Source organism: Burkholderia sp. 10_S31 (genome assembly GCF_056930375.1).
In genome coordinates, this window is sequence record NZ_JBXOWK010000002.1 from 1 (window position 1) to 57,413 (window position 57,413).

Annotated in this window: 47 protein-coding genes, 2 tRNA genes and 3 rRNA genes (1 of these 52 running past the window's edge); 32 read left to right on the forward strand and 20 right to left on the reverse strand. The window is 66.0% G+C overall.

Annotated elements, in window-relative coordinates; genetic code table 11:
* Positions 1-446: 446 nt before the first annotated feature.
* From AC1Z3W_RS14695 to rrf, 5 genes are all read left to right on the forward strand, one after another.
* A 16S ribosomal RNA gene (locus AC1Z3W_RS14695) occupies positions 447-1,979 on the forward strand.
* A gap of 63 nt (positions 1,980-2,042) precedes the next feature.
* A tRNA-Ile gene (locus tag AC1Z3W_RS14700) sits at positions 2,043-2,119 on the forward strand.
* 39 nt (positions 2,120-2,158) lie between these two features.
* Positions 2,159-2,234 (forward strand) — tRNA-Ala (locus AC1Z3W_RS14705).
* Between the two features lie 281 nt (positions 2,235-2,515).
* Positions 2,516-5,397 (forward strand): 23S ribosomal RNA (locus AC1Z3W_RS14710).
* A 129-nt stretch (positions 5,398-5,526) separates the two neighbouring features.
* Positions 5,527-5,639, forward strand: a 5S ribosomal RNA gene (gene rrf, locus AC1Z3W_RS14715).
* The 16S, 23S and 5S rRNA genes sit together here with 2 tRNA genes alongside, the layout of an rRNA operon.
* Positions 5,640-6,086: 447 nt before the next feature.
* On the opposite strand, the gene AC1Z3W_RS14720 is transcribed toward rrf, so the two are convergent.
* The 3 genes from AC1Z3W_RS14720 to AC1Z3W_RS14730 form a co-directional block, all read right to left on the reverse strand.
* A complete protein-coding gene (locus tag AC1Z3W_RS14720; RefSeq protein ID WP_057924166.1) occupies positions 6,087-6,458 on the reverse strand; it encodes a nuclear transport factor 2 family protein in 372 nt (123 codons plus the stop codon).
* Between the two features lie 101 nt (positions 6,459-6,559).
* Positions 6,560-7,159, reverse strand: a complete 600-nt coding sequence (locus AC1Z3W_RS14725) for a hypothetical protein (RefSeq protein ID WP_483507866.1) — start codon at positions 7,157-7,159, stop codon at positions 6,560-6,562.
* A gap of 281 nt (positions 7,160-7,440) precedes the next feature.
* Positions 7,441-8,445, reverse strand: coding sequence for an AraC family transcriptional regulator (locus tag AC1Z3W_RS14730; protein ID WP_057924167.1), 1,005 nt, complete (start codon positions 8,443-8,445; stop codon positions 7,441-7,443).
* Between the two features lie 136 nt (positions 8,446-8,581).
* On the opposite strand from AC1Z3W_RS14730, the gene AC1Z3W_RS14735 reads away from it, so the two are divergent.
* The 3 genes from AC1Z3W_RS14735 to AC1Z3W_RS14745 are packed head-to-tail and all read left to right on the forward strand — an operon-like array spanning position 8,582 to position 12,258.
* Positions 8,582-10,255 (forward strand): acyl-CoA synthetase, encoded by a 1,674-nt coding sequence (locus AC1Z3W_RS14735; protein WP_124835635.1) that lies wholly within the window; start codon positions 8,582-8,584, stop codon positions 10,253-10,255.
* Between the two features lie 20 nt (positions 10,256-10,275).
* Positions 10,276-11,043, forward strand: coding sequence for a 3-hydroxyacyl-CoA dehydrogenase (locus AC1Z3W_RS14740; protein ID WP_057924169.1), 768 nt, complete (start codon positions 10,276-10,278; stop codon positions 11,041-11,043).
* A 24-nt stretch (positions 11,044-11,067) separates the two neighbouring features.
* Positions 11,068-12,258 carry an acetyl-CoA C-acetyltransferase gene (locus AC1Z3W_RS14745; RefSeq protein ID WP_124835636.1) on the forward strand — a complete coding sequence of 397 codons (1,191 nt, stop codon included), beginning with the start codon at positions 11,068-11,070 and terminating at the stop codon, positions 12,256-12,258.
* Positions 12,259-12,370: 112 nt separating this feature from the next.
* On the opposite strand, the gene AC1Z3W_RS14750 is transcribed toward AC1Z3W_RS14745, so the two are convergent.
* A complete protein-coding gene (locus AC1Z3W_RS14750; RefSeq protein WP_124835637.1) occupies positions 12,371-13,063 on the reverse strand; it encodes a TetR/AcrR family transcriptional regulator in 693 nt (230 codons plus the stop codon).
* A gap of 362 nt (positions 13,064-13,425) precedes the next feature.
* Here AC1Z3W_RS14750 and AC1Z3W_RS14755 point away from each other — a divergent pair, with 362 nt between their 5' ends.
* From AC1Z3W_RS14755 to hydA, 5 genes are all read left to right on the forward strand, one after another.
* Positions 13,426-14,706 (forward strand): Zn-dependent hydrolase, encoded by a 1,281-nt coding sequence (locus tag AC1Z3W_RS14755; protein WP_057924172.1) that lies wholly within the window; start codon positions 13,426-13,428, stop codon positions 14,704-14,706.
* A 129-nt stretch (positions 14,707-14,835) separates the two neighbouring features.
* Positions 14,836-16,173: an NAD(P)-dependent oxidoreductase gene (locus AC1Z3W_RS14760; RefSeq protein WP_057924173.1), complete on the forward strand. Its 1,338-nt coding sequence runs from the start codon at positions 14,836-14,838 to the stop codon at positions 16,171-16,173.
* A 72-nt stretch (positions 16,174-16,245) separates the two neighbouring features.
* Complete coding sequence (preA, locus tag AC1Z3W_RS14765) at positions 16,246-17,553, forward strand: NAD-dependent dihydropyrimidine dehydrogenase subunit PreA (RefSeq protein WP_124835639.1); 1,308 nt, start codon at positions 16,246-16,248, stop codon at positions 17,551-17,553.
* A gap of 99 nt (positions 17,554-17,652) precedes the next feature.
* The gene (locus AC1Z3W_RS14770) at positions 17,653-19,161 is read left to right on the forward strand and encodes an NCS1 family nucleobase:cation symporter-1 (protein WP_057924175.1); all 1,509 of its coding nucleotides are present in this window, start codon (positions 17,653-17,655) and stop codon (positions 19,159-19,161) included.
* Between the two features lie 46 nt (positions 19,162-19,207).
* On the forward strand, positions 19,208-20,665 hold the full coding sequence (gene hydA, locus AC1Z3W_RS14775; RefSeq protein WP_057924176.1) for a dihydropyrimidinase: 1,458 nt from the start codon (positions 19,208-19,210) through the stop codon (positions 20,663-20,665).
* 51 nt (positions 20,666-20,716) lie between these two features.
* On the opposite strand, the gene AC1Z3W_RS14780 is transcribed toward hydA, so the two are convergent.
* From AC1Z3W_RS14780 to msrB, 4 genes are all read right to left on the reverse strand, one after another.
* Positions 20,717-21,838 (reverse strand): aromatic ring-hydroxylating oxygenase subunit alpha, encoded by a 1,122-nt coding sequence (locus tag AC1Z3W_RS14780; RefSeq protein ID WP_057924177.1) that lies wholly within the window; start codon positions 21,836-21,838, stop codon positions 20,717-20,719.
* 240 nt (positions 21,839-22,078) lie between these two features.
* The gene (gene msrA, locus AC1Z3W_RS14785; protein WP_175827258.1) at positions 22,079-22,822 is read right to left on the reverse strand and encodes a peptide-methionine (S)-S-oxide reductase MsrA; all 744 of its coding nucleotides are present in this window, start codon (positions 22,820-22,822) and stop codon (positions 22,079-22,081) included.
* 78 nt (positions 22,823-22,900) lie between these two features.
* Positions 22,901-24,772 carry a cytochrome c biogenesis protein DipZ gene (locus tag AC1Z3W_RS14790; RefSeq protein ID WP_483507869.1) on the reverse strand — a complete coding sequence of 624 codons (1,872 nt, stop codon included), beginning with the start codon at positions 24,770-24,772 and terminating at the stop codon, positions 22,901-22,903.
* A 37-nt stretch (positions 24,773-24,809) separates the two neighbouring features.
* Positions 24,810-25,343 (reverse strand): peptide-methionine (R)-S-oxide reductase MsrB, encoded by a 534-nt coding sequence (gene msrB, locus AC1Z3W_RS14795; protein ID WP_483507870.1) that lies wholly within the window; start codon positions 25,341-25,343, stop codon positions 24,810-24,812.
* 714 nt (positions 25,344-26,057) lie between these two features.
* Here msrB and AC1Z3W_RS14800 point away from each other — a divergent pair.
* From AC1Z3W_RS14800 to AC1Z3W_RS14850, 11 genes are all read left to right on the forward strand, one after another.
* On the forward strand, positions 26,058-26,531 hold the full coding sequence (locus AC1Z3W_RS14800; RefSeq protein ID WP_242431741.1) for a hypothetical protein: 474 nt from the start codon (positions 26,058-26,060) through the stop codon (positions 26,529-26,531).
* Positions 26,532-26,562: 31 nt separating this feature from the next.
* The gene (locus tag AC1Z3W_RS14805; protein WP_122950306.1) at positions 26,563-27,060 is read left to right on the forward strand and encodes an Lrp/AsnC family transcriptional regulator; all 498 of its coding nucleotides are present in this window, start codon (positions 26,563-26,565) and stop codon (positions 27,058-27,060) included.
* 151 nt (positions 27,061-27,211) lie between these two features.
* Positions 27,212-28,291 carry a homoserine dehydrogenase gene (locus AC1Z3W_RS14810; protein WP_483507871.1) on the forward strand — a complete coding sequence of 360 codons (1,080 nt, stop codon included), beginning with the start codon at positions 27,212-27,214 and terminating at the stop codon, positions 28,289-28,291.
* Positions 28,288-29,718, forward strand: a complete 1,431-nt coding sequence (locus AC1Z3W_RS14815; RefSeq protein ID WP_483507872.1) for an aldehyde dehydrogenase family protein — start codon at positions 28,288-28,290, stop codon at positions 29,716-29,718. Before AC1Z3W_RS14810 ends, AC1Z3W_RS14815 begins: the two co-directional genes overlap by 4 nt.
* Positions 29,719-29,800: 82 nt before the next feature.
* Entirely contained in the window at positions 29,801-30,598 is a 798-nt protein-coding gene (locus AC1Z3W_RS14820; RefSeq protein ID WP_483507873.1) for an ABC transporter ATP-binding protein, read from the forward strand.
* Positions 30,599-30,629: 31 nt separating this feature from the next.
* Positions 30,630-31,409: an ABC transporter substrate-binding protein gene (locus tag AC1Z3W_RS14825; protein ID WP_057924185.1), complete on the forward strand. Its 780-nt coding sequence runs from the start codon at positions 30,630-30,632 to the stop codon at positions 31,407-31,409.
* A gap of 82 nt (positions 31,410-31,491) precedes the next feature.
* The gene (locus tag AC1Z3W_RS14830; protein WP_057924186.1) at positions 31,492-32,169 is read left to right on the forward strand and encodes an ABC transporter permease; all 678 of its coding nucleotides are present in this window, start codon (positions 31,492-31,494) and stop codon (positions 32,167-32,169) included.
* A gap of 13 nt (positions 32,170-32,182) precedes the next feature.
* Positions 32,183-32,878 (forward strand): ABC transporter permease, encoded by a 696-nt coding sequence (locus AC1Z3W_RS14835; protein WP_057924187.1) that lies wholly within the window; start codon positions 32,183-32,185, stop codon positions 32,876-32,878.
* Positions 32,879-32,922: 44 nt separating this feature from the next.
* The gene (locus AC1Z3W_RS14840) at positions 32,923-34,092 is read left to right on the forward strand and encodes a trans-sulfuration enzyme family protein (protein ID WP_057924483.1); all 1,170 of its coding nucleotides are present in this window, start codon (positions 32,923-32,925) and stop codon (positions 34,090-34,092) included.
* 104 nt (positions 34,093-34,196) lie between these two features.
* Positions 34,197-35,138, forward strand: a complete 942-nt coding sequence (locus AC1Z3W_RS14845; RefSeq protein ID WP_124835644.1) for a homocysteine S-methyltransferase family protein — start codon at positions 34,197-34,199, stop codon at positions 35,136-35,138.
* A complete protein-coding gene (locus tag AC1Z3W_RS14850) occupies positions 35,135-35,572 on the forward strand; it encodes an Lrp/AsnC family transcriptional regulator (protein WP_483507874.1) in 438 nt (145 codons plus the stop codon). Before AC1Z3W_RS14845 ends, AC1Z3W_RS14850 begins: the two co-directional genes overlap by 4 nt.
* 61 nt (positions 35,573-35,633) lie before the next feature.
* Here the strand turns inward: AC1Z3W_RS14850 and AC1Z3W_RS14855 are convergent, their stop codons facing one another.
* Positions 35,634-36,335, reverse strand: coding sequence for a FadR/GntR family transcriptional regulator (locus AC1Z3W_RS14855; RefSeq protein WP_057924190.1), 702 nt, complete (start codon positions 36,333-36,335; stop codon positions 35,634-35,636).
* A gap of 383 nt (positions 36,336-36,718) precedes the next feature.
* Between AC1Z3W_RS14855 and AC1Z3W_RS14860 the strand changes: the two genes are divergently transcribed.
* The 5 genes from AC1Z3W_RS14860 to AC1Z3W_RS14880 all read left to right on the forward strand — a co-directional run bounded on the left by AC1Z3W_RS14860 (position 36,719) and on the right by AC1Z3W_RS14880 (position 43,241).
* On the forward strand, positions 36,719-37,741 hold the full coding sequence (locus AC1Z3W_RS14860) for a zinc-binding alcohol dehydrogenase family protein (RefSeq protein WP_057924191.1): 1,023 nt from the start codon (positions 36,719-36,721) through the stop codon (positions 37,739-37,741).
* A 17-nt stretch (positions 37,742-37,758) separates the two neighbouring features.
* Positions 37,759-38,871 (forward strand): mannitol dehydrogenase family protein, encoded by a 1,113-nt coding sequence (locus AC1Z3W_RS14865; protein ID WP_483507875.1) that lies wholly within the window; start codon positions 37,759-37,761, stop codon positions 38,869-38,871.
* 65 nt (positions 38,872-38,936) lie between these two features.
* Complete coding sequence (locus tag AC1Z3W_RS14870; protein WP_175827268.1) at positions 38,937-40,244, forward strand: enolase C-terminal domain-like protein; 1,308 nt, start codon at positions 38,937-38,939, stop codon at positions 40,242-40,244.
* 47 nt (positions 40,245-40,291) lie between these two features.
* Positions 40,292-41,629: an MFS transporter gene (locus AC1Z3W_RS14875; protein ID WP_124835648.1), complete on the forward strand. Its 1,338-nt coding sequence runs from the start codon at positions 40,292-40,294 to the stop codon at positions 41,627-41,629.
* A gap of 70 nt (positions 41,630-41,699) precedes the next feature.
* Entirely contained in the window at positions 41,700-43,241 is a 1,542-nt protein-coding gene (locus AC1Z3W_RS14880; RefSeq protein WP_483507876.1) for a UxaA family hydrolase, read from the forward strand.
* A 73-nt stretch (positions 43,242-43,314) separates the two neighbouring features.
* Here AC1Z3W_RS14880 and AC1Z3W_RS14885 read toward each other — a convergent pair whose 3' ends face one another.
* From AC1Z3W_RS14885 to AC1Z3W_RS14935, 11 genes are all read right to left on the reverse strand, one after another.
* Positions 43,315-44,211, reverse strand: a complete 897-nt coding sequence (locus tag AC1Z3W_RS14885) for a LysR substrate-binding domain-containing protein (RefSeq protein ID WP_057924195.1) — start codon at positions 44,209-44,211, stop codon at positions 43,315-43,317.
* A gap of 76 nt (positions 44,212-44,287) precedes the next feature.
* Positions 44,288-45,013, reverse strand: coding sequence for an amino acid ABC transporter ATP-binding protein (locus AC1Z3W_RS14890; protein ID WP_483507877.1), 726 nt, complete (start codon positions 45,011-45,013; stop codon positions 44,288-44,290).
* 40 nt (positions 45,014-45,053) lie between these two features.
* Positions 45,054-45,710 carry an amino acid ABC transporter permease gene (locus tag AC1Z3W_RS14895; protein ID WP_483507878.1) on the reverse strand — a complete coding sequence of 219 codons (657 nt, stop codon included), beginning with the start codon at positions 45,708-45,710 and terminating at the stop codon, positions 45,054-45,056.
* Entirely contained in the window at positions 45,707-46,471 is a 765-nt protein-coding gene (locus AC1Z3W_RS14900; RefSeq protein ID WP_057924198.1) for an amino acid ABC transporter permease, read from the reverse strand. Before AC1Z3W_RS14900 ends, AC1Z3W_RS14895 begins: the two co-directional genes overlap by 4 nt.
* A gap of 43 nt (positions 46,472-46,514) precedes the next feature.
* A complete protein-coding gene (locus AC1Z3W_RS14905) occupies positions 46,515-47,339 on the reverse strand; it encodes a transporter substrate-binding domain-containing protein (RefSeq protein ID WP_483507879.1) in 825 nt (274 codons plus the stop codon).
* Positions 47,340-47,389: 50 nt separating this feature from the next.
* A complete protein-coding gene (locus AC1Z3W_RS14910) occupies positions 47,390-48,463 on the reverse strand; it encodes an ABC transporter ATP-binding protein (RefSeq protein ID WP_057924199.1) in 1,074 nt (357 codons plus the stop codon).
* Between the two features lie 46 nt (positions 48,464-48,509).
* Positions 48,510-49,352: an ABC transporter permease gene (locus AC1Z3W_RS14915; RefSeq protein ID WP_483507880.1), complete on the reverse strand. Its 843-nt coding sequence runs from the start codon at positions 49,350-49,352 to the stop codon at positions 48,510-48,512.
* The gene (locus tag AC1Z3W_RS14920) at positions 49,349-50,275 is read right to left on the reverse strand and encodes an ABC transporter permease (protein WP_483507881.1); all 927 of its coding nucleotides are present in this window, start codon (positions 50,273-50,275) and stop codon (positions 49,349-49,351) included. The genes AC1Z3W_RS14915 and AC1Z3W_RS14920 overlap by 4 nt, the downstream gene beginning before the upstream one ends.
* A gap of 4 nt (positions 50,276-50,279) precedes the next feature.
* Positions 50,280-51,377: an ABC transporter substrate-binding protein gene (locus AC1Z3W_RS14925; protein ID WP_057924202.1), complete on the reverse strand. Its 1,098-nt coding sequence runs from the start codon at positions 51,375-51,377 to the stop codon at positions 50,280-50,282.
* A gap of 149 nt (positions 51,378-51,526) precedes the next feature.
* The gene (locus AC1Z3W_RS14930) at positions 51,527-52,999 is read right to left on the reverse strand and encodes an aldehyde dehydrogenase family protein (protein ID WP_483507882.1); all 1,473 of its coding nucleotides are present in this window, start codon (positions 52,997-52,999) and stop codon (positions 51,527-51,529) included.
* Positions 52,996-54,690, reverse strand: coding sequence for a 5-guanidino-2-oxopentanoate decarboxylase (locus AC1Z3W_RS14935; RefSeq protein ID WP_483507883.1), 1,695 nt, complete (start codon positions 54,688-54,690; stop codon positions 52,996-52,998). The genes AC1Z3W_RS14930 and AC1Z3W_RS14935 overlap by 4 nt, the downstream gene beginning before the upstream one ends.
* Before the next feature lie 469 nt (positions 54,691-55,159).
* Between AC1Z3W_RS14935 and AC1Z3W_RS14940 the strand changes: the two genes are divergently transcribed.
* The 3 genes from AC1Z3W_RS14940 to AC1Z3W_RS14950 form a co-directional block, all read left to right on the forward strand.
* Positions 55,160-56,020, forward strand: a complete 861-nt coding sequence (locus AC1Z3W_RS14940) for a transporter substrate-binding domain-containing protein (RefSeq protein ID WP_057924487.1) — start codon at positions 55,160-55,162, stop codon at positions 56,018-56,020.
* A 92-nt stretch (positions 56,021-56,112) separates the two neighbouring features.
* Complete coding sequence (locus AC1Z3W_RS14945; protein ID WP_057924204.1) at positions 56,113-56,835, forward strand: ABC transporter permease; 723 nt, start codon at positions 56,113-56,115, stop codon at positions 56,833-56,835.
* A 12-nt stretch (positions 56,836-56,847) separates the two neighbouring features.
* On the forward strand, positions 56,848-57,413 hold the 5' portion of the coding sequence (locus AC1Z3W_RS14950) for an ABC transporter permease subunit (protein ID WP_175827191.1). It continues 181 nt past the right edge of the window; the window shows 566 of its 747 coding nt (coding positions 1-566); its start codon is at positions 56,848-56,850; its stop codon lies off the right edge, out of view.

A 57,413-nucleotide genomic window follows, 5' to 3' on the forward strand; every position in this document is an offset into this window, starting at 1 on the left:
TCACAAAGGGGGTTGCGGAGACGGGTGGGGTGCTTAGAATCACGCCTCTTTCGCGCTAACGGAAACGCGGCGCGGGGGAAGAAGGGAAGCGGTGCGGTTGAGGGCGGGTTGTAGAGCCCCGGCGCACACGGAGTTGAACCCCAGCCGTCGCAACGAAGCAGTTAAAAAAGTTGTTGACGAACTGAGAAACACGGTTCATAATCTCGCTTCTCTGCTGCTGAAAACGCAGCGCTGCTGAGAAACACGAAGTTCCTCGCAGAAACGCTCTTTAAAAATTAACAGCCGATAAGTGTGGGCGCTTGATGGCCGCGAGCTGATCCTCGGATCAGATAGCGAAAGTATCAAGAGTCTCACACTAAAGTAAGTCAGGTTTATGAAGTGATTCATATACCTGTCAGCTTTGAGTGAGCGACCGGTTCGAAAGAACCGAAAACAGTAACAGGTTTAAACTGAAGAGTTTGATCCTGGCTCAGATTGAACGCTGGCGGCATGCCTTACACATGCAAGTCGAACGGCAGCACGGGTGCTTGCACCTGGTGGCGAGTGGCGAACGGGTGAGTAATACATCGGAACATGTCCTGTAGTGGGGGATAGCCCGGCGAAAGCCGGATTAATACCGCATACGATCTATGGATGAAAGCGGGGGACCTTCGGGCCTCGCGCTATAGGGTTGGCCGATGGCTGATTAGCTAGTTGGTGGGGTAAAGGCCTACCAAGGCGACGATCAGTAGCTGGTCTGAGAGGACGACCAGCCACACTGGGACTGAGACACGGCCCAGACTCCTACGGGAGGCAGCAGTGGGGAATTTTGGACAATGGGCGAAAGCCTGATCCAGCAATGCCGCGTGTGTGAAGAAGGCCTTCGGGTTGTAAAGCACTTTTGTCCGGAAAGAAATCCTTGGTTCTAATATAGCCGGGGGATGACGGTACCGGAAGAATAAGCACCGGCTAACTACGTGCCAGCAGCCGCGGTAATACGTAGGGTGCAAGCGTTAATCGGAATTACTGGGCGTAAAGCGTGCGCAGGCGGTTTGCTAAGACCGATGTGAAATCCCCGGGCTCAACCTGGGAACTGCATTGGTGACTGGCAGGCTAGAGTATGGCAGAGGGGGGTAGAATTCCACGTGTAGCAGTGAAATGCGTAGAGATGTGGAGGAATACCGATGGCGAAGGCAGCCCCCTGGGCCAATACTGACGCTCATGCACGAAAGCGTGGGGAGCAAACAGGATTAGATACCCTGGTAGTCCACGCCCTAAACGATGTCAACTAGTTGTTGGGGATTCATTTCCTTAGTAACGTAGCTAACGCGTGAAGTTGACCGCCTGGGGAGTACGGTCGCAAGATTAAAACTCAAAGGAATTGACGGGGACCCGCACAAGCGGTGGATGATGTGGATTAATTCGATGCAACGCGAAAAACCTTACCTACCCTTGACATGGTCGGAATCCTGCTGAGAGGCGGGAGTGCTCGAAAGAGAACCGGCGCACAGGTGCTGCATGGCTGTCGTCAGCTCGTGTCGTGAGATGTTGGGTTAAGTCCCGCAACGAGCGCAACCCTTGTCCTTAGTTGCTACGCAAGAGCACTCTAAGGAGACTGCCGGTGACAAACCGGAGGAAGGTGGGGATGACGTCAAGTCCTCATGGCCCTTATGGGTAGGGCTTCACACGTCATACAATGGTCGGAACAGAGGGTTGCCAACCCGCGAGGGGGAGCTAATCCCAGAAAACCGATCGTAGTCCGGATTGCACTCTGCAACTCGAGTGCATGAAGCTGGAATCGCTAGTAATCGCGGATCAGCATGCCGCGGTGAATACGTTCCCGGGTCTTGTACACACCGCCCGTCACACCATGGGAGTGGGTTTTACCAGAAGTGGCTAGTCTAACCGCAAGGAGGACGGTCACCACGGTAGGATTCATGACTGGGGTGAAGTCGTAACAAGGTAGCCGTATCGGAAGGTGCGGCTGGATCACCTCCTTTCCAGAGCTTCTCGCAAAATTGAGCGCTCACGCTTATCGGCTGTAAATTTAAAGACAGACTCAGGGGTCTGTAGCTCAGTCGGTTAGAGCACCGTCTTGATAAGGCGGGGGTCGTTGGTTCGAATCCAACCAGACCCACCATTGTCTGGCGGTAACACACCTGAGGCATCTGTACTCAATGGGGGCATAGCTCAGCTGGGAGAGCACCTGCTTTGCAAGCAGGGGGTCGTCGGTTCGATCCCGTCTGCCTCCACCAATCTTCAATGACAAGCGTTCGACTTGGTCGAATCTTTGTCATTGGCGATTGAGCCAGTCAGAGTGATACGTAGTATGTATCGGCTGTCGTTCTTTAACAATCTGGAAGAAGTAAGTAATTTGGATAGCGGAAGCGTCTTGAGATGGACGTGAAAGCTATCCGGGTTGTGATTGTATCGATGTATCTCAAGATGATTCGAACTTAATGTTCGGCTCAATTGGAATACGGCACAACGCGAGAACTCAACCTGTAGCGACTGTCGCAAGACAGACTCGTTATAGGGTCAAGCGAACAAGTGCATGTGGTGGATGCCTTGGCGATCACAGGCGATGAAGGACGCGGTAGCCTGCGAAAAGCTACGGGGAGCTGGCAAACGAGCTTTGATCCGTAGATGTCCGAATGGGGAAACCCACTCCTTTTGGAGTATCCATGGCTGAATACATAGGCCATGTGAAGCGAACGCGGTGAACTGAAACATCTAAGTAACCGCAGGAAAAGAAATCAACCGAGATTCCCAAAGTAGTGGCGAGCGAAATGGGATGAGCCTTGCACTCTTTATTTGTATTGTTAGCCGAACGCTCTGGAAAGTGCGGCCATAGCAGGTGATAGCCCTGTAGGCGAAAACAGTATGAAAGAACTAGGTGTGCGACAAGTAGGGCGGGACACGTGAAATCCTGTCTGAAGATGGGGGGACCATCCTCCAAGGCTAAATACTCGTGATCGACCGATAGTGAACCAGTACCGTGAGGGAAAGGCGAAAAGAACCCCGGGAGGGGAGTGAAATAGATCCTGAAACCGCATGCATACAAACAGTCGGAGCCTCGTAAGGGGTGACGGCGTACCTTTTGTATAATGGGTCAGCGACTTACGTTCAGTAGCAAGCTTAACCGTATAGGGCAGGCGTAGCGAAAGCGAGTCCGAATAGGGCGTTCAGTTGCTGGGCGTAGACCCGAAACCAAGTGATCTATCCATGGCCAGGATGAAGGTGCGGTAACACGTACTGGAGGTCCGAACCCACTAACGTTGAAAAGTTAGGGGATGAGCTGTGGATAGGGGTGAAAGGCTAAACAAACTTGGAAATAGCTGGTTCTCTCCGAAAACTATTTAGGTAGTGCCTCGTGTCTCACCTTCGGGGGTAGAGCACTGTCATGGTTGGGGGGTCTATTGCAGATTACCCCGCCATAGCAAACTCCGAATACCGAAGAGTGCAATCACGGGAGACAGACATCGGGTGCTAACGTCCGGTGTCAAGAGGGAAACAACCCAGACCGCCAGCTAAGGTCCCCAAATATAGCTAAGTGGGAAACGAAGTGGGAAGGCTAAAACAGTCAGGAGGTTGGCTTAGAAGCAGCCACCCTTTAAAGAAAGCGTAATAGCTCACTGATCGAGTCGTCCTGCGCGGAAGATGTAACGGGGCTAAGCTATATACCGAAGCTGCGGATGCGTGCTTTGCACGCATGGTAGGAGAGCGTTCCGTAAGCCTGCGAAGGTGCCTTGTAAAGGGTGCTGGAGGTATCGGAAGTGCGAATGCTGACATGAGTAGCGATAAAGGGGGTGAAAGGCCCCCTCGCCGTAAGCCCAAGGTTTCCTACGCAACGTTCATCGGCGTAGGGTGAGTCGGCCCCTAAGGCGAGGCAGAAATGCGTAGCTGATGGGAAGCAGGTCAATATTCCTGCACCATTGTTAGATGCGATGGGGGGACGGATCGCGGAAGGTTGTCCGGGTGTTGGAAGTCCCGGTCGCTGCATTGGAGAAGGCACTTAGGCAAATCCGGGTGCGTAATTCAAGGGTGTGGCGCGAGCTCCTTAGGGAGCGAAGCAATTGGAAGTGGTTCCAAGAAAAGCCTCTAAGCTTCAGTCTAACGATGACCGTACCGCAAACCGACACAGGTGGGCGAGATGAGTATTCTAAGGCGCTTGAGAGAACTCGGGAGAAGGAACTCGGCAAATTGGTACCGTAACTTCGGGATAAGGTACGCCCTTGTAGCTTGATGCGCCTGCGCGCAGAGGGTGAAGGGGTTGCAATAAACTGGTGGCTGCGACTGTTTAATAAAAACACAGCACTCTGCAAACACGAAAGTGGACGTATAGGGTGTGACGCCTGCCCGGTGCCGGAAGATTAAATGATGGGGTGCAAGCTCTTGATTGAAGTCCCGGTAAACGGCGGCCGTAACTATAACGGTCCTAAGGTAGCGAAATTCCTTGTCGGGTAAGTTCCGACCTGCACGAATGGCGTAACGATGGCCACACTGTCTCCTCCCGAGACTCAGCGAAGTTGAAGTGTTTGTGATGATGCAATCTACCCGCGGCTAGACGGAAAGACCCCATGAACCTTTACTGTAGCTTTGCATTGGACTTTGAACCGATCTGTGTAGGATAGGTGGGAGGCTATGAAACCGGAACGCTAGTTTCGGTGGAGCCGTCCTTGAAATACCACCCTGGTTTGTTTGAGGTTCTAACCTTGGCCCGTGATCCGGGTCGGGGACAGTGCATGGTAGGCAGTTTGACTGGGGCGGTCTCCTCCCAAAGCGTAACGGAGGAGTACGAAGGTACGCTAGGTACGGTCGGAAATCGTGCTGATAGTGCAATGGCATAAGCGTGCTTAACTGCGAGACCGACAAGTCGAGCAGGTGCGAAAGCAGGTCATAGTGATCCGGTGGTTCTGTATGGAAGGGCCATCGCTCAACGGATAAAAGGTACTCTGGGGATAACAGGCTGATACCGCCCAAGAGTTCATATCGACGGCGGTGTTTGGCACCTCGATGTCGGCTCATCTCATCCTGGGGCTGTAGCCGGTCCCAAGGGTATGGCTGTTCGCCATTTAAAGAGGTACGTGAGCTGGGTTTAAAACGTCGTGAGACAGTTTGGTCCCTATCTGCCGTGGGCGTTGGATATTTGAAGGGGGCTGCTCCTAGTACGAGAGGACCGGAGTGGACGAACCTCTGGTGTACCGGTTGTCACGCCAGTGGCATCGCCGGGTAGCTATGTTCGGAAGAGATAACCGCTGAAAGCATCTAAGCGGGAAACTCGCCTTAAGATGAGATATCCCTGGGGACTAGATCCCCTTGAAGGGTCGTTCGAGACCAGGACGTTGATAGGTCAGGTGTGTAAGCGCAGTAATGCGTTCAGCTAACTGATACTAATTGCCCGTAAGGCTTGATCCTATAACAAGTCTGTTTCGCGCTAGAGAGCGCGTCGGACAAGTTGGATTCTCGTGTGTGATACACACAACCTGAATTACTGCTTCTTCCAAGATTGGTTGTGCTGCGAAGCCAGCGCAACAACCCTCTTTGCCTGATGACCATAGCGAGTCGGTCCCACCCCTTCCCATCCCGAACAGGACCGTGAAACGACTCTACGCCGATGATAGTGCGGATTCCCGTGTGAAAGTAGGTAATCGTCAGGCTCCCTAAGCCAAGAACCCCCGCCCGAAAGGCGGGGGTTTTTGCATTTGCGGCGCCGGAAAAGGAAAAGGGCGATGGCCGCCAGGTGTTGGCTTGGGAGCTCGTGCCGGTAGGCCGGTGAGCTGGCCAGGCAGGATCCTCATCACGTCGCACCCGCGTCGCAGCCGGGCCCAGTAGCTCGATCCCGCTGCAACCGACATCGCCGCAGCGAGGGCAGCGAGTCCTGCAGCAGCGCTTCGGATAATTCCGGTGCACCTTGGAAACGCGAGCCGGTTTCGTCAACGCGTTCTTATCGACCGCATGTGCTGCACGTACGATAAAAGTCATCTGCATCTCTTCCCCCCGTCATTGGCAGTGGTTGCTGCGCGCCGAACATGTCGGTGCGCGGCAATCGCGGCATCGTCTCACCTTTGGATTCCGTCGTTTATCGATTGCCGGCATGTCACAGCTCAACCGATCTGAGATGCGTGTCCGGCAACGACACGCCAGCTGCTCCACGACCGGCGCCACAGGCGCGTATAGGCGAACGTGCCGTTGAATGCAGTGCCGTCGAAATGACCGGCAAGCATCGCTTTCGTCGTGGTGAGGATCATCTCGTCGATTGCCCTGGCCTGCATCTCCTGGATGCCAAGTGCGTCGAGACGCAGCAGCTTCGCACGATGCGCAGATAGATCCTCGTGCTTCGAAATGACCTGCCCGGTCGGAACGGTGAAGATCAGGTCATCATCCAGCAACATATCGAGCGTGTTGACGTCGCTAACGAGCATCGCCGCTCGAAGTGCGGCTTCGTACGGTTCGATGACTGCACGAACTGCATCCATATCGGGCCTCGCATCAGTTCGAAGGATCAGGATGCCACGCATGACCGGCAAGCCGGTCGCGGCACCCCTCGCATTCAGGCATCACGTCTGCTCGACAGAGGCTACTCCACTTTCGACAGCGTCTGACGCCGCACCATCATCAGCAAGCAGATGCCGATCGACGCGAGGATGTTGACTGCAGGATAGAACGCAACCGCGACATTCCACGTGCTCAACGCGAGCAGCGCCAGCGCGTACTTGAGCACGCACAGCGCGAAATACGCGAGGCTCTCGCTCCACGGATCGTGGAGAGTCTTGCGCACGGTCGGGCCGAGGCCGGCAAGCTCGATCAGCGTGACCAGGCAGATCGACAACGTCGGGTCGTCGGTCAGCATCCAGAGCGGTATCGCCGATAGCGCCGCGCACAGGAAAAACCAGTCGACGCGTGTCCAGCCGCGTTCGCCTCGAAACAGGCTCGCGACGAAAGTCAGGAAGCAGGTGAGCGCAATCGCCGCCGTGCACCACGCAGACGGTCCGGCACCCGCAACGAACTGACCGGCGGTCGCGATCGTCGTGACGACCGACCAGATAAGCCACGTGAACAGATGCGGACGAACGGTGCGCCGGTAGATCGCGAGCGCGTACGGAATCGCTGCCAGCAGGGACACGGCAGATCCGACGACACCCAGCACTGAAGCGGCACCTTGATCGACAGTCACCATCGAAGCGGTCCGGTCCTGTTCGCATGGGCCGACCAGTATGTGATCGGATCGGGCGATGTGCAACATTGCGCCGGTAGCCGGCACCCATGGTCGCGTAGTGAATCTCCATTGAGCAAGCCGGCTCGGCGGGACCGACATTTCGTAGATCTTCCGGGCCGTCGTTGACGTTGCTCCTCTACTACATGGGTTGCAAGCTGCTTTCGTGGCCGCAGCAGGGTGTGGCCGCGAGCGTCGACGGCATGTCGTGCTGACTTCGCAGCGTGCCCGGGCCGCGTTGCGTATCAATGCTCCGGCTGCGCCGCATTGACGTCGCGCCGAAACGCGCCCGGGCTCGTGCCCGTCCATTTCCGGAACGCGCGATGAAACGCGCTGGGTTCGGTGAAGCCGAGTTCGGCCGCGATTTCCGCGACGCTGAGCGTGTGTCCGCGCAGCAGCGACTGGGCCAGCGCGCCGCGCAGCTCGTCCTTGATCGATGCGAAGCTCTGCCCCTCGCTGCGCAAGCGTCGCCGCAGTGTCGCAGGTGTCGTGCCGAGGCGCACGGCCAGCGTATCGAAGTCCGGCCATTCGGCGGCCGGCAGTGCCTTCAGGTGGGCGCGCGTTCTTGCCACCCAGCCGGTGTCGTGCCGGTAGCGGACCAGCAGGTTGCCGGGTGCGCCGCGCAGGAACGTTTTCAGCGCCTGCGCGGAGCGGATCGTCGGCAGCGCGAGATAGGCGGCGTTGAATGCGAGCCGGCTGTCGGGGCGATCGAAATGGACCGGAACGCCGAAGAACTGGTGGTAGTCGCTGCGCTGGTCGGGGCTCGGGCACGCGAAATCGATGCGCTGCAGCGGAATGCGTCGGCCGATCAGCCAGCAGGCGACGCCGAGCAGGATCAGCCAGAACGTCCGGTAAGCGAACGCCGAATAGGGCGCACCCGCCTGCGTGAGGACGATCTGCGCCTGGCCGTCGGCGATCACGAGTTCGCCGTGCGGTTCGTCGAGCACGACGCGCAGGAACTGCAGCGCACGCCGCAGCGCCTTCTCGAGCGTGCCTGCATGCAGCACGGCATGGCACAGCAGCGTGAAGCTGCCGCGCCGCATCGGGCGGGCCGCGAGCCCGAAGAATTCGTCGTCGATCGCGCTGGCGATAGCCAGCCACAGCCGGCCGTACTGCTGCGGCGTGACGGGCTCCCGCACGGCGGCCGGCAAGCCGGCGGCGCACAGCACGGGCTCGGCCGGCATCCGTTGCCGGCGCAGGCTCTCGAGCGCATCCTCGACGAAATCGGGCGAGATCATCTGCGGCCCCATTTTTTCATGCCCTCCAGACATGGCAAAAGCGATCACGATTCTAGATTCTGTTTGTCATTGATTGCAATGTGACGGCTGTCTACCATCATCGATATACCCCCGGTTCGCCGGCGGTCATAACGAACAGGAGACATGCATGCGTGATGGAGCAACTGCCCGGGCGGTGCCGGCCTACGCCGACGCCGTGGCCGGCTTCCGTATCGAGACTGCCGCTGCCTATCTGCACGGCGACCTGGAGCAGGGCCTGAACGCCTGCGTCGAATGCTGCGACCGGCATGCGGCGGCAGACGCGAACGCGATCGCACTCGACTGGATCGACGCCGGTGGCCAGCACCGCAGCTTCACGTTCGCGCAGATGCAGACGCTGTCGGCGCGTGTCGCGAACCTGCTGGTCGAGCGGGGCGTGAAGCCGGGCGATGTCGTGGCCGGGCTGCTGCCGCGCACGCCCGAACTCGTCGCGACGATCCTCGGCACGTGGCGCGCGGGCGCCGTCTATCAGCCGCTTTTCACCGCATTCGGACCGAAGGCGATCGAGCATCGGCTGCGCATGAGCGATGCGCGGCTGGTCGTCACCAACGTCGCGAACCGCACGAAGCTCGACGAGATCGCGGATTGCCCGCCGGTCGCGACGGTGCGCGAGTCGGGCGACGCGCTACCGGCCCGCGACATCGATTTCCGCGCGGCGCTCGACGCGCAGTCCGACACGTTCGAACCGGTGCCGCGCAAGGGCACCGACCTGTTCATGATGATGTCGACGTCGGGCACGACGGGCTTGCCGAAGGGCGTGCCGGTGCCGCTGCGCGCATTGCTCGCGTTCGGCGCATACATGCGCGACGCGGTGGACCTGCGCGACGGCGACCGCTTCTGGAACATCGCCGATCCGGGCTGGGCATACGGCCTCTATTACGCGATCACGGGCCCGCTGCTGCTCGGCCATGCAACGACGCTATACGAGGGCGGCTTCACGGTCGACAGCACCTACGACGTGATCGAACGACTCGGCATCACGAGTCTCGCCGGTTCGCCGACCGCTTACCGGATGCTGATGGCGGCCGGCACCGAAGCGGCGGCGCGGCTGAAAGGGCAGCTGCGGGTCGTCAGCAGCGCGGGCGAACCGCTGAATCCGGAAGTCGTGCGCTGGTTCCATGCGGCGCTCGGCGCGCCGATCTACGATCACTACGGGCAGACCGAACTCGGGATGGTCGTGAACAACCATCACGGGCTCACGCACGTCGTTCATGCGGGTTCAGCCGGTTTCGCGATGCCCGGCTATCGCGTCGCGGTGCTCGACGAAGCCGGCCGCGAACTGGGCCCGGGCGAGCCCGGCAACCTCGCGATCGACATCGCGCGCTCGCCGCTGCTGTGGTTCTACGGTTACTGGCAGCAGGACACGCCGGCGATCGCGGGCGGCTACTACCGGACCGGCGACAACGTCGAGCTCGAGCCGGACGGCACGGTGAGCTTCATCGGCCGCGCGGACGACGTGATCACGTCGTCCGGCTACCGGATCGGCCCGTTCGACGTGGAAAGCGCGCTGATCGAGCATCCGGCCGTCAGCGAGGCCGCGGTGATCGGCGTGCCGGACCCGGAGCGCACGGAGATCGTCAAGGCGTTCGTCGTGCTGTCGAAAGGCTTCGAAGGCACGCCGGCGCTGGCCGACGAACTGAGCCAGCATGTGAAGCGGCGGCTGTCGGCCCATGCCTATCCCCGCGCGATCGACTTCGTCGACGCGCTGCCTAAAACCCCGAGCGGCAAGATTCAGCGCTTCGTACTGCGAAAGATGGAAGCCGACAAGGCCGCTCAACCCTGAACACCGAATACGGAGTGCGAATGAATATCAAGGATCGCGTTTTTCTGATTACGGGCGCCGGTTCGGGCCTCGGTGCCGCGGTGGCGCGCATGGTGGTCGCCGAAGGCGGCAAGGCCGTGCTGCTGGACGTCAATGAAGACGCCGGCACGAGCCTCGCGCACGAACTCGGCACGTCCGCACGCTTCGTGAAGACCGACGTGACGAGCGAAGCCGACGGGCAGGCGGCCGTTGCCGTCACGCTCGATGCGTTTGGCCGTATCGATGCGCTCGTGAACTGCGCGGGCGTCGCGCCGGGCGAGAAGGTCGTCGGCCGCGAAGGCCCGCATTCGCTGGACCGCTTCGCGCGTGCGGTGTCGATCAACCTGGTCGGCACGTTCAACATGATCCGGCTGGCGGCCGACGCGATGTCGAAGCAGGATGCCGATGCGCAAGGCGAGCGCGGCGTGATCGTCAACACCGCGTCGGTCGCGGCGTTCGACGGTCAGATCGGGCAGGCCGCGTACGCGGCATCGAAGAGCGGCGTGGTGGGCATGACGCTGCCGATCGCACGCGAACTCGCACGGTTCGGCATTCGCGTGGTGACGATCGCACCGGGCATCTTCGCGACGCCGATGATGGCCGGCATGCCGCAGGACGTGCAGGACGCGCTCGGCAAGAGCGTGCCGTTCCCACCGCGGCTCGGCCGCCCCGACGAATTCGCGGCGCTGGTGCGCCACATCGCCGAGAATACGATGCTGAACGGCGAAGTCATCCGTCTCGATGGCGCGCTGCGCATGGCACCGCGCTGACACTGGAACTGGAGGAACTCGATCATGACGACACAGGATCCGATCGTAATCGTCGGCGCGGCGCGCACGCCGATGGGCGGTTTTCAGGGCGACCTGGCCGCGGCCAGCGCGAGCGAACTCGGCGCGGTAGCGATCCGCGCGGCGCTCGAACGCGCGAACGTGCCGGCCGAGCGCATCGATGAAATCGTGTTCGGCTGCGTGCTGCCGGCCGGCCAGGGGCAGGCGCCGGCGCGGCAGGCCGCGCTGAAGGCCGGACTGCCGCTGGCCGCGGGCGCGACCACGGTCAACAAGATGTGCGGCTCCGGGATGAAGGCCGCGATGTTCGCGCACGACCTGCTGCTGGCCGGGTCGGCCGACGTGGCGGTTGCGGGCGGGATGGAGAGCATGACGAACGCGCCGTACCTGCTGCCGAAGGCGCGCGCGGGCATGCGCATGGGCCACGGGCAGGTGCTCGATCACATGTTCCTCGACGGGCTGGAGGACGCATACGACAAGGGCCGGCTGATGGGCACCTTCGCGGAGGATTGCGCGCAGTCGTATCAGTTCACGCGTGAAGCGCAAGATGCGTTCGCGATCGAATCGCTGACGCGTGCGCAACGCGCGATCTCGGAAGGGCGCTTCGTGTCGGAGATTGCGCCAGTGACCGTGAAGGCCGGCAAGACGGAAGCCGTCGTGTCGATCGATGAGCAACCGGGCAACGCGAAGCTCGACAAGATTCCGACGCTCAAGCCGGCATTCCGCGAAGGCGGCACGGTGACGGCCGCCAATTCGTCGTCGATCTCCGACGGCGCGGCCGCGCTCGTGTTGATGCGTCGCTCGGAAGCGGATCGCCTCGGTCTCGTGCCGAAGGCCGTGATCGTCGGGCATTCGACCTACGCGAACAAGCCGGGCCTGTTCGCGACGGCACCGATCGGCGCGATCCGCAAGCTGTCGGAGAAGACCGGCTGGAACCTGCGCGACGTCGACCTGTTCGAGATCAACGAAGCGTTCGCGGTGGTTGCGATGGCCGCGATGCGCGATCTCGATCTGCCGCACGAGAAGGTCAACGTGCACGGCGGCGCGTGTGCGCTCGGCCATCCGATCGGCGCATCGGGTGCGCGCGTGATGGTGACGCTGCTGGCCGCGCTCGAAGCGTATGGCATGAAGCGCGGCATCGCGTCGCTATGCATCGGCGGCGGTGAGGCGACGGCAATCGCGATCGAGCGCGTCGCGTAGCGCGAACGCATTCACGCATCACGCGCGGGACGGCACGTACGCCGTCTCGCAACGCGGGCGACGGGCATCGTGCCCGTCGCCCGTTTTGATTTTCCGGGAATGCACGATCGCGCTACACGGGCGCGTTCGGCGACGCCGCCCCGCACGCGCGGATCACGAGTTGCACGACCTGCTCGGTCGTCTCCGCGAACGCCTTCTGCGTGAACGCACGCTTGCCGCTCAGCGCGCGGATCTGCGCATCGAAATCCGCATAGTGCTGCGTGGTCGCCCAGATCAGGTACATCAATGCGTGCGCATCGATCGGTGCGAGCAGTCCGCGCGCGATCCAGCCTTCGATGACCTTCACACGCGTGTCGAACCAGGGTTTCACGCGTTCCGACAGGATGTCCTGCATGTGCGCGGCGCCGTGGATGATCTCGTTGGCCCACACCTTCGAGCCGAGCGGGCGCCGTCGCGACAGATCCATCTTCGCGCGCACGTAGTTGCCGATCGCTTCGACCGGATCGTCGCTGGCCTCGAACGATCCGGCCGCGCGGTGCCAGTCTTCGAACAGGTCGTCGAGCACGCGGCGGTACAGCGCGAGCTTCGTCGGGAAGTAGTAATGCAGGTTCGCTTTCGGCAGGCCCGCACGTTCGGCGATCATCGCGGTGCTCGCGCCGGCGAGCCCGCGCTCCGCGAACACGGCTTCCGCACAGGCCAGCAGATGCGCTTCGTTGGACTCGCGGATGCGTGCCTTGCGTCGCCGCAAAGGCGTGCCCGCTTCGTCGTGGCCGGTGGCTTCCGCGGCCGCTTCGTCATGTCTCATCGTTGCCCTCGCGCGGCATGCGTGCCGCGTTGGGCTTCATTCTAGCCGCTGGTTCGCGTCGAACGCACGTGCGCGCACATCGGCGCATGCACGATGCTGCGATGCGGTGGCACGTTTCTCGCTCGAACGCGTTACGCAAGAAAGACATTGCGTTGCGCATTTTGATCGTCTAAAACCTGTCCAATCGGACAGGATTCGACGAGTGGCGGAACGCGGTGCCAGCACCCCGCCGATCGATCGGACGAATCGCGCGAACGATGCGCATCTGCACCTCGCGGGTGCGGGTTTGCCCCGACGGCAGCAATGCGCGCACCGGCAGCGACCGGGATGACGACATGACCGACCCCACAGGAGCGATACGTATGGACGCGGTATCGGAAACAGTGAAGCGGGCAGCATTCGACACGTCGATCAAGGTCGACGGCAGGCGGTTGTGGGACAGCCTGATGGAGGTCGCGAAGATCGGCGCGACGCCGAAGGGCGGCGTCTGCCGCCTCGCGCTGACCGATCTCGACAAGGCCGGCCGCGACCTGATCGTCGGCTGGGCGAAGGCGGCCGGCTGCACGGTGACGGTCGATACGATGGGTAACGTGTTCATGCGCCGCGCGGGCCGCGTGGCCGACGCGGCGCCGGTCGTTACCGGCTCGCACGCGGATTCGCAGCCGACGGGCGGCCGCTTCGACGGCATCTACGGCGTGCTCGGCGGCCTCGAGGTGATTCGCAGTCTCAACGATCGCGGCATCGAGACCGAGCATCCGGTCGAGGTCGTGATCTGGACCAACGAGGAAGGCTCGCGCTTCGCGCCGGCGATGGTTGCGTCGGGCGTGTTCGCGGGCGTGTTTTCGCTCGAATACGGGCTGTCGCGCAAGGACGTCGACGGCAAGACGATCGGCGAGGAACTCGCACGCATCGGCTACGCCGGCGACGTGCCGTGCGGCGGCCGCAAGCTGCACGCGGCGTTCGAGCTGCATATCGAGCAGGGGCCGATTCTCGAGGCGGAGTGCAAGACGATCGGCGTCGTGACGGATGCGCAGGGGCAGCGCTGGTACGAGATCACGTTCACCGGCCAGGAAGCGCATGCGGGGCCGACGCCGATGCCGCGTCGCCGCGATGCGCTGCTCGGCGCGTCGCGGGTCGTCGATCTCGTGAACCGGATCGGTCTCGATCACGCGCCGTTCGGCTGCGCGACGGTCGGGATGATGCAGGTTCATCCGAACTCGCGCAACGTGATTCCGGGCCGCGTGTTCTTCACCGTTGATTTCCGGCATCCGGACGACGCCGTGCTCGCGAAGATGGACGCCGCGCTGCGCGACGGCGTCGCGCGCATCGCGGGCGAGATCGGACTCGAAACCGCGCTCGAGCAGATTTTCTACTACAAGCCCGTCGCGTTCGATCCGGCCTGCGTCGCGGCCGTGCGCGACGCGGCCGACCGCTTCGGCTATTCGCATCGCGACATCGTGTCGGGTGCGGGACACGACGCGTGCTACCTCGCGCAGGTCGCGCCGACGTCGATGGTGTTCGTGCCGTGTGTCGACGGCATCAGCCACAACGAGATCGAGGACGCGACGCCTGCGTGGATCGAGGCCGGCGCGAACGTGCTGCTGCACGCGATGCTCTCGCGTGCCTGCGAGCCGGCTTCATGACGGATCGGATCTAGCGCAGCCGGCAGGCGGCTCATCGCCTGACCGCGGCATTCCGAAGCATGACCGCCCCGACTGTGCATTCGCAGCCGGCGGGGACGGCTTTGTCTCCACCCAGTCGAAGGAACGCGTATGACCACCAAGCCAACCGGCGATATCGCCGCGCATCGCCTGTCGTCCACGCAACTCTCGTGTGAATTCGCCGATATCGCGCCGCTGCTCGATCCGACTGCCGCCGCGGCGGCCGCCAGCCGCTGCCACTACTGCTACGACGCGCCGTGCGTACAGGCCTGCCCGACGCAGATCGACATCCCGAGCTTCATCCGCAAGATCGGCAACGGCAACCTGAAGGGCGCGGCGACCGACATCCTGTCGGCGAACCCGCTCGGCGGGATGTGCGCACGCGTGTGCCCGACCGAGATCCTGTGCGAAGGCGCGTGCGTGCGCAATCACCAGGACGCACAGCCGGTCGCGATCGGCGCGCTGCAGCGGCACGCGACCGACTGGGCGATGGCGACCGGCGCGGTGCGCTTCACGCGTGCGCCCGATACGGGGCGGCATGTCGCGGTGGTCGGCGCGGGGCCGGCCGGGCTCGCCTGCGCGCACCGGCTCGCGGTGGCCGGCCATCGCGTCACGCTGTTCGACGCGCGGCCGAAGGCGGGTGGCTTGAACGAATATGGGATCGCCGCGTACAAGACCGTCGACGATTTCGCGCAGCGCGAGGTCGAGTGGCTGCTGTCGGTCGGCGGCATCGCGCTGGAGACAGGCGTCGCGCTCGGCCGCGACATGACGCTCGACGCGTTGCGCGAGCGGCACGACGCGGTGTTTCTCGCGATGGGTCTCGGCGGCGTGCGCACGCTCGCGATCGACGGCGAACAACTGACCGGCGTGATGAACGCGGTCGACTTCATCGAGCAGGTGCGGCAGGCCGATGCGCTTGAGAACGTGGCGGTCGGGCGGCGCGTGGTCGTGATCGGCGGCGGCAACACGGCGATCGACGCATCCGTGCAGAGCCGCAAGCTCGGCGCGGAACGCGTGACGATGGTGTACCGGCGCGGCGTGGACGCGATGAGCGCGACCTGGGCCGAACGCGAGTTCGCGCAAAAGAGCGGCGTCACGCTCGTCACGCACGCGAAGCCGGTGCGCATCGCGGGCGCGGATGGGCACGTGACGGGCGTGGAATTCGAGGCCGCGTCGGGCGAACGCTTCACCGTCGATGCGGACATGGTGCTGAAGGCGATCGGCCAGACGCTGGTGCCGGACGGTGTCGAAGCCGCGTTGCTGACGGCGGACGGTACGCGCATCGCGGTCGATGCGGACGGACGCACCGCGTTGCCCGACGTGTGGGCCGGCGGCGATTGCGCGGCAACCGGCGGCATCGACCTCACGGTGCAGGCCGTGCAGGACGGCAAGCGCGCGGCGGCTGCGATCGACGCGGCGCTCGCGCAGCGCGACGCCAGGGCCGCGTGAGCGCGGCATACGCAACGGCGTCGCGCACGTCACGCGGATCACGATAATCGCCCCATTTTCACGGAGCCGAACATGGCCGACCTTCGCTGCACCATCGCAGGCATCACTTCGCCGAATCCCTTCTGGCTGGCGTCCGCGCCGCCGACTGACAAGGCATACAACGTCAACCGCGCGTTCGAGGCTGGCTGGGGCGGTGTCGTCTGGAAGACGCTCGGGCTCGATCCGCACGTCGTCAACGTCAGCTCGCGCTACGGCGCGGTGCAATGGAACGGCCAGCGGATCGCCGGGCTGAACAACATCGAGCTGATCACCGATCGTCCGCTCGACGTGAACCTGAGAGAGATCGCGCAGGTGAAGCGCGACTGGCCGGACCGCGCGCTGATCGTGTCGCTGATGGTGCCGTGCAACGAGCGCGACTGGAAATGGATCCTGCCGCTCGTCGAGGATACGGGCGCCGATGCGGTCGAGCTGAATTTCGGCTGTCCGCACGGGATGAGCGAGCGCGGGATGGGCGCGGCCGTCGGGCAGGTGCCGGAATACGTCGAGATGGTCACGCGCTGGGTCAAGGAAGGCACGAAGCTGCCGTGTCTCGTGAAGCTCACGCCGAACATCAGCGACATCCGGATGGGTTCGCGCGCCGCATACAAGGGCGGCGCGGACGGCGTGTCGCTGATCAACACGATCAACTCGATCGTCGCGGTGGATCTCGACCAGATGGCCCCAATGCCGACCGTTGACGGCAAGGGTACGCACGGCGGCTATTGCGGCCCGGCGGTCAAGCCGATCGCGCTGAACATGGTCGCGGAGATCGCGCGTGACCCGGAAACGCCGAACCTGCCGATTTCCGGCATCGGCGGGATTTCGTCGTGGCGCGACGCGGCCGAGTTCATGGTGCTCGGCGCCGGCAGCGTGCAGGTGTGCACCGCCGCGATGCATTACGGATTCCGGATCGTGTCGGATTTCATCGACGGGCTGTCGAACTGGATGGACGAGAAGGGCTACGCGACGCTCGACGACATCCGCGGCCGCGCGGTGCCGAACGTGACCGACTGGAAATACCTGAACCTGAAGTACGACATCAAGGCGCGCATCGACCAGGATCGCTGCATCCAGTGCGGGCTGTGTCATATCGCGTGCGAGGACACGTCGCATCAGGCGATCACCGCCGAGAAGGACGGCGTGCGGCATTTCGAGGTGGTGGACGCGGAGTGCGTCGGGTGCAATCTTTGCATGCATGTGTGTCCGGTCGAGCAATGCATCACGATGGAGCGGGTCGACGCGGGCGACTATGCGAACTGGACGACGCATCCGAACAACCCGACGCGCGCCGACGCGGGTGCGAGCCCGGCGGAACCCGCGAAACACGCGAAGGCAGCCTGACCGATGGCCGGCGGCGCGGTACCGGCCGCGCCGCCGCTTGTGTCCCGTTCGGCCGGCATCGCACGATGCCGGCGCTGACGTTTACGTGGAGCGCGTTCGATGAAACCAGCAGCGATTCCCGCCGATCCCGACAGCGCCGCGGCGCCGGCCGGCAGTTTGTACAACGACGACCTTGCGCCGACGACGGCGGCGCAGCGGACCTGGCGGTGGTACCACTTCGCGGCGCTGTGGGTCGGGATGGTGATGAACATCGCGTCGTACATGCTCGCGGCCGGGCTGATCCAGGAAGGCATGTCGCCGTGGCAGGCGGTGCTGACCGTGCTGTTCGGCAACCTGATCGTGCTCGTGCCGATGCTGCTCATCGGTCATGCGGGCGCGAAACACGGGATTCCGTACGCGGTGCTCGTGCGCGCGTCGTTCGGCACGCAGGGCGCGAAGCTGCCCGCGCTGTTGCGCGCGATCGTCGCGTGCGGCTGGTACGGCATCCAGACCTGGCTCGGCGGCAGCGCGATCTATACGCTGCTGAACATCCTGACCGGCAACGCATTGCATGGCGCGGCGCTGCCGATCGTCGGCATCGGGGTCGGGCAGCTCGCATGCTTCCTCGTGTTCTGGGCGCTGCAGCTCTACTTCATCTGGCACGGCACCGATTCGATCCGCTGGCTCGAGAGCTGGTCCGCGCCGATCAAGGTCGTGATGTGCATCGCGCTCGTGTGGTGGGCAACGTCGCAGGCAGGCGGCTTCGGCTCGATGCTGTCGGCACCGTCGCAGTTCGTCGCGGGCGGCAAGAAGGCCGGACTCTTCTGGGCGACGTTCTGGCCGGGGCTGACCGCGATGGTCGGCTTCTGGGCGACGCTCGCGCTGAACATTCCCGACTTCACGCGCTTCGCGCATTCGCAGCGCGACCAGGTGATCGGCCAGTCGATCGGGCTGCCGTTGCCGATGGCGCTGTTGTCGGTGGTGTCGGTCGTCGTGACGTCGGCGACCGTCGTGATCTACGGCAACGCGATCTGGGATCCGATCGACCTGACGAGCCGGATGACCGGCATCGGCGTCGGCATCGCGCTCGTGATCCTCACGCTCGACACGATGTGCTGTAACCTCGCGGCGAACCTCGTCGGCCCCGCGTACGACTTCTCGAGCCTGTGGCCGAAGGCGATCTCGTATCGCACCGGCGGAATGATCACCGCGACGATTGCGATCGTGATGATGCCGTGGAAGATCCTCGCGACGACGGAAGGCTATATCTTCACCTGGCTCGTCGGCTATTCGGCGCTGCTCGGGCCGGTCGCGGGCATCCTGATGGTCGACTACTTCCTGATTCGCGGCACGCGGCTCGATACGCACGCGCTGTTCGACGAGCGCGGCGACTTCAGCTATGCGCGCGGCTGGAACCCGGCCGCACTGGGCGCGCTCGCGATCGGCGTGCTGCCGAACCTGCCCGGCTTCCTGCATACCGCATTCCCGGCATCGTTCCCGAACGTGCCGGCATTCTTCAACACGCTCTACACGTACGCGTGGTTCGTCGGCCTCGTGCTGGCGTCCGGCGTGTACGGCACCTGGATGAAGTGGCGTGCCGCGCAGCGCGCGCAGATCGCGAGCGCGTGATGCGCGAATGCAGGCGGCACCCGACAGTCAACGAGGAGGCAACGACATGGCAATCCTGATTCGTGGCGGCACCGTGGTCGATGCGGACCGCACCTATCGCGCGGACGTACTGTGCGCCGACCCGCAGGACGGCGGCACGATCCTGCAGATCGCCGAGACGATCGACGCGCCGGCCGGCGCGGCGGTGGTCGACGCGCACGACCAGTACGTGATGCCGGGCGGCATCGATCCGCATACGCACATGGAACTGCCGTTCATGGGCACGACGGCGAGCGACGATTTCTATTCGGGTACGGCGGCGGGGCTGTCGGGCGGCACGACGAGCATCATCGACTTCGTGATCCCGAGCCCGAAGCAGCCGCTGATGGACGCGTTCCACGAATGGCGCGGCTGGGCCGAGAAGGCGGCGGCCGACTATGGCTTCCACGTGGCCGTCACCTGGTGGGACGAATCGGTGCACCGTGACATGGGCACGCTCGTGCGCGAGCACGGCGTGTCGAGCTTCAAGCACTTCATGGCGTACAAGAACGCGATCATGGCCGACGACGAAGTGCTCGTGAACAGCTTCTCGCGTTCGCTCGAACTCGGCGCGCTGCCGACCGTGCACGCGGAGAACGGCGAGCTCGTGTTCCAGCTGCAGAAGGCGCTGCTCGCGCGCGGGATGACGGGGCCGGAGGCGCACCCGCTGTCGCGTCCGCCCGAAGTCGAGGGCGAGGCCGCGAACCGCGCGATCCGCATCGCGCAGGTGCTCGGCGTGCCCGTCTATATCGTGCACGTGTCGTCGAAGGACGCGGTCGATGCGATCACGCGGGCGCGCAGCGAAGGGCTGCGCGTGTTCGGCGAGGTGCTGCCGGGCCACCTGGTGATCGACGAGGCGGTGTATCGCGACCCGGACTGGACGCGTGCGGCCGCGCACGTGATGAGCCCGCCGTTCCGCTCGGCCGAGCATCGCGAAGCGCTGTGGCGCGGGCTGCAGGCGGGGCAGCTGCATACGACGGCGACCGATCACTGCGTGTTCTGCGCGTCGCAGAAGGCGATGGGCCGCGAGGATTTCACGAAGATTCCGAACGGCTGCGGCGGCGTCGAGGACCGCATGTCGGTGCTGTGGCATCACGGCGTGAATCACGGCCGCCTCACGCCGAACGAGTTCGTGCGGATCACGTCGACGAACGCCGCGCAGATCTTCAACCTGTATCCGCGCAAGGGGGCGGTGCAGGTCGGCGCCGATGCCGACCTGGTCGTGTGGGATCCGGCCGCGACGAAGACGATCTCGGTGAAGACCCATCACCAGCAGGTCGACTTCAACGTGTTCGAGGGGATGACGGTGCAGGGCGCGGCGACGCACACGCTCACGCGCGGCGCGCTCGCATGGGCCGACGGCGAGCTGCGTGCGGTGCGCGGCGCGGGCCGCTACCTGAAGCGCCCGCCCGCGGCCGGCTACTACGAAGCCGCACGCATCGCGAACCGGCTGCGCGAGCCGCACCCAGTCGAGCGCACCGGCTGAGCGGGCGCGAAGCGGGAGAAAGCGGGAGAAAGCGGGCGCGCGCCGCGGTGGTCAGCGCGCGTCGCCCGCGTTCGCTTCGCGGATCGGGATCACGGTGCGCGCGCCGCACTGGCGTAGCAGGTCGCGCAGTTCGTTGATGACCGGGAACACCTCGTGGTTGCAGTCGGCGCCCTGCCGGTCGTGCGCTTCCTGCTCGCGCTCGACGATCCAGCGATCCTCGCGGAAGATCCGCTCGGTGAACCAGACGAGCAGCGGCCACGCGAGATCGAGCGCGAACGGAATGCCGGGCTTGTGGATCGATAGCAGTCCGAACGTGCGGTTGGTGCGCTGCTGCGCATCGAGTGGCACGTAGACGATCCACAGATCCATCACGAGCGTGCCTTCGCTCGAGCGGATCTGCAGCGTCTGGTACGGGTAGCCGGTGCGCACCGTCATCACGCTCTTGTCGGCCTGGTCGGCCGGCTTCTTGCTGGCGCCGAACACGAGCGCCTCGCCGACCGGCTGCTTGCCTTCCATCCGTGCGAACGTGTAGTCGACCTCGACCCAGTCGTCGCCGCGCCGCCGGCCGACGCTGCGCGCGCGCATCTGGCCCATCTGCTTGCGATGCAGGAACTGATGGTTCATGTCCATCAGGTTCTCGTGCATGAACGAGTAGTGACACTTGACCTCGCGGCCGAAGCGGCGCGTCTTGAATGCGCGGTCGTCCGCCGATTCGAGCGCGGGGAACGGGCGTTCGTCGGCGAGCGTCGCGTCGCCGGGAAATACGAAGATCAGCCCGTGCGCCTCGCGGCACGGATACGCGCGCACGCCGTTCGGCAGGCGCTCGCGGCCGAGGTAGGGCACGTCGACGCAGCGGCCGCTGTCGCACGCGTAGGTCCAGCCGTGATAGCAGCAGCGCAGCGTTTCGCCGGTGACGACGCCCGCATGCAGCGGCACCTGGCGGTGCGCGCAACGATCTTCGAGTGCATATACGGCACCGGATTCGGTGCGCACGAGCACGATCGGATCGCCGGCGAAGCGCACGCCGAGCGTCTTGCCGCGCTTGAGCTCGCGCGACCACGCGAGCGGATACCAGTGATCGGGATGGATGGGCACGCGACGCAGGTCGCGCACGACCGTGCCGGTGGACGGTTCGTCGAGGGTGCTGCTGTCAGACAAAGGCACTGCGCGCATGCGTGACGCCTCCTGGCTGGCTGAAGAGTTCCCGGCGCCGCGTGTCGCGGCGGGGCCTGATCTGGAGAAGTCTACGCGAAGTTGGCCCGCGAAGCTGACGCGATGCGGGTTTGCCCGGCCGGGGCAGCATGGGTTTCGTTGATGCAGCGCAAACGCGGCCGGCGGCGCGGGCCGGCCGCGTCATGCCGCGAGCCCGCCGCGAGCCCGCCGCGAGCACGCCGCCGCACGGCCGGCGGTCCGTCACAGGCGGGCGTCGCGCCATAGCACCGCGTCGGCGCGGTACAGCGCGGGGAAGCGCTGCTTCAACCCAGCGACCTTCGGCAGGTCGTTGAACGCAATGTACGGCGCGTCGGGATGCAGCTCGAGGTAGTTCTGGTGATAGGCCTCGGCCGGATAGAAGCCCTTGTACGGCTCGACGCGCGTGACGACGGGCGCCGGGAACGTGTGCGCGGTGCCGAGCTGCGCGATGTACGCGGTCGCGACCGCTCGCTGCTGCGCGGTGGTCGGGAAGATCGCGGACCGGTATTGCGTCCCTTCGTCGGGGCCCTGGCGGTTGAGTTCGGTCGGGTCGTGCGCGACCGAGAAGAACACCTGCAGCAGCCGGCCGTACGTGACCTGCGTCGGGTCGTAGACGATGCGTACCGATTCCGCGTGGCCGGTCAGCCCGGTGCCGACCAGCCCGTAGTGCGCGGTTTCGGACGCGCCGCCCGCATAGCCGGCCGTGACCTGCTTCACACCCTTCACGTGCTCGAACACGCCCTGCACGCCCCAGAAGCAGCCGCCGGCGAGCACGGCCGTCTCTTCGTGGGACGCGCCCGGGGTTTCGTCGAGCGTCGGCGCGGGTACGGTGCGCATCGGTTCCGCGGAACTGACGACGCGCTGGTAGCCGAACACGGCGGCGGCCGCGACGGCGATCGCGCCGATGCGGCGCAGCATGGCCGCCCGCCGCCGCGGTGCGGAATCGCGAGTGGATGTCGGGATCATGAATTGCTCCTTGGAAATGCGGGACGGAATGGGGTGTTTGGGCGGCGTTCGCGACTGCGTCCGTGACTGCGTCCGCGTTCAACCAAACGTGAATGCATACGCGTCGACGCCGGGATCGAGAAACTCGATCGAGAACGTGCGGTCGGCGATCGCGCCCGTCTGCCGGACGAGCTGGTACAGGCGTTGGCCGGTGACGGTGCCGTAGCCCTGCGCATCGACGTCGGTGCCGTGTGCCGCCCCCGGCGCCGCGCCGTCGAGCGTCACGCGAAAGCGCACCGGCTTGCCGTTCGCACCCGGGCCGAGCACGAGGTGCAGGTCGCGTGCATGGAAGCGGTAGACGATGCTGCCGGCCGGCGCGGCGAGCGTCGCGCGCTCGGCGCCGACCTGCCACGTGCCGACGAGACCCCAGTCGTTCAGGTCGGGGTGTGCGGGCGCGTCGTAGCGGTGTGCCGCGTCGCGCACGACGCCGCCCGGCGACGTGAAGTCCTCCGCACGCGCATAGCCGACGTAGGTTTCGGGCGAGCGGACGTCGGCGCTGTCGGCTGCTGCGAGCGCGCCTTTTGCGGGTGCGCCGGCGAGCCCGAGCGGCACGTTCAGCGCTTCCGGATGACCGGCTTCGGCGAGCAGCGACTGGATCGCGCGTTCCGACTGCGCGTATTCGCCTTCGCCGAAGTGGTGGTGGCGGATGCGGCCCTGCGCGTCGACGAAGTAGTGCGCGGGCCAGTATTCGTTGCCGAACGCGCGCCAGATCGCATAGCCGTTGTCGATCGCGACCGGGTAGTCGATGCCGAGATCGTGCACGGCCTTCTTCACGTTGCCGATGTCGCGCTCGAACGCGAATTCCGGTGCGTGCACACCGATCACGACGAGCCCGTACGGCGCGTATTTGCGTGCCCATGCGGTCGTGTACGGCAGCGTGCGCAGGCAGTTGATGCACGAATACGTCCAGAAATCGACGAGCACGACCTTGCCGCGCAGGCCTGCGGTGGTCAGCGGCCGCGAATTCAGCCACTGCACGGCGCCGTCGAGCGACGGCAGCGTGCCTTCGACGGGCAGCGCGGCCGGTGCCTGCATCGCGGGCGCCGTGCCGACCGCGCGCATCATCGCGCTGCCGGCTGCGGGGGCGCCGTCGGAGGTCGCGGCCATCATCGCGCCGCTCGCCGTGCCGCTGTTGCTGCTGCCGGCGTTGCCCGTCGCGGACATCGCCGTCGGGGCGCCAGTCGAGCGCCCGCCGAGCCGGTCGACGAGCTTCGACTCGAGCCCGCCCGTCGTGACGGTCGACAGTTGCGCGAGCACACCCGTATCGAGGCCGAGCGCGATCGCGCCGACGCCGGCCAGCAGCGCCGCGCCGATCCCGCGCCGGATCCATTCGCCGGCGCCGAGCGAGCGTTTCATCGCGGCGAACACCTTGCCGCCGATCACGAGCGCGACGCCGAGCGACGTCGCCGCGCCGGCCGCATACGCAACGAGCAGCAGCGTCGTGCCGACGCTCGCGCCGCGCAGTGCGGCACCGGTCAGCACGAGACCGAGGATCGGGCCCGCGCACGGCGCCCACAGCAGGCCGGTCGCGACGCCGAGCAGCAGCGACGATGCCGGGCCCGCCGGGCGGCCGTCGCGCTGCGCGAAGCCGGTGAGCCGGTTGCCGGCCGCGACGAGCGGGCGCGTCAGGTGTTCGGCGAAGCGCGGCAGCAGCAGCGTCAGGCCGAATACCGCGAGCAGCACGATGGCGAGCCAGCGGCCGGCCTGGTTGGCCTGCGCGACCCAGCCGCCGCCGACGGCGGCGAGCGTCGCGACGACGGCGAACGTGAGCGCCATGCCGATCAGCAACGGCAGGCCGGTACGCACGAACGGCTGGTCGGCGCGCGCGAACACGAACGGCAGCACGGGCAGGATGCACGGGCTCAGGATCGTGAGCACGCCGCCGAGATAGGCAAGGACGATGAGCAGCATGGGGCAGTCTCCGGTCGTTCAGGAAGGCGGCGGCTCGTCAGGCGGCAGCCGGGTGGAATGCGAGCGCGAGCCCGTTCATGCAGTAGCGCAGGCCGGTGGGCGGCGGGCCGTCGTCGAACACGTGGCCGAGATGGCCGCCGCAGCGGCGGCAGTGCACTTCGGTGCGTGTCATCCCGTACGACGCATCGGCTTCGGTCGCGACCGCGTGGTCGAGCGGCTTCCAGAAGCTCGGCCAGCCGGTGTGGCTGTCGAATTTGGTGCTCGACGAGAACAGCGCGAGGTCGCAGCCGGCGCACGCGAACGTGCCGCGGCGATGCTCGCCGTTCAGCGGGCTGCTGTACGGCGGCTCGGTGCCGGCATCGCGCAGCACCGTGTACTGGGCGGGCGTGAGGCGGCGGCGCCATTCGGCGTCGCTGCGGGTGACCTCGAAGCGGGCGGCGGGTTGTGCGCCGGCGACGGGCTGCGCGGCAAACGCGCGGCCGACCAGCGCACGGCGGCCGGCCGACGACAGCGCCGCGAGCGCGGCGAGGCCGGTGGCGCCGGCGAACAGCAGATTTCTGCGGGTGGGCATGGCGGGCTCCTGGAAGCAGGTGCTGAAACATGCGCACAGAGTAGACAGCGGTCGGTGTCGAAGTCCTCACGGAAAGTTAAATGAATTGTGATTGTTTTTTGGGGGATCCGGCCAGGTCCGTTGAAATCCGTCAAAGCCCCGTCTGACAAGGGTTTGCAGGGAGGTTTTGGTTCGCCAAGTTCCGCGGAAATCCTCCACGAGCCGCAACTTTTAGTGTTTTTTTAGTGTTCGCGATGTGGGGTAGGCTCTGCTTAGAGATGCAGGGGCCGACCTGGTTGCGATATCAAAGGAGGGCGACTGTCGGCGTTGCAGCGACATCCCGTGCGTCGCGACGCGATTCATCCATGAACGGCGAACTTTCGACGATTTTCGTCGAGAAGCAGGGAAAGTGAGATTTTTTCGGTCGCATCGAGGCGATATGATTTCTCCAGCCCCAATATTCGTCAGCCAACCCATGAAGCGCGCCAGCATCGTTCTGACGCGGCACCGCAAGCACGAGAGAGTTGTATGCCGGACACGCCATTCGTCATCGTCGAACACGCCCGCAGGAGAGCCGCTCAAGTCCGGTCCGGCGACGTTCCCGCCGCCTTGCAGGACGGGCCCAAGTGGGTGTGTCGGATCGTGCCGGATCATGAGCGGCGGTGCGGCGCAGGACACCGGTCAGCTGCAAGTGTGGCCGGCATGCTCGGCCGGCTGAAGCCGGCGAACGTCCTGTTGGCGGACCCAGCCGCGAGCGCCGACGGCTGGCTGGCGCGTTCGTCGACCGACAGGGGCGGCCGGTGTCGAGCCTATGCGCATCTCGGCGCGGACCGGATCCTCGAGATGGTGGGAATGCCGGCGGTCGGCCCGTGGCTCGACGAGCGCGACACCTGGTGGCCTGGCGCGTACGAGCTGCCGCTGCTCGAGCAGTTGTCCGCGAACGAGTCGCCGCTGCGCGACCTGCTTGGCGCGACTGCACGCGCCCATTTGCTGATGAGCCTGACCGAAGTCGACGGCACCGCGCTCGTGACCGAATCGGACGATGGCATCGAGCGTCCGTTCCGTATTCCCGCGGGCGTGGATACGATCCATTTCGCCCCCGTATGCATCCGCGGCCCAATGGCGCAGTGGCGCGAAACGCTCGTCACCGCGTTCGACCGCGTCCGGCATCTGGTCGGGCTCAGATCGGCTCGCCCTTTCTATCTTTGACGCAAGCCCCCGTTCTCCGGCAAGCCACGCCATGACCGATCCACTCGACACCTTCGACCGCAAGATCCTGAATATCGTCCAGCGCGATTGCACCGCGACTGCGGATGCCATTGCCGAACGGATCGGTCTGTCCACGTCCGCCGTGCAGAAGCGGCTGAAGCGCATGCGCACCGAAAAGATCATTTCGGCGGAAATCGCGGTGGTCGATCGCGCGGCCGTCGGCCGGCCGATGACGTTCATTGCGGCGATCGAGATCGAACGCGAAAACTACGAGACGGTCGCCCGGTTCCGCGAGTGGTCGAAGGCGCATGACGAAATCCAGCAGATCTACTACGTGACCGGCTCCGTCGACCTGATCGCGATCATCACCGCACCCGACGTCGAGGCATACGACCGGTTGTCCGCGCGGATCATGCAGAGCAATCCGATGGTTCGCCGGATCAACACGAATGTCGTGCTGAGCGCGCTCAAGGTCGGGTTGTTCGTGCCGGTCGACAAGGACGGCGACGACGCCCCGTCGACGGCCTGACGAGGGCGGTTCGCGCGGCGACGGCCGATCCGTCCGTCCCGCGTGACAAACCGCAACGCGTGACTGCCCGAATCGGTCGAAACGCATAATTTGTCGATCAATTCGCATAACTAACATGTTTCCTGTAGTCAATGAACAGGAGATGATCAAGATGGAACTCAAACTGGCATTGGTCGGATTCGGCGGAGTCAATCAGGGACTGGTCGAACTGCTCAAGAAGAAACGCACGCTGCTGGGTGCATCGGGACTCGACGTGTCGGTGACGATGGTCGCTGACCTGCGGCTCGGGATCGCGACGAATCCTCGCGGCATCGCGCTGGATGTCCTCGACGAAACCGTCCGGCGGGGTGTCGACGCCGAAGCGCTCCGTCGCGATCCCGGTACGCGGGTGTCGCCGGACGTCGGTCTCGAGGCCGTGCTGAAGGCCATTGCGTCGGAGCACGTGGATGTCGTCGTCGAGGCGACCTTCACCGACCCGAACACCGGTGAGCCGGCACTGTCGCATTGCCGTACGGCCCTCGAATGCGGCAAGCACGTGATCACGACCAACAAGGGGCCGATCGCGCTCGCGCAGCCGGCGCTGGCACGGATCGCCGCGCAATCGGGTGCTTGTGTGATGTACGAGGGCACGGTGATGAGCGGCACGCCGGTGCTGCGGCAGCTCGCGACCTCGCTGCGCGGCTGCGACATCAACGGCTTCGCCGGCATCCTGAACGGCACGTCGAATTACGTGCTCGGTGAGGTCGAGGCCGGCGCGAGCTTCGATGCGGCGATCCGGGATGCGCAGCAGCGCGGCTATGCGGAGGCGAACCCGGCGGCCGACGTCAACGGTTCGGACGTACAGCTGAAGGTCGTCATTCTGGCGAACGCACTGTGGAATGCCGGCCTCAAGCGTGGCGACGTAACGTGCCGCGGCATCGTGGAATTGACCGAGCACGACGTGCGCGCGGCGGCGGCGGAGCGCATGTCCTGGCGGTTGATCGGATCTGCCATCCGCCATCCGGACGGCACCGTCACCGCGAGCGTCGAACCGCGCAAGCTGCCGGCCGGCCATCCGTTGCTTGCCGCGAGCGGCGTGACGAACGCGATCACGTTCGACACCGACGTGCTCGGTGGCGTGACGATCAGCGGGCCGGGTGCCGGGCGCGAGGAAACGGCGTTCGCGATCCTCTCCGACCTGATCGAGCTGGCGGACAGGATTGGCGCAGCCTCGCACGAGGTGGCGGCATGAGCGCGCGCGATGCGGTGGTGACCGACTGCACGGGAGCCGGCGTAGCCAAGGTTCGGTCGCCGTATGACGGCTCGATCGTCGGCCAGGTTCGTCTGGCGCGAGCCGAGGCGGCGCCGGTTCTCGTCGAGCGCGCGCTCGACGGCGCGCGAACGGCAGCAACCATGCCACGCGGCCAGCGGGCCGACATCCTGTTTCGCGCGGCCGCGAGCGTGGAGGCACAAGCGGAGACGTTTGCACGCACGATCGCGCTCGAAGCGGGCAAGCCGTTGCGGCAGGCCCGCAAGGAAGTCGCACGCTGCGTGAACACGCTGCGCCTGTCGGGCGAGGAGGCGAAACGGCTGACCGGCGAGACGATCCCGTTCGACGGCTATCCCGGCTCCGAGGATCGCAGCGGCTACTACACGCTGGAGCCGCTCGGCGTGATTCTCGCAATCACGCCGTTCAACGACCCGCTGAACCTCGTTGCACACAAGCTCGGGCCGGCGATTGCGACCGGCAATGCGGCGATCCTGAAGCCCTCGCTGCTCGCGCCGCTGTCCGCGCAGGCGCTCGTCGAGGTTCTGTGGGAAGCCGGTGCGCCGCGCGACACGCTGCAGATCGTGCACGGCGGCGCGGATGTCGCGTCCGCGCTGGTGCGCGACCGGCGGATCCGGATGGTGACCTTCACCGGCGGGCCGGAAACCGGCGAGGCCATCACGCGCGAGGCAGGGCTCAAAAAGATCGCGATGGACCTCGGCGGAAATGCGCCGGTGATCGTGATGGCCGACTGCGACCTGAAGGATGCCGCCGAAGCATGCGTGTCGGGCGCGTTCTGGGCGGCGGGACAGAACTGCATCGGCACGCAGCGGATCTTCGTCGCCGAGGCCGCGTACGAGCCCTTCGTCCGTTACTTCGTCGAGCTGACCGGCAGGATGGTCGTGGGCGATCCGCTGGACGATGCGACCGACATGGGGCCGATGATCGGCGAGGAACAGGCGCTCCGCATCGAACACTGGGTCGACGAAGCGGTCGCCGGCGGTGCGACGGTGTTGAGCGGCCATCGGCGGCGCGGTGCGCTGTATGAACCGACGGTGCTCGTGGATGTGCCGCGCGACGCGCGCATATGGACCGACGAGGTATTCGCGCCGGTCGTGACGATCGAGAAATTCGCCGACCTGCAGCAGGCGCTCGACGCGGCCAATGCGTCGGAGAGTTGCCTGCATGCAGGCGTGTTTACCAACCGCCTGGAGGTGGCGCTCGGCGCGGCGGAGCGGCTGCAGGCGGGCGGCGTGATGATCAACGATTCGTCCGACTACCGCTTCGACGGCATGCCGTTCGGCGGCTTCAAGCATGGGTCGCTGGGCCGCGAAGGTGTCCGGTTCGCGATGACGGAAATGACGCAGCCGAAGGTGGTCTGCTTCAGGCGCAACCGGCGGCTGTCGAGCTGATGCGCGAGCGCCGGTACATGACGGGCCGGCGCGGCGCGAACCGGAGCGGTGTGTGTGCAACGTAGCGGAGAAGGAGTCGAGGATGCCAGCAGCAATTCCTGCATGCAAGCCGGCGGTGGACGCGCTGGTGGTCGAGGATATTCACAAGTCGTTCGGCGGTGTCGAGGTGCTGAAGGGCATCTCGCTGACCGCGCGGAATCACGAGGTCGTGTCGATCCTCGGCAGCAGCGGCTCGGGCAAGAGTACGTTCCTCAGGTGCATCAACTTGCTGGAAATGCCCGACCGTGGCCGGATCTGCGTGAACGGCGAAACGCTCGCGCTGAAGCCGGCGGGCCGCGACGGCGCGCTGGTCGCCGCTGACGCGCAGCAGGTGATGCGCGTGCGCCGCAAGCTCGCGATGGTGTTCCAGCAGTTCAATCTCTGGGCGCACATGACTGTGCTGCAGAACGTGATGTTCGTGCCGGTGCGCGTGCTGGGCGTACCGAAGCGCGACGCACGCGACAAGGCGATCGCGATGCTCGAACGGGTCGGGCTCGCCGGCAAGTGCGAGCACTATCCAAACCAGCTGTCGGGCGGCCAGCAGCAGCGTGTGGCGATTGCACGTGCACTCGCGACCGATCCCGACGTGATGCTGTTCGACGAACCGACGTCGGCGCTCGATCCCGAGCTCGTCGGCGAAGTATTGAAAGTGATGCGCTCGCTGGCCGACGAGGGGCGCACGATGCTCGTCGTCACTCACGAGATGGGTTTTGCGCGCGAAGTCGCGAACCGCGTCGTGTTCGTCCACCAGGGACGAATCGAGGAGGACGGCAGTCCCGGCGAAGTGTTCGCGAGCCAGAAATCGCCGCGTTTCCAGAAGTTTCTGTCCAGCATCATCTGATGCGGATTCAATGCCAACCGGAGGGGAAACCATGAAGAAGCTGCTTCAGTCGCTGTGCGTGGGCGCGGCACTGCTCGGATCGGTCGCGCATGCCGAGCAGGTCGTGCGGGTCGGCACGCTCGCCGATTACGCGCCGTTCGAATACAAGGATGCGTCCGGCAAGCTGCAGGGCATGGAGATCGACGTCGGCAAGAAGATGTGCGACACGATGAAGGTCAAGTGCCAGTGGGTGACGATGGATTTCGACGCGCTGATTCCGGCGCTCAAGGCCAAGCAGATCGATGCGGTGCTCGCGCAAATGTCGAAGACGCCGGAGCGCGAGCAGTCGGTCGACTTCACGCGCATTTTCACGACGGCACCCGTGCAACTCGTCGCGAAGCAGGGCTCGGGTATCACGGATGGCGCGGCCACGCTGCGCGGCAAGACGATCGGCGTTCAGACCGCGTCGACCCACGAATCCTATCTGCGCCGCCGCCTGCCGGCGAGCAAGTCGGGGATCAACGTGAAGGTCTATCAGACGCTCGACGAAGCCTGGCTCGACCTGGAGGCCGGGCGCGTCGATGCCGTGCTTGCCGACAACACGGTCGCATACGACTGGCTGACGAAGGCCGGCAGGAAGGAGGGCTTCGACTTCGTCGGCAAGCCGATCGCCGATGCGGAGATCTTCGGCGACGGCACGGCGATCGCGGTGCGCAAGGGCGACGCGCCGCTGAAGGCGCTGTTCGACAAGGGGATCGCGCAGGTGCAGGCGGATGGCACGTTCGCCGCCGCCAACAAGCGCTATTTCCCGTTCAGCATCGCGCCGCAATAGCCGCGCATCGGGACCGCGCGGCCGCCGCACGGCGGCCTGCGCGATCCGGGCCTATCCGGGCCTCACAAGGAGCGATATCACGATGGACATTCTGGTGAACTACGGCGCGCAGATCGCGGCGGGCGCGCTCGTCACGCTGGAACTCGCGCTCGCCGCGCTGTGCGTCGGCATGCTGCTCGGCATCGCCGGGGCATCGGCGAAACTGTCGAGCATGGGCTGGCTCAGACATGCGACCTATGCGCTGACCAATTTCCTGCGCGGCATTCCCGAGTTCCTGATCCTGCTGATCTGCTATTTCGGGCTGTCGCGTGTGCTCAACGTACAGTTCGACGGCGCCTTTGCCGTGAGCCCGTTCTCGGCCGGCGTGATCGCACTCGCCGTGGTGTTCGGCGCCTACTCGTCGGAGATGTTCCGCGGCGCGTTCATCGCGGTGCCGGCCGGACAGATCGAGGCCGCGCGCGCGTACGGGATGACACGCCTGCAGACACTGTGGCACGTGCGCCTGCCGCAGGCGTGGCGAATCTGCCTGCCGAGCCTGAACAACATGTGGCAGAACTTGCTGAAGGACACGTCGCTGGTATCGATCGTCGGGCTCGAGGACATGCTGCGCAAGGCCAACATCGCCGCGCAGTTCACCAAGCAGCCATTCGTCTTCTACGTGACAGTCGGTATCGTCTATTTCGGCTTTCTCGCCGTTTCAAACCCCGTGTTCGCGTGGCTCGAGCGCATCGCGGGCCGCGGCTACGCACAACGCACCTGACGAGGGCCATGCGATGAACGACTTTCTTTCCCTCATCGTGCAGTCGGGCGCGGACGTCGCGCGCGGCGTATGGATCACGCTGCAACTGCTGGTGCTGTCATGCACGTTTGCGTTCGCGCTCGCGGTGCCGCTTGCCGTCGCGCGTACGTCGGGGCATCGGTGGCTGTCGGCACCGAGCCGCCTGTTCATGTCGGTGTTTCGCGGCACGCCGCTGCTGGTGCAGATTTTCGTGCTGTATTACGGGCTCGCGCAGTTCGCGATCGTGCGCGCCTCGCCGCTGTGGCTGCTGGTTGGCGGATCGTTCTCGTGTGCGTTGTGCGCGCTGACGCTCAACCTCGCGGCCTACATGGCGGAAGACATCCGCGGCGGCATTGCCGGCGTGCCGGCCGGCGAGAAGGAAGCCGCGCTCGCGTTCGGGATGAGCCGCTTCATGCTGACCTGGTTCGTGATCGTCCCGCGCGCGATCGGCATCGTCGCGCCGACGCTCGGCAACGAGATCGTGCTGCAGCTCAAGTCGACCGCGCTCGCCAGCACGATCACCGTGCTCGACCTGACCGGTGTCGCGCGGCGCATCTCCATCGAAACCTATACGACCGACGCGCTGATGCTGGCCGGCATCGTGTACGTCGGTATCACGGCAGTGCTGTCGACCGTGCTCAAACGCGTCGAAGGGCGGCTGAATCGCCATCTGGGCAGCGTGCGTGCCTGACGGCACCGCGTGGACACGACACAATGAACGATCCGGAGAACGAAATGGGATACAGGCTTGAAACGCTCGCGCTGGCCGCGGACCGCGACGTGACCGACGAGAAGACGGTCGCGCCGGCGATCCACTATTCGGCCGTGTTCAAGGCCGCCGGCAGCGAGGAATTCGCGGAGATGTCGAGCGTGCCGCAGCATCCGCGCAACTACACACGCTACGGCAATCCGGTTCACGAGCGTGTCAAGGCGATCATGGCGGAGCTCGAGGGCACCGAGACCGCGCTCGTCACCGCGTCCGGCATGGGCGCGATCGCGACCGCGATCCTCAGTGTCGTGAAGGCCGGCGATCACGTGATCGGCCAGACGCGCCATTACATGAGCACGACGAAAATGCTCGACGACATGCTGCGCCGGTTCGGCGTCGAGGTGACGTTCGTCGACCAGACCGACGCGGCCGCGTTCGATCGTGCGATCCGGCCGAACACGCGGCTGATCGTGCTCGAGTCGCCGGTCAATCCGCTGCTGCTCGTGACCGACATCGCCGCGGTGACTGAAATCGCCAGGGCGCGCGGCATCCTGACACTCGCGGACAACACGTTCGCATCGCCGGTCAACCAGCAGCCGCACCGGCTCGGTGTCGATATCGTCGTGCACAGCGCGACCAAGTATCTCGGCGGCCATCACGACCTGACCGGCGGCGTGATCTGCACGAGCCGCGTGCTCGCCGAGCAGATCTGGCATACGCACATCACGCTCGGCTCGGTGCTGTCGCCGATGGACGCGTGGCTGCTGCTGCGCGGGCTGCGCACGCTGCCGATGCGCGTCGAGCGGATCAATGCGAATGCCCAGGCGCTCGCCGAATTCCTCGAGGCGCACGCGAAGATCGAGCGCGTGTTTTATCCGGGCCTGCGCAGCCATCCGCAACATGAACTCGCATGCCGGCAGATGCGCGGTTTCGGCGGCGTGGTCGCGTTCGGCGTGCGGGGCGGCTATGGCGAAGCGCAGCGCTTCGTCGAGGCGCTGCGCTTGCCGCTGAATGCGGGCAATCTCGGCGGCGTCGATTCGCTCGCGATCCATACGGCATCCATGTGGGCGGGCACGATGTCGGCGGAGCAAATGCGCGCGGCCGACATCCCGCTCAACTTCATCCGTTATTCGGTCGGCATCGAGCATGTCGACGACCTGAAAGCCGATATCGCGCAGGCGCTCGAGCAGATCTGACACGGACCGGCGCACACGGCCGTTCGACGCATCGGGCGGGTCGCGCCAGCCTTTGAACCGATTCGGGCACGAGCGGCCCGGATTGCAACGACGGAGCACGGACTATGCATGGCATCACGGTACTCGACGGCGGCATGGGTCGCGAACTGGCGCGGATGGGGGCGCCGTTCCGACAGCCGGAATGGTCGGCGCTCGCGCTGATGGAAGCGCCGCATTACGTCGGCCTCGCGCACGACGCGTTCGTCGCGGCGGGCGCCGACGTGATCACCGCGAACAGCTATGCGGTCGTACCGTTCCATATCGGCGAGCAGCGGTTTCGTCGCGACGGTGTCGCGCTCGCGGCACTGGCCGGGCAACTCGCGCGGCAAGCCGCGGATCGCGCAGGGCGGCCCGTGCGCGTCGCGGGATCGCTTCCGCCGACCGGCGGCTCGTATCGGCCCGACCTGTTCGACGCGGCGCGTGCCGATGCGATTCTGGCGACGCTCGTCGACGGGCTCGATCCGTACGTCGACCTGTGGCTGGCCGAGACGCAGAGCCTGACCGGCGAGATCGACGCGGTCCGTCGCGCGCTGGGTGCGAATCCGAAGCCGCTCTGGGTGTCGTTCACGCTGCGCGACGATGTCGACGCCGACGCGGGCACCGGGCCGGTACTGCGATCGGGCCAGACACTCGACGAAGCAATCGGCGCCGCCGTGTCCGCGCGCGCGAGCGCGCTGTTGTTCAACTGCAGCCAGCCGGAGGCGATGGGTGCGGCGATCGAGACGGTGCAGCGTACGCTCGCGGGAACGGGAGCGGGACCGGCGCTGATGATCGGCGCGTATGCGAACGCGTTTCCGCCGCAACGCGCCGATGCGCGTGCGAACGAGGAACTCGACGCATTGCGCGGTGATATCGACCCGCCCGGTTATGCGAAATGGGCGGAGCAGTGGCTTGCGCTCGGCGCGCAGATCGTCGGCGGTTGCTGCGGAATCGGCCCCGACCACATCGCGGCATTGCGCGACGCGGTCGATGCGCGCGGCGCCGGGCACACCGGGCTCGGCCAATGAAGATCGACGGCCTGGACCAGAAGATAATCGACGCATTGTGTGCCGATGCGCGGATTCCGCTCGCGGTGCTGGCCGACAGGATCGGTTTGTCCAGGCAGGCGGTCCGGAACCGGATCGACCGGCTCGAAGCGCTGAAGATCATTGCAGGCTATACGGTGCGGCTCGCGTTGCCCGACGATGTCGCACCCGTGCGTGCCGTGATGCTCGTCTACCGCAAGGACCGGATGCGCGGCGCGGACGTGCTTGCCGCACTCGGGAGGATCGCCGAGGTGCGCGACTGCGCGGTCCTCAGCGGCGAGGTCGATTTGCTGGTGCAGATAGAGGCGGCCACGCATGAGCGCATCAGCGACATCTGGGCGACGATCAGCGCATTGGACGGCGTGCAGAACATGACGACCAGCTTCGTGCTCGACTCGGTCGTTCATAAGCGGTGACGGCCCGGCGCCGCGGATGAAGACCGACCGGCGGCCGGTGACGGCTACGCCCCCGCCCGCTTCAGTTCCGTTCCTGTTCCAGCCAGCGTCTTTGCGACGCATAAAGATGCGTGCGCATTGCCGCCTGGGCCATCAGCACCTCGCCGTTTTCCAGTGCGTGGAGAATGGACTCATGTTCGTCGAACGCCCTGGCCCACGTCTGCTTGCTTTCGGCGCGCGCGCTGACACGCGACGAGATCGGACTGTGGCGTCCGTCGAAAAGCTCGCCCACCAGCCTGACAAGCACTGAATTGCCCGTCATCGACGCAATCGCGACGTGAAATTCGCGATCGTGCTGTAGCGGCGAGCGGCCTTCCGCGATGGCCGAGCGCATGGCGTCGACCGCGCGCCGCACGGGCTCCAGCAGTTCGGGTGTCGCGCGTGCGCAGGCGAGTTCGACGACGCTGCCCTCGAGCGCGGCACGGGCGCTCGTCAGTTCGATCGGGTTTTCGCCCAGCGGCGTCGCCGGTGCGCTCAACGCCTTCGCGGGAGAGCACACGAACACGCCGGACCCCATCCGGACTTCGACGATGCCTTCGATCTCCAGCGCAATGAGCGCCTCCCGAACCGACGGGCGCGATACGCCCAATTGCTGGGCCAGATCGCGCTCCGGCGGCAGGCGTTCTCCGTCGGCGAACCGTCCCGCTTCGATAAGCGAACGAATCTGGTCGGCGATGCGCTGATACAGGCGGCGGGTATCCACCTGTTTGAACGGGTCCGGCAATGCTCCCCCTTGCCCGCGTACCGCGGATTTCTGTCGGAAGCAGTCAGTCTACTGCACTCCGAGTGGCCTGACCAATCGGCGGGAGGAGAGGGCACGTCCTCACCCGTCGATGGTGAATCGACTCGCGAAATTGGCCTTACCAAATGATCGGCCTTCGAGCTGGCGGGGAGTCTCACGCCATGTCCTCCAATCGTGATGCGGGCGCCTGAAGGACATCATCCCTCGAATGCAACGCTCAGGCTCTAGCCGCAAACTTAGGGATTTCCCATGAATTTCCGAAATTGGCTTGACCAAATGTGGCCAGACCAATAGCCTGTGTCTGGTCAGGCCAATTTGGAAGCATGTTTCCGCGCCGTCCTCTTTCATACGTAATCGAGACACCGATGAGAACTGTCATTTGTGAAGAACCCGGCCGCCTGGTCGTTGCCGAGCGCCCGATGCCGGCAGCCGGACCCGACGAGGTACTGATTCGCGTGAAGCGGGTTGGTGTTTGCGGCACCGACATGCACATCTTCACCGGCAACCAGCCGTACCTCGCGTATCCGAGGGTGATGGGGCACGAACTGGCCGGCGTCGTCGAGACGGCGCCGGCGGGCGCGCGCGTGAAGGCCGGCGACCAGGTCTACGTGATGCCATACCTGTCGTGCGGCACGTGCGTCGCGTGCCGTGCGGGCAAGACGAATTGCTGCACCCGAATCCAGGTGCTGGGCGTGCACGCCGATGGCGGCATGGCCGAATACCTCGCCGTTCCGCAGGCGTTCGTGTTCAAGGCCGATGGCGTCACGCTCGACCAGGCCGCGATGATCGAATTCCTCGCGATCGGCGCGCACGCGGTCGCGCGTGCCGACGTTCGGTCGGATCAACGCGTGCTGGTCGTCGGCGCGGGGCCGATCGGCATGGCCGCACTGATCTTCGCGATGCTGCGCGGTGCGCGGGTCAGCGTGCTCGACAGCCGTGCGGACCGGCTCGAGGTCTGCAAGACGGCACTGGGCGCGCACGCTGCCGTGCTGCTCGACACGACGGGCGCCGCCACCGACGTGGCGCGCCTTGCGGCGCTCACCGACGGCGAGTTTTTCGACGTCGTGTTCGACGCCACCGGCAACCTCGGTGCGATGGAGCGCGGCCTCGAGTTCGTCGCGCACGGCGGCAAGTACGTGCTGATCTCGCTCGTCAAGGGCCGCATCTCGTTCTCGGATCCCGAATTCCACAAGCGCGAAACGACCTTGCTCGCGAGCCGCAACGCGACGCCCGCGGACTTCGAAACGGTACTCGACGCGATGCGCGCGGGCCGGGTGCCGACCGACGCGCTGAAGACGCACGCGCTGACGCTCGCCGATCTGCCCGACCGGTTCGCGCAACTCCTCGCGCCGGACGCGGGCGTGATCAAGGCGCTCGTCGAATGTTGAACGGGGCGCGCGAACCGATGGGTAATCCGATCCTGCAATTCGGCACCAGCCGCTTCCTCCAGGCGCACGTCGACCTGTTTACGTCGGAAGCGCTGGCCGCAGGCCGCGCGCTCGGCGAGATCACCGTGGTGCAGACGACGTCGAGCGCGGAAAGCCGCGCGCGCATCGACGCGCTGCGTGCCGCCAGGCGCTATCCGGTGCGGATCCGCGGCCGGCGGCACGGCGAGACGATCGATCGCGTGGTCGACTGCATGGCGATTACCGAAGCGCTGCATGCGACGGAAGACTGGGCGCGGTTGCGCGAGCGCGTCGCATGCGAGGTCCGCGCGATCGTGTCCAACACCGGCGACAGCGGCTACGCGCTGTTCGATGACGACGGGGCCGATCTTCTCGACGGCTCACGGTCGCCGCGCGGATTCGCGGCGAAGCTCGCGGTGCTGCTGCACGAGCGCTTTCGTGCCGGCGGCGCGCCCGTCACGCTGCTTCCGTGCGAGCTCGTCGCGCGCAACGGCGACACGCTGCGCGACCTGGTGATCGCCGTCGCGCGGCGATGGGAGGCGGATGCCGCGTTCGTCGACTACCTGATCGGCGGCTGCGTGTGGGTCAACTCACTCGTCGACCGCATCGTGTCGGGGCCGATTCACCCGGTCGGCGCGATCGCCGAACCGTATGCGCTGTGGGCGGTCGGCCGCACGGCGGGGATGACGCTGCCGTGCGAGCACCCGGACATCGTCGTGACCGACGACCTGGAACGTTACGAGCGCCGGAAGCTGCTGCTGCTCAATCTCGGGCATACGGTGCTCGCGGAGCAATGGCTCGCGCGCGGCGGCATGTCGGACATGACGGTGGGCGCGGCGATGGACGATCCCGTGTACCGCGCGCCGCTCGAAGCGGTATGGAACGACGAGGTGATGCCGGTGTTCGATGCGCTCGGCGAACACGACGCGGCGCTGGCGTACCTGGACGAGGTGCGCGACCGGTTCTCGAATCCGTTCCTTGCGCATCGGCTTGCCGATATCGCGGGCAATCACGACATGAAGAAGGCGCGGCGCCTGCGCCCGGCAGTCGAGCTGGCGCGCACGCTGAAGCTGCCGATCGGTCAGCCGCACCTGACCGCGGCGCTCGGATGAACGCTCGCGGCGCAGCGGTCCGCCGCCGCACGCGATGAAGTGAAATGAAATGGAGACACGCAAGGATGACGACACGCATTATCGATGTGCAGGTCCGTGACATTCGCTTTCCGACCTCGAAGAGCATGGACGGCTCGGACGCGATGAACGGCAATTCCGACTATTCGGCCACCTACGTGACGCTCGTCACCGACGCGGGCAACGGCATCCAGGGACACGGGCTGACGTTTACGATCGGCCGCGGCAACGAGCTGTGCGTCGAGGCCGCCCACGCGCTCGCGAAGCTGTTCGTGATCGGTCGCTCGCTCGAGGAGATCACGTCCGACTTCGGCGCGTACTGGCACGAGATGGTTGCCGGCGACTGCCAGTTGCGCTGGGTCGGCCCGGAGAAGGGCGTGGTGCATCTCGCAACGGCGGCGCTGATCAACGCGATCTGGGATCTCTGGGCCAAGACGGCACGCAAGCCGGTCTGGAAATTCCTGGTCGACATGCCGCCCGAACAGCTCGTGAGCTGCATCGACTTCACGTACATCGACGACGTGCTGACGCGCGAGGAAGCCGTCGCGATGCTGCGCCGGGCCGCACCGGGCAAGGCGCAGCGCGAGCGGGAGATGCACGAGCACGGCTTTCCCGGCTACACGACGGCGGCCGGCTGGCTGGGGTATTCCGAGGACAAGATGCGCGCGCTCGCCCGCGCGGCGGTGGCGGATGGCTGGACCCACCTGAAGCAGAAGGTCGGCGCGGATCTCGCGCAGGACGTGCGGCGCGCGGCCATCCTGCGCGAGGAGCTCGGCTGGGACCGCAAGCTGATGATGGACGCGAACCAGAACTGGGGCGTCGACGAGGCCATCGCGAACATGCGGGTGCTCGCCCGGTTCGATCCGTGGTGGATCGAGGAGCCCACCAGCCCCGACGACATTCTCGGCCACGCCGCGATCCGGCAGCGGATCGGGCCGATCGGTGTCGCGACCGGCGAGCACGCGCACAACCGCGTGATGTTCAAGCAGTTCTTCCAGGCCGGCGCGCTCGATTTCTGCCAGCTCGATCCCGCGCGGCTCGGCGGGCTCAACGAAGTGCTCGCCGTCGTGCTGATGGCGGCGAAGTTCGGCGTGCCGGTATGTCCGCACGGCGGCGGCGTCGGTTTGTGCCAGTACTCGCAGAACATCGTGATGTTCGACTACATCGCGGTGTCGGGCTCGCTGGAGCGGCGCGTGCTCGAATACGTCGACCATCTTCACGAGCATTTCGAGGCGCCGATCGCGATTCGCCGCGGGCGCTACATGCCGCAGGAGGCGCCCGGCTACGGCGTCACGATGAAGCAGGCTTCGCTCGATGCATACGCCTATCCGGACGGCCCCGAATGGCGCGCGTAAACGGATAGCGGGCAGGCATCACGACAAGAATCATTCCGGAGACAACGATGGATCACGATCCGCATCAATCGAAGCACCTTGCCAGCGCGGTCAGGAAGGCCGCGCTCCGGCTCCTGCCGTTTCTCACGCTGATGTACGCGCTGGCGTTCATCGACCGCGCGAACGTCGGTTTCGCGAAGATCGCCTATCAGGCCGATACGGGCCTGAGCGATGCGGCATTCGCGTTCGGCGCCGGCATTTTCTTCATCGGCTATGCGCTGTTCGAAGTGCCGAGCAACCTCATCATGAACCGCGTCGGCGCGCGGGTCTGGATGAGCCGGATCATGGTGACGTGGGGCATTGTGTCGGCCTCGATGATGTTCGCGCAGACGCCGACGCAGTTCTATACGATCCGCTTCCTGCTCGGCGCGGCCGAGGCCGGCTTCTTTCCCGGGATCATCCTGTACCTGACCTACTGGTTTCCCGCGAAGGGGCGCGCCCGTGCGCTGGGGCTGTTCTACTTCGGCGTGCCGATCGCGATGCTGATCGGCAACCCGCTGTCGGGCTTCCTGTTGCAGATGCATGACGTGTTCGGCTTGCGCAACTGGCAATGGATGTACGTGGTCGAGGGGCTGATGGCGACCGTGGTGGGCGTGATCGCGTTCTTCTACCTGACGAGCCGGCCGAAGGACGCGCGCTGGCTGACCGATGACGAGAAGCGCGCGTTGTGCGACACGCTCGACGCGGAAGAGCGCGCGAAGTCGCGGCATCTGTCCGCGGCCGTGTTCGGTGTGCTGAAGGACCGCCGTGTGCTGACGTTCATTGCCGCGTACTTCTGCATCCAGATCGGCAATGCGCCGCTCGCGTTCTACCTGCCGTCGAAATTCGCCGCGACGATGGGCACCCAGATCGACGGAAAGATCGGGTTGCTGCTGATGATCCCGTGGCTGTGCACGATTGCGGCGATGATCGTCGCCACGCGTTTCGCGGATCGCCACGACAACCATCTGCAGGTGGCGACCGGCATGCTGACGGTCGGGATTCTCGCGTTCGCCTCGGTATCCGTGATCAATACGCCGGTGCTCGCGCTGCTCGCCTTCTGCATCGCGATTCCCGGGCTGGTCGCGTGCCAGCCGGTGTTCTGGTGCCTGCCGACGCGCTATCTCGGCGGGACGGGCGCGGCGAGCGGCATCGCGTTCATCGTGTCGATCGGCAATCTCGGCGGTTTCGTGTCGCCGCAGATCAAGGCGTTCGCGGACGCGGTGTCGCACGATTCGCGCACGGGCTTCGTCGTGGTGGCCGCATTGTGTTTCGTCAGCGTGCTGCTGCTGCGCTCGTTGCGCGGGATCGAGCACGCGGCCGAGGAGCGCACCGCGGGCGGCGCGCAGGCCGGCTCGCATCGATGAACCATTCGCCGGCGCGCGCGATGTCGCGCGCCGATGACGAACAACCCGTCAGGGATCCAGGATCACCTCCATGTCCTTTCACGTTACCGAGCCGGCCGCGATCCGGCTGCATCCGAACGACGACGTCGTGATCGCGACGCGTCAGCTCGTGTCCGGCACCCGGATCGCATCCGAGGCGCTCGTCGTGGCCGGCCTCATCCCGCCTGGCCACAAGATCGCGACACGCGACATCGCGAAAGGCGAGCCGGTCAGGCGCTACAACCAGATCATCGGCGTCGCGCGCGAGGCGATCGCGCGCGGCCATCATGTACACGTGCACAACCTCGGCATGGTCGAGTTCGCGCGCGAGCACGCGTTCGGCGCCGGCGCGATCCCGACGCACTACGACGAAACGCCGGCAACCTTCATGGGCATTCGTCGTGACGACAGCCGCATCGCGACCCGCAATTACATCGGCATACTGACGAGCGTCAATTGCTCCGCGACGGTGGCGCGCGCGATCGCCGATCATTTCCGGCGCGACGTGCGCCCGCAGGCGCTGGCCGACTATCCGGCCGTCGATGGCGTGATCGCGCTCACGCACGGGCTCGGCTGCGGGATCGATTCGCAGGGGGATGGCATCGCGATCCTTCGCCGTACGCTGGCGGGCTACGCCGCGCATCCGAACTTCCACTCGGTGCTGTTCATCGGCCTCGGCTGCGAGACCAACCAGATCGGCGACGTGCTGCGCGAAGGCGGGCAGGCGGACGCCGCGCGCCTGCGCCATTTCACGATCCAGGAGAGCGGCGGCACGCGCAAGACGATCGAGCGCGGCATCGCGATGATCACGGAGATGCTCGCGGACGCGAACCGCGTGGCGCGTGTCCCGATGCCGGCGGCGCATCTCGTGGTGGGCCTCCAGTGCGGCGGCTCGGACGGCTACTCGGGCATTTCGGCAAATCCCGCGCTGGGTGCGGCAGTCGACCGGCTGGTGCGGCAGGGCGGGACGGCGATCCTTTCCGAAACCCCCGAGATCTATGGCGCCGAGCATCTGCTCACCCGGCGCGCGGTCAGCCGGGACGTCGGCGAGAAGCTGCTCGCGCGAATCGCATGGTGGGAAGCGTATTGCACGCGTCACGGCGCGGCGCTGGACAACAATCCGTCGGCCGGCAACAAGGCGGGCGGGCTCACGACGATTCTCGAGAAATCGCTCGGCGCGATCGCGAAAGCCGGGACCACGAATCTCGTCGACGTCTACGAATACGCGCAACGGATCGACGCGCGCGGCCTCGTCTTCATGGATTCGCCCGGCTACGACCCGATGTCTGCGACAGGGCAGGTCGCATCGGGCGCGAACCTGATCTGCTTCACGACAGGCCGGGGGTCGGCATACGGCTGTGCGCCATCGCCGTCGCTGAAGCTCGCGACGAATACGGCGCTATGGACGCGCCAGGCGGACGACATCGACATCGATTGCGGTGGCGTGATCGACGGCAAGTCGAGCGTCGACCAGCTCGGCGCCGACATCTTCCGCGCGATGCTCGACTGTGCGTCGGGCCAGCGCTCGAAAAGCGAACTGCATGGCTATGGGCAGAACGAGTTCGTGCCGTGGCAGGTCGGCGTGATCACGTAACCGCACCTGGCGCGCGTGCGGCAAACCGCACGTGTCGCGAGGCCGTGCCGCACGCGCGACAGGCGGCGTCCGCTCAGGCCGGCGCGACGCCCGCCGCGCCCTTGCGTTCGTCCGCGATCCAGTCGCCGAACAGCTGGATCTTCTGCTGCTGTTCGGCACCGCCCGGATACACGAAGTAATAGCCCATCCCGGTCGGCAACGAAATGTCGAACGGCATCACCAGCCGGTGCGCCGCCACGCTTTCGTTCGCGAGCGTCCGGTCGCCGATCGCGACGCCGTAACCGTCGATCGCCGCGTGCGTCGCGAGATCCAGCGTTTCGAAGCTCAAGCCGCGCGTCGAGTCGACGTGCGGCGCGCCCGCATGGTCGAGCCACCGCTTCCAGTCGCGGTGATCGCGCGTCGGATGCAGCAGCGTATGGCCAGCCAGGTCGTCGAGGTTCGCGAGCGGCTGCCGCTCCGGCAGGCTTGGTGCGCAGACCGGCGTGAGCCGTTCCTCGAACAACGGGATCGCATGCATGTCGGGGCCGCCGCCGGCTGCGTAGATCACCGCGGCGTCGAACGGTTCCATGCGGAAATCGACGTGATGATCCCAGGTCGTCGTGATCTGCACCTGGAGCTCGGGATGCTCGGCCTGGAACCGCATGATGCGCGGCAGCATCCACTGCATCATGCAGGTCGGCACCTTCAGCGCGAGTTCGGTGCGCCTGCGCGAAAGGCGCATCGATACCTCCTCGATGCGCGCGAAGCTTTCGCGCACCGTCGGCAACAGGAGTTCGCCTTCGGCCGTCAGCGTCAGCCCCTTGGGCGTGCGCTTGAACAGCGCAAACTGATAGAAGCCCTCGAGCGCGAGGATTTGCCGGCTCACGGCGCCCTGGGTCAGGCACAGGTGCTCGGCGGCGCGCGTGAAGCTGCCGTGACGGGCGACGATGTCGAAGATCTGCAGCGCGTTGAGGGAAGGAAGTCGTTTCATCGGGACGGCGGGTTCCGGAAAGGGCGGCCGGCGGGGCGCGTCGCGTCGTGCGGCACGATGCGCCGTCGCGCATTGCTCAGTGCAGGATTTTCGCGAGGAAGTCCTTCGCGCGATCCGACTTCGGATTCGAGAAGAAATCGTCCTTGCGGTCGTCCTCGACGATCGCGCCCTTGTCCATGAAGATCACGCGATGGGCCACCTTCTTCGCGAAGCCCATTTCGTGCGTGACGACCATCATCGTCATCCCTTCCTGCGCGAGCTCGACCATCACGTCGAGCACTTCGTTGATCATTTCCGGATCGAGCGCCGACGTCGGTTCGTCGAACAGCATCGCGATCGGGTCCATCGACAGCGCGCGCGCGATCGACACCCGCTGCTGCTGGCCGCCCGACAACTGGCCCGGAAACTTGTGCGCATGCGCCTTCAGGCCGACGCGATCGAGCAGCTTCATGCCCTTCTCGTTCGCCTCGTCCTTGCCGCGGCCGAGCACCTTGACCTGCGCGAGCGTGAGGTTCTCGGTGATCGACAGGTGCGGGAACAGCTCGAAATGCTGGAACACCATCCCGACCTTCGAGCGCAGCTTCGACAGGTTCGTCTTCCTGTCGCCGACCGACTGGTTGTTCACGAGGATCTCGCCCTGCTGGAACGGCTCGAGGCCGTTGACGGTCTTGATCAGCGTCGACTTGCCCGAACCCGACGGGCCGCACACGACGACCACTTCGCCTTTCCTGACCTCGGTCGTGCAATCGGCGAGGACCTGAAACTGGCCGTACCACTTCGAAACGTTGCTGATGGAAATCATGGAGATACCTGGATCGTAATGAGGCGCGCGCGGCGCCGGTTCAGCGTGCCTTCGCGACGCGGTAGCGGCGTTCGAGCGCGCGGGCGTACCACGTCAGCGGGAAGCACATCGCGAAGTAGAGCAGCGCGACCATCGCGTAGATCGGAAACGGCTTGAACACCGCGTTGGTGATGATGTTGCCCGTCTTGGTCAGTTCGGTCAGCCCGATGATCGACGTGAGCGCGGTGCTCTTCACCGCCTGCACGAGGAAGCCGACGGTCGGCGGCAGCGCGATCTTCCATGCCTGCGGCCACACCACGTAGCGCAATTGCTGGGTCCACGTCATGCCGAGGCTGGCCGCCGCGTTCCACTGGCCGCGCGGTACCGCGTCGACGCAGCCGCGCCAGATGTCGGCCAGATAGGCGCTGGCGTTCAGCGTCAGCACGACCGACGCGGCGACCCACGGCGTCACGTCGATACCGACGAGCGGCAGTCCGAAGAAGCCGAGGAACAGTTGCATCAGCAACGGCGTGCCCTGAAACACCTCGACGTAGAGGATCACGAAGCGGCGCAGCGCCGCCGACGCCGAGATGCGCATCGCCAGCAGCGCGAACCCGGCGCCGCTGCCGCCGACGAACGTGATCAGCGACAGCAGCACGGTCCAGCGCGCGGCGAGCAGCAGGTTCCATGCAATATCCTGGAAGGTGAATTCGATCATCGTGCACGCTCCGTGGGAAGGCGGGTTTCAGGGGAGCGGGCGCGCCACGTGAAGCGGGCAACCCGGGTGCGCCGCGGCGCGGCAGCCGCGCCGCGCGCCGCGCGGCCCGAGAACAGCCGCCGGGCGACGCGATTGAGCAGCATGCGCAGCGCGATCGACAGCAGCAGGTAGATCGCGGTCACGACGATGTAGATCTCGAACGCGCGGAAATTGCGCGACTGGATGAAGTTCGCCGCATAGGTGAGGTCGGGCACCGAGATCTGCGAGACGACCGCGGAGCCGAGCATCACGATCAGCACCTGCCCGAGCAACGCGGGGTACACGTTCGCGAGCGCTTGCGGCAGCACGACGTGACCGAACACCTGCCGGCCGTGCAGCCCGAGCGCGCGCGCGGCCTGCACCTGCCCGTGCGGCACCGATTCGATGCCGGCGCGCAGGATCTCGACCGCATACGCACCGAGGTTGACCGTCATGGCCAGCACGGCCGCCTGCGCCTCGTCGATATGCACGCCGATCCCGGGCAGCCCGAAGAAGATGAAGAACAGCTGGACCAGGAACGGCGTATTGCGGATCAACTCGACGTAGGCCGCGACGAGCGCGCGCGCCCAGCGCGGGCCGGCGAGCGCGATCCACGCACCGGCGGTGCCGATCAGGCCGCCCAGCACGGTGGCGGCCGCGGTGAGGCCGAGCGTCACGCCGATGCCGCGCGCGAGCATGCCGGCGTAGAGGCCGAAATCGCTGAAGTCGAACACGTAGGTCATCGCGATGCCTTTCGTCGTGAGTGCGGGGCGTGGGCGGTGCGCATCACAGGTCGGCCGGCAATGCCGCGTGCAGCCACTTCTGCGACAACGCATTCAGCGTGCCGCTCTTCCTCGCGCCGGCGATCGCGTCGTTGACCTTCTGCATCAGGCGCGGCTCGTTCTTGTTCAGGCCGACGTGATCGGGCGAACTGAACAGCGAGAACTTCTGCTCCGGATCGATCGACGGATGGCGCGCGATGATCGTCGCGCCGACGTCGTTGCCGACCACGAGCAGTTGCGCCTGTCCCGACAGGAACGCCGCGATCGCGCCGTTCGGGTCGTCGAAGCGCTTGATCGTCGCGCTCGGCGGCGCGACCTTGCTGACGCTCAGATCCTCGAGCGTGCCGCGCGCGACCGCGATCGATTTGCCGGCGAGATCGGTGTTGCCCTTCACGGCCAGCGACTTCGGGCCGAACACCGCGAGGTAGTACGGTGCATACGCGTTCGAGAAGTCGATCACCTTCGCGCGCTCCGGCGTCTGTCCGACCGACAGCAGCATGTCGGCCTTGCGGTCGGCGAGATAGGCCATGCGGTTGTCGCCGGTGACCTGCACGAGTTCGACTTTCGCGTTGAGGGCCTTGCCGATCAGGTTCGCCATGTCGATGTCATAGCCTTGCGGTTTCATGTCGGGACCGATCGAGCCGAACGGCGGGTAGTCCTCGAACACGCCGATGCGCACGACGCCCGCTTTCGCGATCGTATCGAGCGCGTCGGCATGCGCGAGCGGCGCGAAGGCGGCAAGGCCCGCCGTGCCGGCACAGGCGCAGAGGAGGACGGTACGGGCGAGCAGGCGCTGCACGTGACGGGTGGCTTGGGTCGTTGCGTTCATGGTGAGATCCTCGTTGCTGGACTGGACTGCGCGGGAGAAAGAAAAAGGGATCAGGCGCCGCGGGCGGCGATGAGCTTGCATGCATGGGCGGGCAGTTCCGCGAGCACCGGCATGCCGACGTGCAGGTCGGGCGTCTCGCGCGGCGTCGTCGCGGCCGTCAGCGTGAAGCCGCGGCAGTCGATCGTCGCTTCGATCGACGCGCCGACGTCGCGCACGAACGAGATCGTGCCGGCCAGCGTATTCGGCGCGGCCGCCGCCGCGTGGCCAGGGCGCACGCAGACGTCCTCGGGGCGAATCAGCAGGCGCACGGCGTCGGTTGCGCGCGGCGTGTCCGGCGCGCGCCGGATCGCGAGCCGCTGTCCGCCCGGCAGGACGATCGCGTCGTCGCCGTCGCACGCGACCGGCAGGATGTTGCCGAGGCCGATGAAGTCGGCGACGAATTCGTTGACCGGATCGCGATAGATGTCGAGCGGCCGGCCGACCTGCTGGATCCGGCCTTTCTCCATCACGACGATCTCGTCGGCCATCGTCATCGCTTCGCGCTGGTCGTGCGTGACCATGATCGTCGTGATGCCGAGCCGTTGCTGGAGCAGCCGGATCTCGACCTGCATCGCCTCGCGCAGCTTCGCGTCGAGCGCCGACAGCGGCTCGTCGAGCAGCAGCAGGCGCGGCGACGACGCGATGGCGCGCGCGATTGCGACGCGCTGGCGCTGCCCGCCCGACAGTTGCGTGACGAGCCGGTCGGCCATGTGCGGCAGCTGGATCAGCTCGAGCAGCTCGGTGACGCGCCGTGCTTGCGCGGCCTTGTCCGTCTTGCGCAGCCGCAGCGGATACGCGATGTTCTGCGCGACCGTCATGTGCGGAAACAGCGCGAGCGACTGGAACACCATGCCGAAGTCGCGCCGGTTGGCGCTCACGTGCGTGAGGTCGCGGCCGGCGAACGTCAGGGTGCCGGAGGTCGGCGTTTCGAGGCCGGCGATGATCCGCATCAGCGTGGTCTTGCCGCAGCCGGACGGGCCGAGAAAGCAGACGAGCTTGCCGTCCGGTACCGACAGATCGACGTGATCGACCGCATACGCCTGATGAAAGCGCTTCGTCACGTTCTGGAGAATGAGCTGGGTCATGAGGGTTCCTTGCACGGGCGAGGGCGAGACGGTGACGGTGCGCGCGTCAGAGCGCGACGCCCTTGTCGCCGACGAGTTTTTCGAGCATCCAGATCAGCGCGAAGTCGATCGCGACCGTGAACACGGCGAAGCAGAACACGGTCGGGTCGAGCGACGAAACAGTGCGGCTGTAGAGCCAGACCGGCAGGGTCATCGTGTCGATGCTGTACAGGAAGAACGTCACCGTGAATTCGTTGAACGACACAATGAAGGCGAACAGCATCCCGGCGAGGATGCCGGGCCGCATCAGCGGCAGCACGACGTCGACGAGCGCGCGGCGCGGGCTTGCGCCCATCACGCACGCGGCTTCCTCGAAATCGGGGCCGATCGACGCGACCGATGCCGCGCAGTTCTTCACCGTGAACGGCAGCGTCAGGATCACGTGCGCGACGACGAGCCGCACGATGCCGAGTTCGACCGGCAGCGCGTTGAACACGATCAGCAGCGCGAGGCCGAGCATCACGAGCGGATAGACGATCGGCAACGCGACGAACTGCTCGACGAGCGTCTTGCCGCGGAAGCGGTAGCGAGACAGCGCGTAGGCTGCGGGCACCGACACGGCGGTCGCGATCAGCATCGTCGCGACCGCGACGACGAGGCTCGTCGTCAACGCGGCGCCCATCGATTGCGCGCTGCCCGCATCGGACGACACGAACGTCTGCCAGGCGGCGCGATACCAGTGCAGGCTGAACTCGCGCGGCGGGAATTCGAGCGTGCCCGCCGCGCCGAACGACATCGTGATCATCGTCAGGATGGGCAGCGCGGCGAGAAACAGCACGAGCGTCGCGAGCGCGCCGGTCACGCGTCCGAGGCGGCCGGGCATGGGCGCGCGCAGGAGCAGGGCATTCATCGGGGCACCTCGTCGGTACGTTGCAGGGTGCGCACGAGGCGCTGCGAAACCGCCATCACGACAAGCGTCGCGCCCATCAGCACGATGCCGGATGCCGAGGCGGCGGGCCAGTTGAGCAGCGGCGCGACCTGGTCGTGCACGAGCACGGCGAGCATCGGCACGCGTCGACCGCCGAGCAGCAGCGGCACCGCAAACGCGCTGGCGTTGTACGCGAACACGAGCAGCGCGCCGGAGACGAGGCCGGGCATCGCGAGCGGCAGCGTCACATGCCGCAGCGTCTGCCACCGGCTCGCGCCGAGCGTCGCGGCGGCTTCGTCGTACGCGCGGGACACCGCGCGCAGCGCGCTCGACAGCGGCAGCACGGCGAGCGGGAACGCGGTCTGGATCAGTCCGAGCAGCACGCCGTGCTCGCGGTACAGCAACTGCAGCGGCCGCCCGATCACGCCGGTGGCCAGCAGCCCGCGGTTGAGCAACCCGGCCGGGCCGAGCATCACGAGCCAGCCATAGCCTTGCAGCAGCAGGTTCACGAGCAGCGGCAACAGGACGCCGGCGAGCAGCAACCGGCGCGCGAGCCGCGATTCGGTCCGCGCCATCGCGAGCGCCACCGGGATCGCAAGCAGCACCGCGCACACCATGCTCTGGAACGCGAGGCGCAGCGTGAGCCACAACGAGGTCGTGAAGTACGGGTCCGCGAGGTCGACGTAGTTCTGCAGCGTGAAGGTCCGCCATTCGTCGCCGGACACGCCCACGCTCATCCGCAACACCGTGAGCGTCGCGGCGGCGAGCACCGCGAGGAACGCGAGGATCGGCGCGAGCAGCAGCCAGGGCGGCACGCCGGGCAGCGCGGGCCCGGCGTCGGCGCCCGCGCCGGCCGCGCCAGTAACGGCCGGCGCGGCGTCGTGGGAGGAGGACAGGGAAGTCATGGCGTTACGCCGCGAAGAGGCCGGTGTAGCGCTTGATCCATGCCGGCTGGACGGCCGCGAGCGCCTTGTCGTCATGCAGCACGGCCTTCTCCGCGATCTGCTGCGGTGACGGCACGAACGCGCGGCTTGCCGCGGGAATCACGGCCTTGCCGTTCACCGGGCCATTCAGGACGTCGGCCGCCATTCGGCCCTGCACGTCCGCGTCGAGCGAATGGTTGATGAACGCGTGGATCAGGTCGAGGTCGCCCGGGTGTGCCTTCGGGATCACGGTGAACATCAGCTGCGTCGCGAAGCCTTCCTTCATCCCGTACGTCACGCCCATCTTGTAGTCCGGCTTGCGGATCTGGTCCGGGAAGAACGCGGGCGAATAGATGCCGCCGATGTCGAGCGAGCCGGTGCGGAACAGGTCGGCAACCTGGTTCGGGTTTTCGCCGAGGGTCATCACGCGGTCCTTCAACTGCGCGAGCTTCCTGAAGCCCGGATCGATGTTCTGCTGCGAACCGCCGGCCAGCTTCGCCGCGATGATTGCGAGGTCGACCGCTTCGGCCCACTCGGGCGGCGGCAGGAACAGGCGGCCCGCATACTTCGGATCCCACAGTGCCTCGTAGCTCGACGGTGCGCTCTTCACGGTCGCCGTGTTGTAGATCAGTCCGTCCGACCACAGCAGGTAGCCGATGCCGAAGCCGTTCGCGCCCGTGCGGTATTGCGGCGCGACGTCCTTCAGGTTCGGCAGCCGGTTCAGGTCCGGCTTCGCGAGCAGGCCCGCATCCGCGAGCCCTGCCGCGCCGACGCCGGCGAGCGTGATGACGTCGTAGGTCGGCCGCTCGCCCGCGGCCTTGACCTTCGCGACCATCCCCGACGTGCCGTCCGCGCGATCGGCGATCACGCGTGCGCCGGTCTGCTTGCTGAAGCTTTCCGCGATGTTGCGCAGCGCGGCCGCGCCGGTATCGTCGGACCACGTGAGCAGGCGCAGTGTCTTGCCCGCGAAGCTCTTCGATTGTGCCTTCGCAGTACTGATGAACGGCATCGGAAGGGCGGATGCGGCGAGTGCCGTGCCGAGGGTTTTGATCACCTGCCTTCTTCCCGCCTTGAAGTGTTGCATGGCCGTCTCCTGATGAACGATGCCGTGTGGTTCGATGCCGGTCGCCGAACTGCGGCGTGGGGTGTGGATGAACTGTAGGGAGGTCAAATTTCCGCAACAAACGAAATATCCGCATGCGCGGCATGACATAAACGCATGGGCCTGCGGCTTCAGCGGGCCGGCATCATGACCTGCTTGATCTCCTGGAACGCGGCCAGCCCGAAAGGACCGAGCTCGCGTCCGATGCTGCTGCGCTTGTAGCCGCCCCATGAGGTTTGCGGATAGATCAGTTGGGGCGTGTTGATCCACACGACGCCCGCCTCGAGCGCGTCGGCAACCCGCTTGCCGCGTGGCGCGTCGCGCGTGACGACGGTCGCGACGAGCCCGTATTCGGTATCGTTGGCGGCCGCGATCGCGTCGTCTTCGGTGTCGAATCGGCGGATGCACAGCACCGGCCCGAAGATTTCTTCACACCATAGCGCGCTGTCGGCCGGCACGTCGGCGAACAGCGCGGGCCGGATGAAGAAGCCGGGGCCGTCGAGCGTGCCGCCGCCCGTCACGAGCCGCGCGCCGTCGGCCTGGCCTTGCGCGATGTGACGCTTCACGCGTTCGTATTGCGCGCGATTCGTCAGCGGCCCCATCTGCACGCCGGGGGCGAACGGCGGGCCGACGACGGTCGCGTCGATTCGCCGCGCGACGCGCGCGATCAGGTCGTCGGCAAGCGGCGCGGCGACGAGCACGCGCGAAGTCGCCGAACACATTTGCCCGGCATTGAACAGCCCGCCGCCCGCGATGAGCTCGACCGCGTGATCGAGGTCGGCGTCGTCGAACACGATGATCGACGACTTGCCGCCGAGCTCGAGGCCGACGCCCTTGATCGTGTCCGCGGCCGTCTTCATGACCTGCGCGCCGACCGCGGTGCTGCCGGTAAACGACACCTTCGCGACGAGCGGATGCGCGCACAGCCGGGCGCCGACGTCGTGGCCGGTGCCGGTCACCACGTTCAGCACGCCGGGCGGCAAGCCCGCTTCGGCGGCGATCGCGGCGAGTTCGAGCTCGGGCAGCGGCGTGATCTCGGACGGCTTCAGCACGACGGTGCAGCCGGCCGCGAGGGCGGGCGCGAGCTTCCACGCGGTCGTGACCATCGGGAAGTTCCACGGCACGATCAGCGCGGCGACGCCGGCCGGTTCGCGCCGGATCCACGCGCGATGGTCGTCGCCGGGCAGCGCGATCTCGGTTTCGCCGTTCGTGTCGAGGCGCTCCGCGAGGCTCGCGTAGTAGTCGAAGGTGGCGATCACGTCCGCGACGTCGATTTCGGCTTCGGCGAACGGCTTGCCATTGTTGAGCGACTGCAGTGTGGCGAGCCGCGCGCGACGCGCGTCGACGCCGCGCGCGATTGCGCGCAGCAGGGCCGCGCGCGTGGCGCCCGTCGTGCGCTTCCAGCCGGGAAACGCGCGCGACGCGGCTTGCACCGCGTGCTCGACGTCTGCTTCAGCGCCTGCGCTGACGTCGGCGAGGACGGCTTCCGTCGACGGATCGACGACGGGCAACGTCGCGCCGTCGACGCTCGTGCGCCACGTACCGTCGATGAAGTGGCGCGTGTGCAGCGGCGGATCGAATGCGAGATCGGGTGTCGTGCTCATCGCTGCACCTGTCCGAACCAGGTTGCCTCGTCGATTTCGATCACGGTCGGGATTGCGCGCGCGGTGGCGTCGCGCAGCGCGGCGGCCAGCGCGCCGGGTGTGGCGGCCGTGTGCGCCGCGCAGCCGAAGCCGCGTGCGAGCGCCTGGAAATCGGGCGTATACGGATCGACGCCGACCGGCGTGATGTCGCGCGCAACCATGTATTTGCGAATCTCGCCATAGCCGCGGTTGTTCCAGACGATCACGATCACCGGGAGCCGCGCCTCGACCGCGCTCGCGAGCTCCGGCAGCGTGAACTGCAGGCCGCCGTCGCCGATCAGGCACACGACCGGGCGCGCGGGTGCGGCGAGCTTTGCGCCGATCGCGGCGGGCAGCCCGTAGCCGAGCGTGCCGTAGCCGGTCGACGAGTTGAACCAGCTGCGCGGTGCCGGCGCATCGTGCGTGAAATTGCCGACGTAGACGGGGCTGGTCGAATCGCCGGCGATGATCGCGCCGGGCAGCGTGGCGACGATCGTGTCGATCAGCAGCGCCTGCGCTTGTGCGGCGCCGTCGTGGCTGGATGCGATCGCGGCGCGCACGGCGGCGACCCGCGGCGCGCCCCAGTCGGCCTCGGGTGTCGGTGCCGGCCGTTCATGCAGGCGGGTCGACAGCGCGCCGAGCGCGAGCCGCGAATCGCCGGCGATGGCGATTTCGGCGCGGGCGTTGCGCATCAGCTGTTGCGTGTCGATGTCGATGCGGATCAGCCGGCCGTCGATCGCGAAGCCGCCGTCGAACACGACGTCGTAATCGGTTTCGCCAAGCTCGGTGCCGACGGCGAGCACCACGTCGGCGTCGCGGATCGCCGCGCGGGTGGCCGGCAGCGACTGTGTCGAGCCGATCAGCAACGGATGGCCGGCCGGCAGCAGGCCCTTCGCGTTGATGGTCAGCGCGACGGGTGCCTGCAGGCGTTCGGCGAGTTCGCGCAATTCCGCGGCCGCGTGGATGGCGCCGCCGCCTGCCAGGATCAGCGGCCGGCGCGCGTGCGCGAGCAGGTCGGCGGCCGCCGCCAGCGCGTTCGCGTCCGGTGCCGGGCGCGCGGGCGGCGCGGGCGGGGCGTCGAACAGCGCGGGCGCCGGCATCACGATCACGTCGAGCGGAATCTCGATATGCACGGGCCGCGGCCGCGCGCTGGCGAAGACCGCGAATGCGCGCGCGAGGACTTGCGGCAGGTCGGCCGCGTCGAGCAGCGTGTGCGAGAACGCGGTGAGTCCCGCGAACACGTCGCGCTGCGACGGCAGCTCGTGCAGGCGGCCGTCGCCGTTGCCGAGCTCGCGTCGTGCGTTGACGCTGGAGATCACCAGCATCGGGATCGAATCCGCGTAGGCCTGGGCCATCGCGGTCGCGATGTTGGTCATCCCCGGCCCGGTGATGATGAAGCAGACGCCCGGTCGGCCCGTGACGCGCGCATAGCCGTCGGCCATGAAGCCGGCCCCCTGTTCGTGGCGCGGCGTCACATGGCGGATCGACGATGCGGCCAGGCCGCGATAGAGCTCGACGGTATGCACGCCGGGAATGCCGAACACGCATTCGACACCGTGGCGTTCGAGGAGGTCGACGAGCGCTTCGCCGCAGGTGCGGGGGCGGGCCTGGCAGGGTGCCGTCGTGGCCTTGCGGGCCGCGGCGATGGAGGAGACGGTGGCTGGATGGTTCATGGATCGTGGTGTGCCGATTGGGAGGGTGAGTGGCCCGTACCGCGAACGAGGGGCATGACGCGGATTGTCGGCGTCGATCCGGGGTGCCAACAATCGATTAGTTTTCATGCGCGGCATGAGCGGCCTGCATGGCGGCGCCGCTGTGCGGCGAGGCGGCGGCCGGTCTTCGTGCAAGCCAGCTCGACCTTCCCGTCTTCACACGCCGGGCAGCCGGCCGTCGCGATCGAATCCGGAATTTGTCTAGTCATCCTTGCGATTGGATTGCCCGGGTTGCACCAAATCCGTGCCCGGATTCCCCTCGATGAGGCACGTCAGAGGCCTGAAATTAGGGGATTTCCCGCGTTTACGCGGTTTTTTTTGATCGCTGCTTGTCTCGCCGTTTTTCTTCTTGCATGCTTGTATAGACAAATTCCTGAGGCGGCTTGCTGGCACCGAAGGGATGGCGAACTTCAACGCAAGGAGAAATCTCGTGAACGGCAAGCGCATCAACTGGGCAGTCAGGGCAATCGGCGTCATCGCGGCTGCGGCGGCAACGCTCGCCGCACCGGTGCAGGCAAAGGAATGGAAGACGGTGACGGTCGCGCTCGAAGGCGGCTATGCGCCGTGGAACCTCACGCTGCCGGGCGGCAAGCTCGGCGGTTTCGAGCCGGAGCTGCTCGCCAACGTGTGCGAACGCATCAAGGTGCAATGCAACATGGTCGCGCAGGACTGGGACGGCATGATTCCGGGCCTGCAGGCCGGCAAGTTCGACATCCTGATGGATGCGATCTCGATCACGCCGGAGCGCGAGAAGATCCTGCTGTTCTCGCGCCCGTATGCGGCTACACCTGCGACCTTCGCCGTCACCGATACCAAGATCCTGCCGAAGGCCGCGCCCGGCGCGCCGATCGTCAAGCTGACCGGCGACGCGAATGCCGACAAGCCGACCGTCGACGCGCTGCGCAAGCAGCTCAAGGGCAAGACGATCGGCATCCAGTCGGGCACCGTCTATACGAAGTTCATCAACGACAGCTTCAAGGACATCGCGTCGATCCGCGTGTACAAGACCTCGCCCGAGCGTGATCTCGACCTCGTCGCGGGCCGCATCGACGCATCGTTCGACGACGTCACGTACTACGCGGCGAACAACGCGAAGAAGGACAACGCATCGATCGTGCTCGCGGGCCCGAAGCTCGGCGGGCCGATCTGGGGCCCGGGTGAAGGGCTCGCGTTCCGCAAGCAGGATGCCGACCTGAAGACGAAGTTCGATACGGCGATCGGTGCCGCGCTCGCGGACGGCACCGTGAAGAAACTTGCCGACAAGTGGTTCAAGACCGACGTCACGCCGTAAGCGCGTATCCGGTTGCCGCCGCGTGAGCGGCTCGAACGACGCGCGGCGGCACGCATCCTGCGGATTCATTCAACGCTTGCCGGGAGGCACGCATGGCGATTCTTGAAATGCTCGGCTTCGGAACCGAGGGCTGGGGCGGCGTGCTGTTGCTCGCCGCACTGATGACGGTCGCGCTGACGCTCGCCGCGCTCGCGGTCGGTGCCGTGATCGGCGCGGCGATCGCGGCGGCGAAGCTGTCACGCCACCGCAGCGCACGCCTGCTCGGCGACCTGTACACGACGGTGTTTCGCGGCGTGCCCGAACTGCTCGTCATCTACCTGTTCTATTTCGGCGGTTCGACGCTTGTCACGACCGTCGGCCAGTGGTTCGGCGCGGAAGGCTTCATCGGCGTGCCGCCGTTCGTGATCGGTGCGCTCGCGGTAGGGATGATTTCCGGCGCGTACCAGGCCGAGGTGTATCGCGCGGCCGTGCTCGCGGTGTCGAAGGGCGAGCTCGAAGCGGCGCGCTCGATCGGCATGCCGCGCAGCATGGTCCTGCGCCGCATCCTGATTCCGCAGGTGCTGCGCTTCGCGCTGCCCGGCATCGGCAACGTATGGCAGCTGAGCCTGAAGGATTCGGCACTGATCTCGGTCACCGGGCTCGCCGAGCTGCTGCGCACGAGCCAGATCGCGGCGAACTCGACGCATCAGTACTTCGTGTTCTTCGTCGCGGGCGGCGCGCTCTATCTGGTCATGACGGGCCTGTCGAACCGCGTGTTCAACCGGGCCGAAGCGATCGTCGGTCGCTCGTTCCGCCGCAATTTCGCGCGCAACTGACGGAGAGCACGCATGTCAATCGATTTCGACTTCATCCTCGACACGCTGCGCCAGCTGCTCGCGGCCGTGCCGACCACGCTGGGCCTGTTCTTCGCGTCGCTCGTGCTCGGCGGCCTGCTGTCGCTCGTGATCGTCACGATGCGCGTGTCGCCGCACTGGCTGCCGAACCGCTTCGCGCGTGCGTACATCCTCGTGTTCCGCGGCTCGCCGCTGCTGATCCAGATGTTTCTCGTGTATTACGGGCTCGGCCAGTTCGGCGTGATTCGCGAAAGCTTCATGTGGCCGCTGCTGCGCGAGCCGTACGTCTGCGCGGTGCTGTCGCTCGCGCTGTGCACGGCCGGCTACACGGCCGAGATCGTGCGCGGCGGGCTGATGGCCGTGCCGGTCGGGCAGATCGAGGCCGGTTACTCGATCGGCCTGTCGGGCTTCGCGCTGCTGCGCCGCGTGATCGGCCCGATCGCGTTGCGCCAGTGCCTGCCCGCGTATTCGACCGAAGCCGTGCTGCTGGTCAAGTCGACCGCGCTCGCCAGCCTCGTGACCGTGTGGGAAGTGACGGGCGTCGCGCAGCAGATCATCCA

Excerpts from the sequence above, each read along its gene's own strand:
- AC1Z3W_RS14720 (WP_057924166.1), bottom strand. The coding sequence starts at position 6,458 with ATGGATGCAGTTCGTGCAGTCATCGAACCGTACGAAGCCGCACTTCGA.
- AC1Z3W_RS14725 (WP_483507866.1), bottom strand. The coding sequence starts at position 7,159 with ATGGTGACTGTCGATCAAGGTGCCGCTTCAGTGCTGGGTGTCGTCGGA.
- AC1Z3W_RS14730 (WP_057924167.1), bottom strand. The coding sequence starts at position 8,445 with ATGGGGCCGCAGATGATCTCGCCCGATTTCGTCGAGGATGCGCTCGAG.
- AC1Z3W_RS14735 (WP_124835635.1), top strand. The coding sequence starts at position 8,582 with ATGCGTGATGGAGCAACTGCCCGGGCGGTGCCGGCCTACGCCGACGCC.
- AC1Z3W_RS14740 (WP_057924169.1), top strand. The coding sequence starts at position 10,276 with ATGAATATCAAGGATCGCGTTTTTCTGATTACGGGCGCCGGTTCGGGC.
- AC1Z3W_RS14745 (WP_124835636.1), top strand. The coding sequence starts at position 11,068 with ATGACGACACAGGATCCGATCGTAATCGTCGGCGCGGCGCGCACGCCG.
- AC1Z3W_RS14750 (WP_124835637.1), bottom strand. The coding sequence starts at position 13,063 with ATGAGACATGACGAAGCGGCCGCGGAAGCCACCGGCCACGACGAAGCG.
- AC1Z3W_RS14755 (WP_057924172.1), top strand. The coding sequence starts at position 13,426 with ATGGACGCGGTATCGGAAACAGTGAAGCGGGCAGCATTCGACACGTCG.
- AC1Z3W_RS14760 (WP_057924173.1), top strand. The coding sequence starts at position 14,836 with ATGACCACCAAGCCAACCGGCGATATCGCCGCGCATCGCCTGTCGTCC.
- preA (WP_124835639.1), top strand. The coding sequence starts at position 16,246 with ATGGCCGACCTTCGCTGCACCATCGCAGGCATCACTTCGCCGAATCCC.
- AC1Z3W_RS14770 (WP_057924175.1), top strand. The coding sequence starts at position 17,653 with ATGAAACCAGCAGCGATTCCCGCCGATCCCGACAGCGCCGCGGCGCCG.
- hydA (WP_057924176.1), top strand. The coding sequence starts at position 19,208 with ATGGCAATCCTGATTCGTGGCGGCACCGTGGTCGATGCGGACCGCACC.
- AC1Z3W_RS14780 (WP_057924177.1), bottom strand. The coding sequence starts at position 21,838 with ATGCGCGCAGTGCCTTTGTCTGACAGCAGCACCCTCGACGAACCGTCC.
- msrA (WP_175827258.1), bottom strand. The coding sequence starts at position 22,822 with ATGATCCCGACATCCACTCGCGATTCCGCACCGCGGCGGCGGGCGGCC.
- AC1Z3W_RS14790 (WP_483507869.1), bottom strand. The coding sequence starts at position 24,772 with ATGCTGCTCATCGTCCTTGCCTATCTCGGCGGCGTGCTCACGATCCTG.
- msrB (WP_483507870.1), bottom strand. The coding sequence starts at position 25,343 with ATGCCCACCCGCAGAAATCTGCTGTTCGCCGGCGCCACCGGCCTCGCC.
- AC1Z3W_RS14805 (WP_122950306.1), top strand. The coding sequence starts at position 26,563 with ATGACCGATCCACTCGACACCTTCGACCGCAAGATCCTGAATATCGTC.
- AC1Z3W_RS14810 (WP_483507871.1), top strand. The coding sequence starts at position 27,212 with ATGGAACTCAAACTGGCATTGGTCGGATTCGGCGGAGTCAATCAGGGA.
- AC1Z3W_RS14815 (WP_483507872.1), top strand. The coding sequence starts at position 28,288 with ATGAGCGCGCGCGATGCGGTGGTGACCGACTGCACGGGAGCCGGCGTA.
- AC1Z3W_RS14820 (WP_483507873.1), top strand. The coding sequence starts at position 29,801 with ATGCCAGCAGCAATTCCTGCATGCAAGCCGGCGGTGGACGCGCTGGTG.
- AC1Z3W_RS14825 (WP_057924185.1), top strand. The coding sequence starts at position 30,630 with ATGAAGAAGCTGCTTCAGTCGCTGTGCGTGGGCGCGGCACTGCTCGGA.
- AC1Z3W_RS14830 (WP_057924186.1), top strand. The coding sequence starts at position 31,492 with ATGGACATTCTGGTGAACTACGGCGCGCAGATCGCGGCGGGCGCGCTC.
- AC1Z3W_RS14835 (WP_057924187.1), top strand. The coding sequence starts at position 32,183 with ATGAACGACTTTCTTTCCCTCATCGTGCAGTCGGGCGCGGACGTCGCG.
- AC1Z3W_RS14840 (WP_057924483.1), top strand. The coding sequence starts at position 32,923 with ATGGGATACAGGCTTGAAACGCTCGCGCTGGCCGCGGACCGCGACGTG.
- AC1Z3W_RS14845 (WP_124835644.1), top strand. The coding sequence starts at position 34,197 with ATGCATGGCATCACGGTACTCGACGGCGGCATGGGTCGCGAACTGGCG.
- AC1Z3W_RS14850 (WP_483507874.1), top strand. The coding sequence starts at position 35,135 with ATGAAGATCGACGGCCTGGACCAGAAGATAATCGACGCATTGTGTGCC.
- AC1Z3W_RS14860 (WP_057924191.1), top strand. The coding sequence starts at position 36,719 with ATGAGAACTGTCATTTGTGAAGAACCCGGCCGCCTGGTCGTTGCCGAG.
- AC1Z3W_RS14865 (WP_483507875.1), top strand. The coding sequence starts at position 37,759 with ATGGGTAATCCGATCCTGCAATTCGGCACCAGCCGCTTCCTCCAGGCG.
- AC1Z3W_RS14870 (WP_175827268.1), top strand. The coding sequence starts at position 38,937 with ATGACGACACGCATTATCGATGTGCAGGTCCGTGACATTCGCTTTCCG.
- AC1Z3W_RS14875 (WP_124835648.1), top strand. The coding sequence starts at position 40,292 with ATGGATCACGATCCGCATCAATCGAAGCACCTTGCCAGCGCGGTCAGG.
- AC1Z3W_RS14880 (WP_483507876.1), top strand. The coding sequence starts at position 41,700 with ATGTCCTTTCACGTTACCGAGCCGGCCGCGATCCGGCTGCATCCGAAC.
- AC1Z3W_RS14885 (WP_057924195.1), bottom strand. The coding sequence starts at position 44,211 with ATGAAACGACTTCCTTCCCTCAACGCGCTGCAGATCTTCGACATCGTC.
- AC1Z3W_RS14890 (WP_483507877.1), bottom strand. The coding sequence starts at position 45,013 with ATGATTTCCATCAGCAACGTTTCGAAGTGGTACGGCCAGTTTCAGGTC.
- AC1Z3W_RS14895 (WP_483507878.1), bottom strand. The coding sequence starts at position 45,710 with ATGATCGAATTCACCTTCCAGGATATTGCATGGAACCTGCTGCTCGCC.
- AC1Z3W_RS14900 (WP_057924198.1), bottom strand. The coding sequence starts at position 46,471 with ATGACCTACGTGTTCGACTTCAGCGATTTCGGCCTCTACGCCGGCATG.
- AC1Z3W_RS14905 (WP_483507879.1), bottom strand. The coding sequence starts at position 47,339 with ATGAACGCAACGACCCAAGCCACCCGTCACGTGCAGCGCCTGCTCGCC.
- AC1Z3W_RS14910 (WP_057924199.1), bottom strand. The coding sequence starts at position 48,463 with ATGACCCAGCTCATTCTCCAGAACGTGACGAAGCGCTTTCATCAGGCG.
- AC1Z3W_RS14915 (WP_483507880.1), bottom strand. The coding sequence starts at position 49,352 with ATGAATGCCCTGCTCCTGCGCGCGCCCATGCCCGGCCGCCTCGGACGC.
- AC1Z3W_RS14920 (WP_483507881.1), bottom strand. The coding sequence starts at position 50,275 with ATGACTTCCCTGTCCTCCTCCCACGACGCCGCGCCGGCCGTTACTGGC.
- AC1Z3W_RS14925 (WP_057924202.1), bottom strand. The coding sequence starts at position 51,377 with ATGCAACACTTCAAGGCGGGAAGAAGGCAGGTGATCAAAACCCTCGGC.
- AC1Z3W_RS14930 (WP_483507882.1), bottom strand. The coding sequence starts at position 52,999 with ATGAGCACGACACCCGATCTCGCATTCGATCCGCCGCTGCACACGCGC.
- AC1Z3W_RS14935 (WP_483507883.1), bottom strand. The coding sequence starts at position 54,690 with ATGAACCATCCAGCCACCGTCTCCTCCATCGCCGCGGCCCGCAAGGCC.
- AC1Z3W_RS14945 (WP_057924204.1), top strand. The coding sequence starts at position 56,113 with ATGGCGATTCTTGAAATGCTCGGCTTCGGAACCGAGGGCTGGGGCGGC.